We start from the raw sequence: 55,754 nt of genomic DNA on the forward strand, positions 1-55,754 counted from the left end.
GGAGCCGGATTTGAACCGACGACCTTCGGGTTATGAGCCCGACGAGCTACCAGACTGCTCCATCCCGCGTCTGTGTGTCGGCATTCTACAGAGGATCGCCGAGCTGTCAACCTTCAATCTGGATAAATCTGTTGAGGTTCAAGCGCTTAGCTCGTTTTCAAGGACGCCGGTCGGCACGCAGCCCAGAGCGTACAAGGCTTCCAGCTCTATTGGCCGTTGGTCCGTGATTGAGAAAACAAATCCTTATGAAGTTTCCTACTGTCGGAAAAGATCCTTCAACCACTGGTGCTATATACAGGTGTCGGTGAGATACTGGCGCTCCGGCTTGCCACGTTTGTTTTTCCTACATGACTCAGCGAAAAATCATCCACATCGACTGTGATTGTTTCTACGCCGCCATCGAGATGCGCGACGATCCGCGTCTGGCTGGCAAGCCGTTGGCGGTCGGTGGTTCGGCGGATCGACGCGGAGTGATCGCGACCTGCAATTACGAAGCGCGAGCCTATGGCGTGCGCTCGGCGATGGCCTCCGGGCATGCCTTGAAGCTGTGCCCGGACCTGACCATCGTCAAGCCGCGCATGGAGGCTTACCGCGAAGCGTCGAAGGAAATTCACACGATCTTTGCCGATTACACCGACCTGATCGAGCCTTTGTCATTGGACGAGGCCTATCTGGACGTGTCGGACAGTGCGCATTTTGGCGGCAGTGCCACGCGCATAGCCCAGGACATTCGTCGCCGGGTCTCCAATCAATTGCATATCACTGTTTCCGCTGGCGTTGCGCCGAACAAGTTTCTGGCCAAGATCGCCAGTGACTGGAAGAAGCCCAACGGCTTGTTCGTGATCACGCCGGACCAGGTCGAGGATTTCGTCAGCGGTTTGCCCGTGAGCAAGCTGCACGGCGTGGGTAAAGTTACCGCCGACAAACTCGGCAAGCTGGGCATTGTTGACTGCGAGCATCTGCGGGAGTGGGGCAGGCTGGCGCTAGTGCGTGAATTTGGCAGCTTCGGCGAGCGATTGTGGAACCTGGCCCGTGGGATTGATGATCGGCTGGTGCATAACGACAGTCGTCGTCAGTCGATCAGCGTGGAAAACACCTACGACGTTGATCTGCCGGACTTGCGCAGCTGTCTCGACAAGTTACCCGAACTGCTGGACACCCTGAAAACCCGTATGGCCCGGATCGACAGCAGTTATCGACCGGGCAAGCCGTTCGTCAAAGTGAAGTTTCATGACTTCACCCAGACCACGCTGGAACAGGCCGGGGCAGGGCGGGATCTGGGCAGTTATCAGTTGATGCTGACGCAGGCGTTCAATCGCGGCGGCAAACCGGTGCGGTTGTTGGGGGTGGGGGTGAGGCTGGAGGACTTGCGCGGTGGGTTTGAGCAGATGGAGTTGTTTGAGCGGTAGATTTGCGGGGTCTGACAGTCAGCCTTCGCGAGCAAGCCCGCTCCCACATTGGATCTGCGTCGTTCACAAATCCCTTGTGGGAGCGAGCCTGCTCCGGGCGGCGTTCCGACGGAGCTTTAGGCTTAATTCGGTCCCGGATCAGCCACCAGTCGCCCGGCATCCTTGGTCAATGCCTTGAGAAACTCGGTTTGCAGTTCAGGATCGTTGCGCGTCAGTTCGATCAGGCTTTGTTCCAGTTCGCTGGCTTCTTCTTCCAGACCCAGTTCCGACAGACGCTTGACCCGGTGTACCCACTGGCTCACTTCGTCGTCTTCCAGATCGTCATAAATCAGCCCGTGCGCCTCCAGCAACTTGCCCCGCAGGTGACTGCTGATCATCAAGGTCGAATCGGAATGCACGTCGTCCTTGGCATCTTCCACGCTGATCTGCAATCGGCCGATATGATTGAGGTCATTTTCGGCAAACGGGCTGTCGAGCAGATTCAGGCGCAGCACGCCATTGCGATCGGTGGTCATGTCGAAGGTCTGCTTGCCGGCCTTGACCTGCACCGGGCGCTCGCTCCATGGCAGGCTCGAATACTCCGTGCGCTTGTCGCGCTGGACTTCATCGATGCCCGCCAGGTTCTGCTGCGCGCGTCCGTTGGACTGCACGTTCATGAACGGGTTGAGCCCGGCGAAACCGTAGCTCAGCCAATCCCGGGTGATGCTGTCGGGCAGGTTGCCGAGGGCAAACACGTTGACCACGTTGGCGCCGACACCGCCGACCACCGCCACCGCACCCAGCGGAATCTCGTAGACTTCGCGCCAGGGTTGGTACGGCGTGTAGCGGTCGTAACGGCGGGTGACTTCGAACTCGGTGACTTCGAAAGTCTTCTGTTCGTTGATCTTCACACGCCGCTGCGGCAGCTCAAGCACCTTGGGCTCGCCGACATCTATCTGCAGGCTGTGGTCGAGCAATTTACGCTCGACCCGCTCCTCGTGCTCGCTGCGTTGGGACATGTGATTGGCACAGCCGCTGACCAGCAGGGCGCCGCACAGGGCGGCGCCACCGAGGCCTAAGGTGTTTCGCTTGAACATGATGTCTCTACTGGTTTCAGCGGCGGATACGGGCCTGCAGGAAGGACAGTACGTCGGCCACCGGCAACGCTTGCGCCTCGCCTTCGGTACGACTCTTGTATTCCAGGTTGCCTTCGGCCAGGCCGCGGTCGCTGACCACGATCCGGTGTGGAATGCCGATCAGCTCCATGTCCGCGAACTTGATGCCCGGGCTGGTTTTCTTGTCGCGATCGTCCAGCAGCACTTCGAAGCCGGCCGCCGTCAGTTCGGCGTACAGCTTGTCGGTGGCCTCGCGCACCTGTTCGGTTTCATAGCGCAGCGGGACCAGGGCAATCTGGAACGGCGCCAGGGTGTCGCTCCAGATGATGCCGTTTTCGTCGTTGTTCTGCTCGATGGCGGCAGCCACCACGCGGGACACACCAATGCCGTAGCAGCCCATTTCCAGGGTCACCGGCTTGCCGTTCTCGCCCAGCACTTCGCACTTCATCGCCTTGCTGTACTTGTTGCCCAGCTGGAAGATGTGCCCGACTTCGATGCCGCGCTTGATTTCCAGCGTGCCCTTGCCGTCCGGGCTTGGGTCGCCGGCGACCACGTTGCGCAGGTCGGCGACGGTCGGAACCGGCAGATCACGCTCCCAGTTCACGCCGAAGTAGTGCTTGTCGTCGATGTTCGCGCCAATGCCGAAGTCGCTCATCATCTCCACCGAGCGGTCGATGATGATCGGCAGCGGCAGGTTCAGCGGGCCGAGCGAACCGGCGCCGGCGCCAATGGCGTCACGCAGTTCGGCATCCGACGCCATGACCAGCGGGCTGGCAACGCCTGGCTGGTTGGCCGCCTTGATCTCGTTCAGTTCGTGATCGCCACGAATCACCAGTGCGATCAGCTTGCCTTCTTCTTCGGCGTGGACGATCAGCGTCTTGATGGTCTTTTCAATCGGCAGGTTGAATTTTTCCACCAGTGCCGCGATGGTTTTGGTGTCCGGAGTGTCGACCAGGCGCAGCTCTTCAGTCGGTGCAGGGCGCGAGGTCTCGCGTGGCACCGCTTCGGCTTTTTCGATGTTCGCCGCGTAGTCGGAACCGTTGCTGAAAACGATATCGTCTTCGCCGGACTCGGCCAGCACATGGAACTCATGGGAGCCGGCGCCGCCGATCGAGCCGTTGTCGGCTTCAACCGGACGGAATTTCAGGCCCAGACGGGTGAACACGTTGCAGTACGCCTGATGCATGCGGTCGTAGGTGACCTGCAGCGAGGCTTGATCGGCGTGGAACGAGTAGGCGTCCTTCATGATGAACTCACGGCCGCGCATCAAACCGAAGCGTGGACGGATTTCGTCACGGAATTTGGTCTGGATCTGGTACAGGTTGATTGGCAGCTGTTTGTAGCTGCTCAACTCGTTGCGCATCAGATCGGTGATGACTTCTTCGTGGGTCGGGCCCGCGCAGAAATCGCGACCGTGGCGGTCTTTGATGCGCAGCAGCTCAGGGCCGTATTCTTCCCAGCGTCCCGATTCCTGCCACAGCTCGGCCGGTTGGGTGCTCGGCATCAACACTTCCAGAGAACCGGCAGCGTTCATTTCTTCGCGAACGATGGCTTCGACCTTGCGCATGACTCGCAGGCCCATCGGCAGCCAGGTGTACAGGCCCGAGGCAAGCTTGCGGATCATGCCGGCGCGCAGCATCAGCTGATGGCTGATCACGACCGCATCGGAAGGCGTTTCTTTCTGTGTGGCGAGCAAAAATTGACTGGTGCGCATGGTTGGCCGTTGTCGGTTGCTATGACTGGAAATGACGCAGCAGTGTACCGGCGAGTGCTGCCGACGTACAGGCGTGCGGTCGGTGGGGCGGTACGACGGCAGGATTCTCCCGCCGCCGACGAAACGTCTTACGACTCTTCGCTGACCGGGGCCGCGGCGGATTCGGGCGTCGGCGTCGGGCCTTCGCGGCGGCTTTCCTGAAACCAGTGCAGCGCAATAAGGACCAGTGTCGGTACGCCGAGCAGTGCGGTGATAAGAAAGAAGCTGTGATAGCCGAATTTCTCCACCAGCACCCCGGAATAGCCACCCATCAGGCGTGGCAGCAGCAGCATGATCGAGCTGAGCAGGGCGTATTGCGTGGCGGAGAACTTCAGGTTGGTCAGGCTCGACAGGTAGGCGACGAACGCCGACGTGGCCAGGCCCGAGCTGAAGTTGTCGAGCGAAATGGTCACCACCAGCATGTGCAGGTTCGGGCCCATGTCGGCAAGCATCACAAACAACAGGTTGGTCCCCGCCGAGGCTACGCCGCCGATAAACAGAATCGGCAGGATGCCGAAACGCACAATCAACAGGCCACCCATGCCGGCCCCGACAAGGGTCATGATCAGGCCGAAGATCTTGCTGACACTGGCGATCTGGTCCTTGGTGAAGCCCTGGTCAATGTAGAACACGTTGGCCATCACGCCCATCACCGTGTCCGACATGCGATAGGTGGCGATCAGGCCCAGCAGCAGCAGGGCCTGCCAGCGATAACGCAGGATGAAGTCATTGATCGGTGTCAGCACCGGCGCCAACCCGCGCCGGCCCATGGCCGACAGGCACAGGCCGGTGAGCAGTGTATAGAGAATGGCGCGCAGGAAGGCGCGGTCTTCGAGCAGCAGGTCCAGAGGACTCATGTCGCCGAACAGCACGCCGGCGAAATCGGTGTTGTACAGCTGGGTGAACATCGCCGGTACCGACACCAGCAAAATGATCAGCACAAACACCGACATCAATTGATGCATGAACGTGTAACGCCCGGCCTGCAACTGCGTGCGCAGCGGCACGGGCGGCTCACGCATGAACAGCGTGGTCAACAGTGCGGGCACCATCAAGGCGCCGAACAAGACATAAGTGCCGGTCCAGGCTGCGTGTTTATAGTTGAAACCGGTGGAGCCGAAACCTTCGGCGAAAAACAAGGCGCCGGCGGTGGCGAGCAGGGCGGCGACGCGGTAGCCGGACATGTAACTGGCGGCAAGGGCGGCCTGGCGGCTGTCGTCGGCGATTTCCAGGCGATAGGCGTCGACCGCAATATCCTGGGTGGCAGAGGCGAACGCGACGACAACGGCAATGGCGATCAGCCAGGACAAGTGTTTCTGTGGATCACAGAAGCCCATGCCGATCAGTCCGAGAATCACCAGCGCCTGCGAGAGCACCAGCCACGAACGACGACGGCCCAGCTTGCCCAGCAACGGCAGGCGCCATTGGTCGAGCAGGGGCGACCAGACCCATTTGAACGCATAAGCCAGACCGATCAGGCTGGCATAGCCGATGGTTTCGCGGGCAACACCCGCTTCACGCAACCACACGGACAGCGTTGAGAACACCAGCATGTACGGCAGGCCGGCGGCAAAACCGAGCAACAACAGCACGAGCGTCGAAGGACTGGCATAGGCGGCGAGCGCGGCGCGCCAGGTTTTACGGGGCATGGGCTGAAGTCTGCCTCAAAATTGCGAAAACAAAGCGCGCACTCTAACCGCTGTGCTCTACCGGACGCCAGCCATGACGCTGAATATCCACACGATTGTTCAGGACGGTAATGCCTTCCATACGCAATCGTGCCCTTTGTTCATCGCCGGAAGGGCTGCCCACCGGCAGGCTGATCCGCCCACCGGCACCCAGCACACGGTGCCAGGGCAGTCTGGTATCGCTCGGCAATTGGCTCAAGGTGCGGCCGACCCAGCGGGCGGCGCGTCCCAGCCCCGCCAGTTCAGCCAGTTGGCCGTAGCTGACCACTTTGCCTTCAGGCACCTGCGCGAGGGTCGAGTAGAGCGCCGTGCGTCGGATTTGCGCTTCGCTCTCGTGGTCATGGATCGCGTCTTTCACGGGCCGGGTTCCTGAGCATCGCTGTGATTAATGCCCCAAGGGTAATCCGTGATCGGGCAGATGAGAAATGAACTCAATAGAAATAGTCCGGTCAGTCCTTGTCATGGGCAGGATCCTGCGGATAATGCCGACTTTTTTTCGCCAACTCTGAGCCCCCGACCTGCTTATGTTCTCCAGAACCCTGTTGTGCCTCGCTGTTTGCAGCACGTCCATGCCCCTGCTTGCCGACACCGTCTGGTTGAAAAACGGCGACAAGCTGAGCGGCACTATCACGGTATTCGATGGCGGCAAGCTGTTGATCCAGACCAAATACGCCGGTGCGGTCGCGATTGACTGGAAAGAGGTCAAGACCCTCGATAGCGATCAGCACTTGCTGGTCAAGCAGGACGCCTACACCGGTGAAGTATCGAAGTCGCTCACCGCGGCGGATGACGGCAAAGTCACGCTGGCTAACGGTGATGCGCCGAAAACTGTCGAGCTGGCGAGCATTCAGCAGATTCTCAAGCCCAAGCCGATCGTCACCGACCTGGTGTGGAAGGGCAATGTCGACCTGGCGCTGGACTATCAGCGCGCGGAGAAGGACACCGACGACTACGATGTCGGCTTCAAGACATCGGCGCGTCATGGTCGCTGGCGGCATACCGCTGAAGGCGAGTACAACCGCGAAGTGCAGGATACGGAAACCACCACCAACAACTGGCGTGCCGAATACTCCCTCGACCGCTTCCTGACCGATCAGTGGTTCTGGCAAGGGCGCCTGAACTACAAGCGCGATCATATCGAAGAGCTGGCGCGCCAGCGTGTGGTCGGTACCGGTCCGGGCTACCAGTTCTGGGATGACGAGCTGGGCGCGTTCTCGTTGGGTTCGCTGCTCAACCGCACCGATTACGAATACCGCGATGGCAGCAAGGACAACTTCTATTCCGTTGCCATGAAGTGGGATTACAACCGTTACCTGATCGGCAAGAAGGTTGAGTTCTTCACCAACGGTGAGGTCGGCAAGCCACTGTCGGGTGTAGCTGATTACGCGCTGGACGCCGAGTTGGGGCTGCGTTACAAGGTCACTGACTGGGCATCGCTGAACCTCAAGGCCGAACGCGACATTATCAGCGGCACCAACGATGCGGATTTGAACAAGACACGCTACACCGCTGGGTTTGGTGTGGCCTGGTAAGCAAAAGCAAAAGCAAAAGCAAAAGCAAAAGCAAAAGCAAAAGATCGTCCGAGCGTGGCCCGAGCCTTCGGACGATTTTTTTTACGCCATGAAAAAACAGACGCCCACAAAAAAGCCCCGCTTTTAAGGGCGGGGCTTTTTTCTAAAGAAGCTACAAGTTAGATAACTTGTACTTCTTCAGCTTGCATGCCTTTCTGACCGCGGGTAGCGATGAAAGAAACCTGTTGGCCTTCTTTCAGGCTTTTGAAGCCGTCGGATTGGATAGCTTTGAAGTGAACGAACAGGTCGTCACCGGATTGTGGGGTGATGAAGCCGAAGCCTTTTTCATCGTTGAACCACTTAACGGTACCGGTTTGGCGATTAGACATGGTGTAACTCCTTGAACAAAGATAACTGCGACTCAGGAAGAACCCTGGCCGAGACTGAGTGCAAAGAGCAGGAAAAATTCTTGTAGATGGTTGGATCGAAATTCAACATATCGTGTAGAGATTCTCAGTGACACAAGCAACACAGTGACGCCACCTTAACCCTTTTTCAGGAACGTGCCAATGGTTCTTGCGAAGGTTTCTCTGATTTCGGGATCGACGGTCTGCCAGTTCGTCGCCAGAACGCGTAATTACGGGGTGTTCGCCGAGAATTGCGATGTGCACTTTGAACGCGGCGGCGCGCCCGGTAAGATGCCGGACAGAATTTTTCCACCTCGCTATTCAGGACAAACCCGCCATGAGCATCAAATCGGACAAGTGGATTCGCCGCATGGCGCAGGAACACGGCATGATCGAACCGTTCGTCGAGCGCCAGGTGCGCGGCAGCGACGACAGCCGGGTGATTTCCTACGGCGTGTCGAGCTACGGTTACGACGTGCGTTGCACCAACCACTTCAAGGTGTTCACCAACATCAATTCGGCCATTGTCGACCCGAAAAATTTCGATGCCGGCAGCTTCGTCGACATTCACAGCGATGTCTGCATCATTCCGCCGAACTCCTTCGCGCTGGCCAGCACCGTTGAATACTTCCGCATTCCGCGCAATGTGCTGACCATCTGCCTGGGTAAAAGCACCTACGCGCGTTGCGGCATCATCGTCAACGTCACCCCGCTCGAGCCTGAGTGGGAAGGCCACGTGACCCTGGAATTCTCCAACACCACCAACCTGCCGGCGAAGATCTACGCCAATGAAGGCGTGGCGCAGATGCTCTTCCTCGAGTCCGATGAAGAATGCGAAGTGTCCTACAAGGATCGTGGCGGCAAGTATCAGGGCCAGCGTGGCGTGACATTGCCGCGTACCTGATTTGCCATCCGACGGGCGTCGGGAATTCTTTGGCGGGCAGACACTCTATGGGGTGTACTGCCCGTTTTTGTTACAGACAAATACGGGCCTTCAATGAGGAGTGCCCTATGAAGATCGATCCGCGAATCAGCGCTGAACTGGCAAGGCTTGAGCCCAATCAGATAGGCGTCCTGGCCTGGTCGTTATTGGCGAATCCGTCTTTGAGCCTGTCCGGCGTGCCGGGTCAGCCCGATCCCGATACTCCCAACGAACAGCCGACCGAACCGGGTGAACCGACGCTGCCGGACGAACCGCCTCCGGCGCCTGTCGCCTGATTTACCTGTAGGTCGATGGCTCGTCTATCGAGGTCGGTGAGGACTTCAGTTGACGGGCCATATTTCGTTGTCACCGATGACAAAAATCCTGCACGTGTCGTCCCGCTCGACCGCATAGCCGCCAGTGAACGCGCCGAAGGCCGGTAGCAGGCTGACCTGTTCGCCCAGCCTGAAGCATGCCAGTCTTAGCCGTTGCCGTCCCTTGCCATGCAAGTGATAAACGGGGTGTACGTGCCCGGCGAGGACGTGTCGCTCCGGATGCGGGTCCGGCTCGTGCTGTAAGGCGAACGGCCCCAGCAGCATGGGCTCGGGCACCACACGAATGTTCAGCGAGGCTGGTGGATCGCCGGCGCGCTTGTCGTGATTGCCGCGAATCAGCGTCATCGGCAACGCGGTGTGCCGAGCTCGCCATTCGGCTAACGCGCTCAGCGTGGCCGGCGCATGCGAGCCCGGGCCATGGAGGAAATCCCCGAGGAAGATCAACTGGCGGCACGGCAGCCTCGCCAACAGCGCGTCGATCACCGCGATGTTGCTCGCAGTGGTGCCATGCGGCACTGGCTGGCCGAGGCTGCGATAGGCCGCCGCTTTGCCGAAATGCACGTCGGCGATCAACAGGGCCTCCTGCGCTGGCCAGTACAACGCCTTCTCCGGCAGCAGCCACAATTCTTCGCCTGCCAGACGCACCGGGTACGCCGCGCTCATGCTGACTGCGCCTTGTCAGCGGTTTTTTCCAGATCTCCAACCATTCTTCTGATCCTGTCCGCGAGTTTTTCCGAACTCATGCTTTCGCGCATCCGCTCCACCAGCAGGGGGAATCCCAGCGGCGTAGGACGTTTAACCTGATGCACGTCCAGTTTCATCCGTTTGATGCGTTCCAATGTCTGTTCCAGGCGACGAATATCCAGCTCTTCGCGCAGGACTTCTTCCCCGGCCTGCGCCAGCAGCAGGTTGTCGGCGTCGTATTGTTTGAACACCTCGAAGAACAAGCCACTCGACGCTTGCACTTGGCGGGTGCTTTTCGGTGCACCGGGATAACCGGCGAACACCAGTCCGGCAATGCGTGCAATTTCGCGAAAACGGCGCAGCGCCAACTCGCCAGCATTGAGGCTGGCGAGCACATCCAGCAACAGGTCATCGGCGTTGAACAGTCGTGCATCGAGATGCTTCGACCAATCCAGCGGCGTGGCGCTGAGCAATTCCAGCCCGTAATCATTCACCGCTATCGAAAAGGTCACCGGCTGGCGCTGGCTGACCCGCCATGCCAGCAGACTCGCCAGTCCCAAATGCACTTGACGCCCGGCAAACGGGTAGAGGAAAAGGTGCCATCCTTCGCGGGATTTCAGCACCTCGGCCAGCAGATTTTCGCTGGTAGGCAAGCCGGACCAACGCATCTGTGTTTCCAGCAGCGGTCGCAGTGCCTGCATTTCCGGGCCGGCAAACTGACCACCGGCTGCCGCGCTGAAACGCGCGACCACCGCTTCGGCCAGTTCGTTGGATAACGGCATGCGTCCGCCATTCCAGCGCGGCACCGCGGCTTTTTTCGCGGTGCTGCGCTTGACGTAGGCGGTCATGTTCTCCACCCGTACCAGTTCCAGCAGGCGGCCAGCGAAGAGGAAGCCATCGCCGGGTTTGAGTCGAGCGATAAAGCCTTCCTCGACACTGCCCAACTGTTTACCCCCACCACCCTTGCTCCAGAACTTCAGATTGATGCTCGCGTCGCTGACAATGGTGCCGATGCTCATTCGGTGGCGTCGCGCCAGACGAGCATCCGGCACCCGCCAGACGCCATGTTCATCCGGCTCGACCCGGCGGTAATCCGGGTAAGCCGTCAGCGACATCCCGCCATGGCGTACGAAAGCCAGCGCCCAGGCCCAATCGGCAGGTGTCAGATCGCGGTAGGCCCAGGCGCCACGGACTTCTTCGTATAAATCTTGAGGAATAAACCCACCGCCAAGGGCCATGCTGACCAAATGTTGCACCAGTACATCCAGAGGCTTTTCCGGCGACAGACGCGGTTCGATGCGGCGTTGCTCGACGGCATCACGAGCCGCAACCGCTTCGATCAGCTCCAGGCTGTGGGTCGGCACCAGCGTCACGCGCGACGTGCGCCCCGGTGCATGGCCGGAGCGCCCGGCGCGCTGCATCAAACGCGCGACGCCTTTGGCTGAGCCAATCTGCAGCACGCGCTCGACCGGCAGGAAATCCACACCCAGGTCCAGGCTTGAGGTACACACCACGGCCTTCAACTGCCCGTCCTTCAAGGCCTGTTCGACCCAGCCACGGGTCTCGCGCGACAGCGAACTGTGGTGCAAGGCAATCAGCCCGGCCCAATCCGGCCGCGCTTCAAGCAGTGCCTGATACCAGATTTCCGATTGCGCCCGGGTGTTGGTGAACACCAGGCTGCTGGCGCAAGCGTCCAGTTCGGCCACCACCTGCGGCAGCATCTTCAGACCGATATGCCCGGCCCAGGGAAAACGCTCGATGGCCGGCGGGAGAAGGGTGTCGACCAGCAGGTTTTTTTCGCTTTTGCCCTGAACACTGATACCGCCGCCCTGTGGGATCAGTACTTGCTCAGCGTGGGATTGATTGCCAAGGGTGGCGGAAACGCCCCAGACGATCAGTTCAGGCTGCCACTGGCGCAGGCGGGCGAGGGCCAGTTGCAACTGCACGCCGCGTTTGTTGCCGAGCAGCTCGTGCCATTCATCGACGACGATCATGCGCAAGGTCGATAGCGCCGTGCGAGCATCGGCTCGGGCAAGTAACAGCGTCAGGCTCTCCGGCGTGGTGATCAGTGCGGTCGGCAGGCGCCGGCCCTGACGCGCGCGTTCGCTGCTGCTGGTGTCGCCGGTGCGCAGCCCGATGCTCCATGGCAGTTGCAAATCATCGACCGGTGCCTGCAAGGCGCGCGCAGTGTCGGCGGCGAGGGCGCGCATGGGCGTGATCCACAGCACGGTCAGCGGTTCGGCCGGCGGTTTGCGCTTGCGCAGCGTGGCCGCTGGCGCTTGTCCGCGGGCGAAGCGATTGAGCGCGGCAAACCACACCGCGTAGGTCTTGCCCGCGCCCGTGCTGGCGTGGAGCACTCCGGATTCGCCGTTTTTCACCGCCGCCCACACCTGTTTCTGAAAGGCGAACGGCTTCCAGTCGCGGGCGTTGAACCAGGTTTTTGCGTGGTCGGGGGATCTCGCCATGCCGGCTGCGTGCGCTCTGGAGGGGTTGTTTCAGAGACAGCGAAGCGGGCGGACAAGTTTAACTTGGGCTTGCCCCGATCCCTGTAGGAGTGAGCCTGCTCGCGATAGCGTCATCACATCCAGCATTGATGTGACTGACATACCGCTATCGCGAGCAGGCTCACTCCTACAGGGAATGTGTATGGCGTTATTTCAGGTTGCCGCTGAGAAATTGTTTAAGACGTTCGCTTTTCGGGTTGCCCAGCACTTCTTCCGGCGCACCTTCTTCTTCAACCAGGCCCTGATGCAGAAACAGCACCTGGCTGGACACCTTGCGCGCAAAACTCATCTCGTGCGTGACCATGATCATCGTCCGGCCTTCTTCGGCCAAGCCTTGGATCACTTTCAGCACCTCACCCACCAATTCCGGATCCAGCGCCGAGGTCGGTTCATCGAACAGCATCACTTCCGGCTCCATCGCCAGCGCCCGGGCAATGGCCACGCGTTGCTGCTGACCGCCGGAAAGAAAGGCCGGGTATTGATCGGCAACCCGCGCCGGCAGGCCGACCTTGTCCAGATACCGGCGGGCGCGGTCCTCGGCCTCCTGTTTGCTGCAGCCCAGCACCCGGCGTGGGGCCATGGTGATGTTTTCCAGCACGCTCATGTGGCTCCACAGGTTGAAATGCTGGAACACCATCGCCAGCCGCGTGCGCAGGCGTTGCAGTTCATCGGCATCCGCCACGTGCATGCCGTGGCGGTCGGTGACCATGCGGATCGCCTGGCCGTCGAGGCTCATGGCGCCGTCGTTGGGTTGTTCGAGAAAATTGATGCAGCGCAAAAAGGTGCTTTTGCCCGAGCCGCTGGCGCCGATCAGGCTGATCACGTCGCCGGTTCTGGCCTTGAGCGAAACGCCTTTGAGCACCTGATGATCGCCATAGCTTTTGTGCAGGCCTTCAACGGTCAGTTTGTACATGGGACGAGCATCCTCAAGGCGAAAGTAGGTAGCCGCTGCGATAGGCTTCGGCGCCCGCGACGTGGGCGATGACCATGCCGGCAGTGGCCATGCGCCGCAGCGAGCGCGCGTACAGCAGGCCGGCGGCGGTGCAGTGAATGGGGGTGACCTTGTCGTGGATCGGGTCGATGATTTCGGCAATCTGCTGTCCGGCTTCCAGGTATTGGCCGGGCGCCGCGCAGTACACCAGCAGGCCGCCGACCGGTGTGGTCACAGGTTCCACGCCGGCCAGCGGCGTGGCCGGGAATGGCAGCGGCGGTTGCGGCTTGGTCTCGCCGACGATGGCGTCGAACTGCACCAGATAATCGATCAGTGCCTGGCAGTCGCGACTGGCCATTGGATGGTTGACGTCACCCTGACCGCGCAATTCGACGGTGACCGAGAAACTGCCCAGCGGAATGTCGAACTGCTCGGCAAAACGTTCTTTCAATTGCCACCACAGCAGGGTGAAGCATTCGTCGAACGACTGGCCGCCGGAATCGGTGGCCAACAGGCTCGCCCGGGACTCGATGTAGCGCGCCAGAGGTTCGACCTGCGGCCACGCTTCTGGCGTGGTGTAAAGATGCACCACCGATTCGAAGTCGCAGTGCAAATCCAGCACCATGTCGGCGTCGCAGGCCAGGCGTTGCAGGGTCAGGCGCTGAGACTGTAATTGCGTCGTCGGGGTCTGGCGGGCGAGCGCGTGGCGCAGGCTGACGCGAATCAGTTCGAGGTTGTGCTGCGGGTCGTCGTTCAGTTGGCTTTCGATGGCGTTGCCGATCTCTTCACTGAGGTCGACGAACCAGCGATTGAAGTTCTGCCCGCTCTCCAGCTCATAACGGCCCAGCGGCACGTCCATCAGCACTTGTTCGAGGCCGACCGGGTTGGCTACCGGCACCAGCACGATCTCGCTACGCAGGCGGCCGGCCGCTTCCAGCTCCGCCAGGCGTTGCTTGAGGTGCCAGGCGACGAGCATGCCCGGCAGTTCGTCGGCATGCAGCGAGGACTGGATATAAACCTTGCCCTTGGCCTGCTCCGGGCCGAAGTGGAAGCTGTGAATCTGCCGTGCGGTCCCCGGCAGCGGGGCCAGCAAGTCATGAATCTTGTGGCGCATTGCAAAAGAGTCCTAGTGAGTCGGGCCGAGGAAGGCCAGCCAGCGGCGTTCGGCGAGGCGGAACAGGCCGACCAGGGCGAAGGTGATGGTCAGGTAGATCAGCGCGGCGATGCCGAACGACTGAAACGTCAGGAAGGTCGCCGAGTTGGCGTCCCGAGCGACTTTCAGGATGTCGGGGACGGTCGCGGTGAAAGCCACCGTGGTCGAGTGCAGCATCAGAATCACTTCGTTGCTGTAATAAGGCAACGAGCGGCGCAGCGCCGACGGCATGATCACGTAGGCATACAATTTCCAGCCGGTCAGGCCGTACGCCTTGGCCGCTTCGACTTCGCCGTGGTTCATGCTGCGAATCGCTCCGGCGAAAATCTCCGTGGTATACGCGCAGGTGTTGAGGGCGAAGGCGAGGATCGTGCAGTTCATCGCATCGCGAAAGAAACTGTCAAGGATCGGCTGTTCGCGCACGGAGGCGAGGCTGTAGATCCCCGTGTAGCAGATCAGCAGCTGGATATAGAGCGGCGTGCCGCGGAACAGGTAGGTGTAGAACTGCACCGGCCAGCGAACATAGAAGTGCGGCGAGACGCGGGCGATCGACAGCGGAATCGAGACGATAAAGCCGATGCAGATCGAGGCGCTCAGCAGCCACATCGTCATCGCCAGTCCGGTGATGTTCTGGCCGTCGGTATAAAGGAAGGCTTTCCAGTATTCCTGCAAGAGTTCGATCATCGCACGGCCTCCCGGGCGCCGGCAGCGTAGCGGCGTTCGAGCCAGCGCAGAATGAAGTTCGAAGCACTGGTGATCAGCAGGTAAATCAACGCCGCAAGGACCAGAAAGTAGAACAGCTGATAGGTACTTTTGCCCGCGTCCTGCGCAGCCTTGACCAGATCGGCCAGGCCGATGATCGACACCAGCGCGGTGGCCTTGAGCATGACCATCCAGTTATTGCCGATGCCCGGCAGGGCGAAGCGCATCATTTGCGGGAACACCACGAAGCGAAAGCGCTGGCCGCGTTTAAGACCATAAGCGGTGGCCGCTTCGACCTGACCACGGGGCACGGCGAGGATGGCCCCGCGGAAGGTTTCGGTGAAATAGGCACCATAGATGAAGCCCAGCGTCAGCACGCCGGCGCTGAACGGGTCAATCTCGATGTATTCCCATTCCATGTAATCGGTCAGCGTGGTCAGCCAGGTTTGCAGGCTGTAGAAAATCAGCAGCATCAGTACCAGGTCCGGCACGCCGCGAATCAGTGTGGTGTAGAGCTGGGCAGGCAGGCGCACCAGTTTGACTTTCGACAGTTTGGCACTGGCGCCGAGCAGACCGAGCAACACGGCCACCAGCAGCGACATCGCCGATAATTTGATGGTCATCCAGGTGCCTTGCAGCAGCAACGGGCCGAAGCCGTGCAGGCTGAAGGAGGCAAGCCCCAGATTTTGCAGGAGGGTTTCGAACATAAATCAGCAACCTGAGCGGATGGAAAAGGCGCCCATCGTGGATGGGCGCCGGAGCATTATTTGCCGCTGTACAGATTCAGATCGCCAAAGTGTTTCTTTTGAATCTCGGCGTACTTGCCGTCGTCGTGTAACGCTTTGATACCTTTATCCAAAAGTGCTTTCAGCTCAGTGTTACCTTTCTTGATACCGATCGCGGTTTTCGACGGCAGCAATTCGCTGTCCACTGGCTGGCTGATTTCATAATCGGCGCCTTTTGGCGACTTCAAAAAGCCCAACTCGGCTTGCAACATGTCCTGGATGCCAGCGTCGAGACGGCCGGAGGTCAGGTCGGAATACACTTGATCCTGGTTCTGGTAGGCCTGGGTTTTCACGCCGGCCTTGTCCAGCACGGCTTTGGCGTAGGCTTCCTGAATGGTGCCCTGCTCATAACCGACAGTTTTGCCCTTCAGCGAGGCGGCATCAGCGGTGATGCCGGAGCCCTTCTTGAACACGTACGCGGTCGGGCCGGAAAACAACTCGTTGGAGAAGTCGATGACTTTTTCGCGGGCCGGGGTCACGGTCATCGACGAGATCACACCGTCGAATTTGTTGGCCTTGAGGCCCGGAATCATGCCGTCGAAGTCGCTTTCGACCCACTTGCACTTGACCTTCAATTCGGCGCAGATCGCGTTGCCCAGGTCAATGTCGAACCCGACCAGGCTGCCGTCGGCCGCTTTCGACTCGAACGGTGCGTACGAAGGGTCGACGCCAAAGCGCAGCTCTTTGTATTCCTTGGCCAGCGCGGAGCCGGCGGCCATGCACAACGCCAGTGCAGAAAGGGTCAGCAATGCTTTTTTCATTATTCAATCCCTAAGAACCAATATGAGCGCTTGTGGCGCAGAATTATTGTTACTGCAACGCTTACGACCTATAGAAAGTAGCAATTTCCGAACCAGAGTCCCGAACAAGTGTTTTAAAAGGGTTGAGCGGGGAGGCAGGAGGACGATTGAATGCCCGGAAACGGGCGTTGCGATTTCGGTGCACCGCTTTGGATCAAGCGCGAAGCAGAGGGTAGTCAGTAAACTGTGGCGAGGGGATTTATCCCCGATCGACTGCGCAGCAGGCGCAAAAACCTGAGTGCACGATTTCAGGGGGAAATTGCTGGGGCCGCTGCGCAGCCCATCGGGGATAAATCCCCTCGCCACAGGGTTCTGCGTTGTATCGAGAACCAATCAGGCCAACAGGTCCTGCAGGGTGGCGAGGCTGTCGGCTTCTTCCACGGTTTTGTCCTTGCGCCAGCGCAGCATTCGCGGGAAACGCACGGCGATTCCGCTTTTGTGCCGGCGGGAAAGGGCGATACCTTCGAAGCCCAATTCGAACACCAGACTAGGTTTCACGCTGCTCACCGGGCCGAATTTTTCCACCGTGGTCTTGCGCACGATGCTGTCGACCTGGCGCATTTCTTCGTCGGTCAGGCCCGAATACGCCTTGGCAAACGGCACCAGCGTGCGTTGGCTCGACTCCGGCGGGCCGTCCCACACGGCAAAGGTGTAATCGCTGTACAGACTGGCGCGGCGGCCATGCCCGCGCTGGGCATAGATCAATACCGCATCGACACTGAACGGGTCGACCTTCCACTTCCACCACACGCCCATGTCCTTGGTCCGACCGACGCCATACAACGAGTCGCGCGACTTGAGCATCATGCCCTCGACCCCCAGTTTGCGCGACGCTTCGCGCTGGCGGCCGAGGTCGAACCAGTCTGTGCCGGTCAGCACCGGCGAGGGCAGCAGCACCGGGCTGTTGCAGCGGGCGATCACCTGCTCAAGTTGCGCACGACGTTTGACTTGAGGCTGGTTGCGCCAGTCTTCGCCCTGCCATTCCAACAGGTCGTAGGCAAGCACCACCACCGGCACTTCATCGAGGATTTTCTTGTCGAGGGTCTTGCGGCCGATGCGTTGTTGCAGCAGGGCGAACGGTTGCACCGCCGGCGGCTCGCTGGATTGCGGATCGAAGGCATCTTCGGTGGTTGGATGGGTGCTTTTCCACACGACGATTTCGCCGTCGATCACCGTGCCGTCGGGCAGACCGTGTACCAGCACATCGAATTCGGGAAAGCGCTCGGTCACCAGCTCTTCACCGCGCGACCACACCCACAACTTGCCGTCACGCTTGACCACTTGCGCGCGGATGCCATCCCACTTCCATTCCACCTGCCAGTCGCTGACGGGCCCGAGCAACGCGTCGAACTCCTCGACCGGTTGCGACAAAGCGTGGGCGAGAAAAAAGGGGTAGGGCTGACCGCCGCGCTGGGCATGCTCGTCGGCGGATTCCGCGGCGATCAGCTTCAGATAACTGGCGGCGCTGGGCCGGTTCGACAGATCGGTGTAACCGACCAGACGCTGGGCCACGCGTTTGCTGTCCAGCCCGGCCATCGACGCCAGCGCGCGGGTGACCAGCAGTTTCGATACTCCGACGCGGAAGCTGCCGGTGATCAGTTTGATGCACAGCATCAGGCTGGGCCGGTCCAGTTGCGCCCACAACGCCGGCAGTTGCCGCGCCAGGTATTCAGGGCTTTCGCCGCGCAGTGGCAGCAGTTTGTCTTCGATCCATTCGGCGAGACCGGCCTCGGAGCTGTGCGAATTCTCCGGCAGCACAAGAGAAATGGTCTCGGCCAGATCGCCGACCGCTTGATAGCTCTCTTCGAACAACCATGGCTGCAGCCCGGAAACTTCGACGGCCAGCTCGCGCAAAATACGCACCGGCACCAGTTGCCGTGGGCGCCCGCCGGACAAGAAGTACACCGCCCACCCGGCATCTTCCGGTGCAGCCTGGGCGAAGTACGCCTGCATCGCCGCCAGTTTGGCGTTGCTGGACGTGGTCGCGTCGAGTTCGGCGTACAACTCGGCGAAAGCTTTCATGCGGACGTCTCGGTAACGGTGGGCTCGACGGCGATGTTGTCCTCTTCGTCATCGCCGTATTCGGTGTTGAAGCCTTGTGCGTCCAGGCCCTGTTCGCGCAGGTGACGCACGAGCACGCCGATCGAACCGTGCGTGACCATCACCCGTTCTGCGCCGGTCTGGTTGATCGCCCAGAGCAGGCCGGGCCAGTCGGCGTGATCAGACAAGACAAAGCCGCGATCCACGCCACGCCGCCGGCGAGTACCGCGCAGGCGCATCCAGCCGCTGGCGAAGGCATCACTGAAATCGCCGAAACGGCGCATCCAGCTACTGCCGCCCGCCGAGGGCGGGGCAATAACCAGGGCCTGACGCATCATCGGGTCGGTTTTTTTCACATCGCCGGCGTAAAGGGTTTGCGGCAGATACACGCCGGCTTCGCGATAAACCCGGTTGAGCGGTTCCACCGCACCGTGGCTAAGGATCGGCCCGAGGCTTTCGTCGATGCCGTGGAGAATCCGCTGGGCCTTGCCGAACGAGTAGCAGAACAACACGCTGGCCTTGCCGGCGGCGATATTGGCGGCCCACCACTGATTGATTTCGTCGAAAATCTGCGCCTGCGGTTGCCAGCGGTAAATCGGCAGGCCAAAGGTCGATTCGGTGATGAAGGTGTGGCAGCGCACCGGTTCGAATGGCGCGCAGGTGCCGTCCGGCTCGACCTTGTAATCGCCAGACGCGACCCAGACTTCGCCACCATATTCCAGGCGCACCTGCGCCGAACCGAGCACATGGCCGGCCGGATGAAAACTCAGGGTGACACCTTGATGGCTCAGGCGCTGACCGTAATCAAGGGTTTGCAGATTGATGTCCTGGCCCAGCCGTGCGCGCAGAATGCCTTCACTGGCGCTGCTGGCGAGGTAATGCTGATTGCCGCTGCGCGCGTGATCGCCGTGGGCATGGGTGATCACCGAACGTTCGACCGGCCGCCACGGATCGATATAGAAATCCCCGGCGGGGCAGTACAGACCTTCGGGTCGGGCAATAACAAGATCCATGTCGTGACCGGAATGGAGGGCTTGTTAAATATGAGGCTGGGGTGAGGCGGGAAGTTCTATCGACTTTTAAGGGCGATGCAAAGCCAATGTGGGAGCGAGCCTGCTCGCGAAAGCGGTTTACCAGACACCTCAATTCTGACTGTGCCTCCGTCTTCGCGAGCAGGCTCGCTCCCACAGGGGGAACTGCATTTACTTGCCGGGGGTCAGCGTCAAGCGTGTCTTGCCATACACCCGATCAAAGTTCTGCGGCTGCATCGGCAGACCGATGTACTGCCCCTTCAGCCAGGCATCGATCCCGTTCAGATAATTCGGACTCAGCGGATTGCCCGATTGCCCCGTACCGTTCTGCGCCATCAGCGGTTCGCTCTGGCCGAAGTCGACGATAAAACGCATCGACGGCGCCCGCGTTGTGGCGAAATCCTGACCCCAGGCAAACGCCGAGGCGTTCAGCGTGGTGTGATCGCCACCCGCTGCCAGCGGCCCGCGCACAGTCTGGCCACTGCTGTTTTTCCAGGCGTAGCTGTGCAATTTGCCCCATTGCCAGGCGCGGTGATCGCCGCCCAATTGACTGTCACCTGCGGTGATCGCCGCCGCCAGGCTGCGGGCCAGAATCACGCTTTTGTCTTCCTTCTGCGGCGTGCGAACGTCGTCCCAGAACGGACTGTCCTCGCGGCCAAGCAGATGATCGGCCTGCGCCGCATAAGACAGATCGCCGCTGGCGATAAAGGCTTTCCACGCCGGGCTGGACTCAGGTCCCAGTTCGTCGAGGAAGATCTGCTTCATGCTTTCCTGCAGAAATAATTCATAAAGCGCCGCATCCGCCGAGGTCGGGCTGAGCTTGCCATCGAACGCCATCAAGCGGGTGAAGGCTTCGCGGGCCTTGCTGCGCTCGGCTTCCGGCAGGCTATCGATCGCCTGTTTCAGCGGCTGCTTCATGCCTGGAGCTTCGAAGACTTTTTTCAGCTTGGCGGCGAAAGTAGTGGTCTGGTCGTACTGCATCGCGATGACGCTGCGGCTGTCATGCTTGCCGCTGCCGGCCAGTTCGGCCAGGCGTTCGCCACGCTCCGGTGCCGCCCAGGATTTCGACAGCTGCATGCCGTAACCGTCCGGGATGACGCGCTGGTTGGCCGTGCCGAGCCAGCCTTGGGCCGGGTCCTGATCGTAGGGGTGCAGCATCGGGTCGGCGTAGCCGTCCCAATCGTAACGACCGTCCCAGCCCGGCGAGGGCAGCAGGCCTTCGCCTTCGCGGCGGTTGGGGAAACGTCCGGTGACTTGCCAGCCGATATTGCTCGCATCGGCGAACACCAGGTTCAGCGTGATGGCGCGGATCTCGCGGCTCGCGTCGGAAGCACGCTCGACGTTTTGCGCGCGTGTCAGGTCGAAGAACGCGTCGAGGGTTTTGTCATCGGTGAAACTCGGCATCTGCAGGGCCAGGCCGAAACCGCTGCCTTGCGCCGCTGCCTGCGCACTGTTGAGCAGCGCGCCATGGCGAGTTTCGTACACCGCTTCGCGAATCGGCCGCTGGCCTTTGACGAAATAGGTTTCGTTGCGCACGCCCAGCGGCTGCCATTTGCCGTTGACCTCGTAGGTCAGGCTGCTGCCCTGACGACGGATTTTTTCCAGAAACAGGTCCTGGTTATCACCGAGTACGCTGCTCATGCTCCAGGCGACTTTACCGTTGAAGCCGCCGAGGACCATCGGCAAACCGGCAATCGTCACGCCCGCCGCCTGATATTTCGGTGCGCGGATCTGCACGAAGCTCCACAGCGACGGCGCGGCCAGCGGCCCATGGGCGTCGCTGGCCAGCAGGCTCTTGCCGCTGCGGCTGCGTTGTGGGGCGATCGCCCAGTTGTTCGCAGTCGGCGTGCCGAGCAGGTTCAGCGCCGACAGTTGTTGGCTGGCGTTGCTCAGCTCGTTCAAGCCGGGGATTTGCCCGTTGAGCTTGACGCCTTGCAGTTTGTCGGCCTCGGCCAGTGGCAGATTTTCGTCCGGTGCGGACGGCGACAGCCAGGCGAGTTTGTCGCTGGTCACGGTTTGCGCCAGCACCAGCGAGGCAATTTCCTCCGGCAGGTTGGCCGACTGGCTGAAGTTCAGCAGGGCGAAAATCAGCGCCGAATCTTCCGGCTTCCAGTACTCCGGCTTGTAACCGCTGGCCGCGAGGTCGCCGGGCAACTTGTCGGCGTAGCGGAACAGGTAGGCATTGACGCCCCGCGCATAGACTTCGAAAAAGCGCTTGAGCCGTGGCGACGACGCCTTGTACAGCTCGCCGGCGCTTTTCTTCAGGTTGACGGCGCGCATGTAACGGTCGGCATCGAGCATCGAGGCGCCGGACATCTCCGCCAGTCGGCCCTGCGCCAACAGCCGCAGGGTGACCATCTGGTTGATGCGGTCGCTGGCGTGGACGTAGCCGAGACTGAACAGCGCGTCATGGAAACTGTTGCTTTCGATCAACGGCATGCCCATGGCATTGCGTCGCACCGACACGTTCTGCGCCAGACCCTTGAGCGGTTGCACGCCGGCGGTCGGTGGCAGGCTGTCCTGAGCGTTCCAGGTCTGGCACCCGGACAGGCCCAAAACACCGGCCACTGCTGCGGCAACGCCGAACCGGGGAAGAAAATGTGTAAGGGCTGGCGAGGCCATGGCGAAGCTCCTGCGGGGGTATAAGGCTGGGGGCGCAATAAAGCCGCTACGTTAGTGAGCGGGCGAGGGCTGCGCAAGCGGGGCGAGTGGTTATTTGTGCAGTTGTCGGCTGATCGGTCAGAGGCTTTGCAGTTGCCTGTGGGAAAGCTGAGATGTTGAACTACGGAAAACCCCAAGACCTTGCATGAGAAAAATCGCCATGGAACTGCAGGCAAGCGCCGCACTGATCATCATCGACCAGCAGAAGGGCATTCTGCATCCGCGCCTGGGCCGTCGGAATAACCCTCACGCTGAAGAAAACATGCTGGAACTGTTGGCGCTGTGGCGCCGGACAGGGCGACCAGTGATTCATGTGCAGCATTTATCGCGCTCGGCGGATTCAGTGTTTTGGCCAGAGCAGTCCGGGGTGGACTTTCAGCCGCGGTTTATGCCGCAGGACGGCGAATGGCTGATCCAGAAAGCCGTGCCAGATGCATTTTGTGCGACGCGTCTGGAAGGGCGGTTGCGCGAAGCGGGGATCGGGCAAGTGGTGATCGTCGGTGTGGCCACAAACAATTCGGTGGAATCGACGGCGCGTACCGCGGGCAATCTCGGGTTCGACGCGTGGGTGGCGGAGGATGCGTGTTTCACCTTCGACAAGGCCGATTATTTCGGCACACCGCGTACCGCTGAAGAGGTGCACGCAATGTCGCTGGGGAATCTGCATGGGGAGTATGCGACGGTGGTCGATTGTGCACGGATTCTGGCGGCGGGCTGAATGTTCTTGGTGAATGTGCCTGCCTCTTCGCGAGCAGGCTCGCTCCCACATCGGACCGCGTTTCGTCAGAAGGAACGCGGTCCCTGTAGGAGTGAGCCTGCTCGCGATAGCGTTTATACAGACGACATCAATTTTGAATGTGCCGGCCTCATCGCGAGCAGGCTCACTCCTACAGGGGATCGCATTTCAACTGAAGGAACGCGGTTGTCATGTGGGAGCGAGCCTGCTCGCGAAGGCGGCCTGTCAGGCGAAGAAGATCTTCGCCCAAGGCATCAAGCGCCGTGGCACTTCTTGAATTTCTTGCCGTTGCCGCACGGGCAAGGGTCGTTGCGGCCGACGTCTTTCAGGGCGTTGCGCACCGGTTCCTGGTGGGCATGGCCGCAGTTCGGGCCGTGCACATGGCCGTGGTCATGGTCGTGATGATGGTCATGATCGTGGTTGCAATCAGGGCCATGGACATGAGGTTGTTGAGTCATCGGTGTTGCTCCGGAATTAAATCGGCGGGGATTATCACGCCATTGCGCTCAAGGTGCACGTAGTGGGCGATGAATAAACCGGTTTCCATCTCCCCCTGCAATCGATAGGGAATTTGCTGATTGGGGTTTTTCAGCATTTTCACCACGTCTTTGACCTTCGGCCACAGGTTGGTGCGAATCGGCACCTTGAAATAGGCGCTGCGCTTCGGTCCGACGGTAAACCAGTGTTCATGCTCGCCCTCGGCCAACAGGATATCAGCCAGATGAATGCGGTATTCCAGCCCGCGCACGGTCAGGTCGCTGTCGTTGGGGTTATCGAGGCGAAAGTGCAGGATGAATTTCTGCTCGAGCAGCTTGGCGCGCACCACTTCGACGTTCACCAGATGCACGGCGGGCTCGACGCTGTCATCACTGGACCACGAGGCACAGCCGCCGAGGTTGAGGATCAGCATGAGGAACAAAAGATGGAATGTGCGTCGACGACCAAGCATGGTTGTACTCCCTTTGTTGCCAGTCTAGACGCTAAAAGATCGCAGCCTTCGGCAGCTCCTACAGAGGGAACGCAAATGCTGTGTAGGAGCTGCCGCAGGCTGCGATCTTTTGATCTTGTCCTTTAAACGCCGAAGTAACCTGCGCAGCACTTCTTGAACTTTTGTCCGCTGCCGCAAAGGCAACTGTCATTGCGCCCCAACTTCACCGGCACTGTCGGGTCGATGAAATACCAGCGCCCGGCGTTCTGCACGAACGAAGAACGCTCGCGATGACTGTGCTCGCCCTGGCTGTCGTGCCAGCGCGCGGTGAAGGTGACAAAGGCGTGTTCCGGCTGGCCGCCGAAGACCTCCGAACCTTCCACCTCAAGGCCCAGCCAGGTACTTTGCGCGCTCCAGTCGCTGATCGACTGCTTGTTCAAACCGGCCTGTTGGGCGGGCAGGGTGGTCGCCACCAGATAATCGATCAGCCCCAGCACATAAGCGCTGTAGCGCGAACGCATCAAGGCTTCGGCGCAAGGCGCCGGATGGCCTTCGTGATAGTGGCCGCAGCAGGCCTCCAGCAGATTGCCGCTGCCGCACGGGCAAATGGCTGTACTCATTGCATTACCACCAGTATTTCCCGAAGTTTTCCGGATTGGCCCAGAACCGCGAGTTGAGCCAGTCGGGGACTTGTTTGTAGTCAAGCAGATCGTAGGTGAACAGGGTCAGCATCTGGTCGTCGCGTTGAAAGCGCTCGCTCGCTTGCAGCGCCAGCGAATAGAAGTCGGTCTCCTGCCAGCCACTGGCCGCCAGGTCAGCCAGCACGGCGATGCGGCTGGCGTTGAGATTACGAATACCGCCCAACAGATTCAGGCCGTCGCGCTTGGGTAAATGTTCCAGGCAATCGACCACCAGTGCGAGGTCGAAGCGCTGCGCCGCCAGTTCGGTGGGCAACGCACCGGGCGTGGCGTGGGCAACCACGCTGTTTGGGTGCGCGTCCTTGAACGCGCTCAGGGCCGGGAATTCACTGGCGCCGATCAATAACAGTCGAGCCGGGGCGTAGCGGTCCAGCAAAGCGGCCAACGCCTGTTGCGGCGTGCGTGAAGAAATGGCGACGTTCATCGAAGCTCCTCAGTCAGACCGCCAAGACTAGCCTGCCAGACTGCGCCGGCAAAGCGTCCGCTAGCGTGGTTTTTCATTAAAAGAGGCAAACGCCTGTGAACACGGTCGCAAACAGCGCTGGCCTATTGCTGGCGGAGATTAAAACTCCGGTCTTTACTCCCTGAATCGGTTTTAAGCCGATCCCTCAGGAGAAAACTAGATGAGCATAGTTCGGACAGCATTACCCTTGGTTCTGCTAACCAGTGTGTTGACTGGTTGCGCAGGTTTGCAGAAAACCGACTGGCCGACCTGTGCGGCGGTCGGCGGTGTGGTCGGTGCCGGTCTCGGCGCGACGGAAAGTGCGGCGTGGGCCGGCTACGGTGCGTTGCTGGTCGGCGGTACGGCAGCGGCCTATTGCTGGGTGCATGGCGATGGCGACGAAGACGGCGATGGTGTGCCGGACAGTCGCGACAAGTGCCCGGGCACGCCTAAGGGTGTGCAGGTCGATGCCGACGGCTGCCCACCGCCGACGCCTGCGCCAGTGGTTGAAGAAGCGGTAGTGGTCAAGGAAGAGACGATTGTCATCCGTGATGTGCACTTCCAGTTCGACAAAGCCACCCTGACCGGTCCCGACAAGCAAGTGCTCGACAAGGTCGCCACGCGCCTGAAGCAGGAATCTTCCACTGCGCAATTGACCGTGACCGGTCATACCGACAGCGTGGGCAGCGATGCCTACAACCAGAAACTGTCGGATCGTCGCGCGCATTCGGTGGTGGAATACCTGATCCAGCAAGGTGTGCCGCGTGCCAGCTTCGTTTCGGTGTCGGGCCTGGGTGAAAGCCAGCCGGTGGCGGATAACAAGTCTGCCGACGGCCGCGCACAGAACCGTCGTACCGAAATCAAAATCGTCCGTTGAAACCTCTCGCGTCCGCGGCTTGTGCAGTCGCGGATGCGGGTCTTTACTCCTGTGTAACCGGTATGGGCCGGTGACACAGGAGCTTTCACCATGACTGTTTTCGCAAGGTCCGTCTTGCCGGTGCTGCTGCTTGGCAGCTTGCTTACCGGTTGCGCCACGCACAGCGATGGCACTGCACCCCTCAATCAACGTACATGGCCGATCTGCAGTCTGTTGGGCGGACTGGTCGGCGGCGGGCTTGGCGCTATCGAAAGTGCGGGCTGGGCCGGCGGCGGCGCAGCGCTGGGCATCGTCACCGGCGGATTGATCTGTTACGCCCAGGATGGCGATGAAGACAGCGACGGCGTGTTCGATCGCCGCGACCGTTGCCCGGATACGCCGGAAAATACCGAAGTCGATCACCGCGGTTGCCCGTTGCCGCAATATCCGGTCGCTGAGAAACCGGCCGAGCCAGCACCGCAAAGTGAAGTGATCACTTTGAGCGATGCGGGCAACGTTCTGTTCGATTTCGACAAGTCTGACCTGACGCCAGCGGCGAAAGCGCAGCTCGACACCCTGATGGACAAGCTGCGCAATGCCGATGTGGTCAGCATCAAAGTGATTGGCCATACCGACAGCAAAGGTTCGGATGCCTACAACCAGGCGTTGTCGGAGCGTCGCGCGAGCAGCGTGGCGGCTTATCTGCTCAGTCAGGGCCTGGCGCCGGACAAACTGACCAGCGAAGGTCGCGGTGAAAGCGAACCGGTGGCCGATAACGCGTCTGACGAAGGACGCGCGCAAAATCGCCGCGTGGAACTCCATATCAATCGTTAGGACGGGTCTGTAGTCCGCAGGCTAGAGCTGCCGGGGAGATATCGTCGACCCGGCAGCCGTTTGGCCGGCATTTGCAGATTTTTCGTTTTCCCCTCTGGCTTATCCCCCGCAGAAGCCGTTACTGTGCGCGCAAAGAATAATTCGCAACACGGGGGCGCGTATGAAACTGTTTTGGGGGCTGGGCCGTTTACTGACCCTGCTGTTCTGCGGCGTGGTGCTGGTCAATCAACTGGTGCCGTTTGTCCATCCGCTGCACCTGCTGGTCAATCTGGCCGGTGGTCTGTTGTTGCTGATCCATGTGCTCGAAGTGCTGCTGTGCAATCGCAGCCTCAAGGGCCGCCCCCATCCCTGGCGCGACCGTGGCCGCATCCTGCTGTTCGGCGTTTTCCATTTGCAAACCCTCCCGGCCCCGGCCGCTCCGCAGGCTTCTTCCCATGCGTAAACTCTGCTTGCTCGCTGCATTCATCAGCCCCCTGGCCTGTGCTCAGGTCGTCAGCGTTGAAACCAATTCCTTGATGCGCCTGCCCAACACGGCCAGCACCTTGCAGTTGGAGAAGCTGGAGGTCGCCGATTACGGCACTCTGCTGATCCCCTCGAACGTGACGGAACTGAACGTCGATGAACTGCGTCTGGGCCATGAGGCGCGTATCGCCATTGTTCCGGCTGAACAGGCGCTGGAGGTGAGAGTCAAGCGTGCCGAATTGAGCGATGGCAGCCAGATCACCGCCCGAGGGGCACCGGGCACCTATGAAAAAGCCGCGCGTGCCGGACGCAACCTGAATTTGCAATTCAAGGCGCTGAACGCGCCGTTGCTGTCGATCGACGCGCGGGGCGGCACCGGTGCGCCGGGTTTCGTCGGGCTTGACGGTGGCAACGGCGAAGATCCGGGCTGCACGTATGGTTCGGCCGGTCACGGTGCCGATGGCGGTGACGGCAGCGACGGGCAACCGGGCGCTCCGGGCGCACTGGTACGCCTTGAAATACCTCGCGATTTTCCGGCGGATCTGATCAAGGTCAATGTCGCCGGCGGTGCCGGTGGCCCCGCGGGTGTGGGCGGCAAGGCTGGCAAGGGTGGCAAGTCCAAGGGCTGCCTGGTGTACCGCGCCGATGGCGGCAAGAACGGCAAGGCGGGGGCGGACGGCCAGCCCGGGCCGGTGGGCGCGGCGGGTTCTGTTAGCGTGCAACGCCTCTAAAACTGCGACCCGCTCTCTGAACAGTAAAATGCTCTGGTGAGTGGAGATCTTTGGTGAGTGAAATTCTGTGGCGAGGGGATTTATCCCCGCTGGGCTGCGCAGCAGTCCCGCTTTTAAATTGAAGAGCGGGGCCGCTACGCAGCCCAGCGGGGATGAATCCCCTCGCCACAACTGTGTTCACAGCAGAGCAAGAGTGCGGTTCAGAACATGGGCCGAGCCGCAGCCACTGCCACCAGCACCAACCCGACAAGCAAATTAAGCCCCACCACCCGCCGTATCCGACCCAGCACTGCCGCGCCCGCCGGCCAGTCCTTCGCGTCCACCGCTTTGCGCAGTTCCGGCAACATCAGCCCCTGAATGCGGATAAACAGCGCGGTCATCACCACATACAAGCCGATCATCACTTGCACGTACTTCGGTGCGGTTTCGAACCCGACCTGCTGCAGATGCAGCATGCCCACGCCACTGATCGGAAGCAGAATCACCGCGACCCAGACCCAGCGGAAAAAACCTTGAAACACTTCCACCCACAAGGTCAGGCGAGCGGGGCCGTCGAGGGCCTTCACAGCCGCAGGGCGCAAGACCATCCAGGCGAAAAACATGCCGCCGACCCAGACCAGCGCGGCGAGGACATGCAGGGGATAAACGAGGCTAAAAGGTGTCATTGGGTTACTCCGTTCTGCGCAGGATCGATTCGCGGGGTATGATAGCCGCCGAACCAAACTACTGAAAATTTATCCAGCGTTTTTAGCGCCCGACACTCAATGATCAGCACTGAACTCAAAACCACGATCCAGGGCGCCTATTCGCGTTTTCTAGAGGCCAAGAGCCTCAAACCGCGTTACGGCCAGCGCCTGATGATCGCCGAGATCGCCAAAGTCCTCGGGGATATCGACACCGACGACGAAGGCCGGCGCAGTGGCGACCCGGCGATAGTCGCGGTGGAGGCCGGCACCGGTACCGGCAAGACTGTCGCCTACAGCCTGGCGGCGATCCCCACGGCGAAGCTGGCGGGCAAGCGTCTGGTGATTGCCACCGCGACCGTGGCCCTGCAAGAACAGATCGTCTACAAGGATTTGCCCGACCTGATGCGCAACAGCGGGCTGAATTTCAGCTTTGCCCTGGCCAAGGGGCGTGGCCGCTACATGTGCCTGTCCAAACTCGACATGCTGCTGCAGGAAGGCCACGCGCAGACGGCCACCGCGCAGCTGTTCGAAGAAGAAGGCTTCAAGATCGAGGTGGATGAAGCCAGTCAGAAGCTGTTCACCAGCATGATCGAGAAACTCGCCGGCAATAAGTGGGACGGTGACCGCGACAGTTGGCCGAACGCGCTGGAGGACGCCGATTGGGCGCGCCTGACCACCGATCACAGCCAGTGCACCAACCGCCATTGCCCGAACTTCGGCCAGTGCGCCTTCTACAAGGCCCGCGAAGGCATGGGCAAGGTTGACGTGATCGTGACTAACCACGACATGGTCCTCGCTGACCTGGCCTTGGGCGGCGGTGCGGTGCTGCCGGACCCGCGCGACACCATCTACGTGTTCGACGAAGGTCACCATCTGCCGGACAAGGCCATCGGCCATTTCGCCCATTACACGCGCCTGCGTTCCACCGCCGACTGGCTGGAAACCACCGCCAAGAACCTCACCAAACTGCTGGCCCAGCATCCGTTGCCCGGCGATCTCGGCAAGTTGATCGAGCAGGTGCCGGAGCTGGCGCGAGAGATCAAGACCCAGCAGCAGTTCATGTTCAGCGCCTGCGAGCAGATCGCCGATTTCAAGCCCGGTGAAGACGTCGAGGGGCGCGAGCGCCCGCGCCATCGCTTCGTGGGTGGGGTGATTCCCGAACATATGCGCGAGATGGGCATCGAGCTGAAAAAAGGCTATTCGCGCCTCAACGATCTGTTCACGCGTCTGACCGACCTGCTCAAGGAAGGCATGGACGGCGAGGTCAACATCGGCATCGCCAGCAATCAGGCCGAAGAATGGTATCCACTGTTCGGCAGCCTGTTGTCGCGTGCCTCCGGCAACTGGGAACTGTGGACCGCATTTACCGCCGAAGACCCGGAAGACAGCCCGCCGATGGCGCGTTGGCTGACCCTGGCGGAAAGCGGTTCGCTGTTCGACATCGAAGTCAATGCCAGTCCGATTCTGGCGGCGGAAACCTTGCGCCGCAGCTTGTGGAACGTCGCTTACGGTTGTCTGGTGACTTCGGCGACGCTGACGGCGCTAGGCACGTTCGACCGTTTCCGCATGCGCGCCGGCCTGCCGAAAAAAGCCGTCACGGCGGTGGTGCCCAGCCCGTTCCATCACGCCGATGCCGGTGTGTTGCGCGTGCCGGATCTGAAGGCCGACCCGCGCGATGCGGCCGCCCACACGGCGGCGATTATCCGGGAGCTGCCCGATCTGGTCGAAGGTTCGCGCGGCACGCTGGTGCTGTTCTCCTCGCGCAAGCAAATGCAGGACGTGTTCGACGGCCTCGACCGTGACTGGCGCAAGCAAGTGTTCATTCAAGGCAACCTGTCGAAACAGGAAACCCTGAACAAGCACAAGGCGCGGGTCGATGGCGGTGATTCCAGCGTGCTGTTCGGCCTGGCCAGTTTCGCCGAAGGCGTCGACTTGCCGGGGGCTTACTGCGAACACGTGGTCATCGCCAAGATCCCGTTCTCGGTGCCGGACGATCCGGTCGAAGCTGCGTTGTCGGAGTGGATCGAAGCCCGTGGCGGCAATCCGTTCATGGAAATCTCCGTGCCCGATGCCTCGCTGAAACTGGTCCAGGCCTGCGGCCGTCTGCTGCGTACCGAAGAAGACCGCGGCACCATCACCTTGCTCGATCGACGTCTGGTCACCCAGCGCTACGGCAAGGCGATCCTCAACGCATTGCCGCCTTTCCGTCGTGAAATATCCTGAGGCACCGGTGGGCCGTTTGGCCCGCCGCGCTGTCTATCTCTCTACCATCGCTTTTCCATTGGCCTTTGTTGGTCGTCAGGGAGAACTCCGTTCTTATGATCCGCCGTTCGTTGCCTGCCGTATTTGCCCTGATCTTTGCTGCGCCGTTGCTCGCGGCGCCTGCCGGCCAGCAGACGCTGTTCAATTTTGTCCGTCCTGCCGATGTGGTCAAAGTCGCGACTGAAAACGCCGATCTGCCGCAAGCCAATGCCGAACAGACCCCCGAAGGCGAAGTGCTGCGCCGCGTGATCTTCAATCCGGCCGCCCGCCCGGCCTTGCGTCTGACGCCGCAGACCGGCGCGTGGGACTGGTCGCAGTCCGGCATGATGACCCTGCGTTTGCAGAGTGCAATGAACTGGGCGGTGACGGTCTATGTGCAGATCCAGAGCAACGATGGCCGCACCTTGGTCAGCCGCGTCGATCTGCCGGCCGGCCCCGCGCAAACCTTGCTGGTGCCACTGGTGGCCTCGACGCCGCTGAGTCAGGGCATGAAGGCCGGCCCGCCAATGCCGATGACCGTCGATGGCCAGCGGATCCTGCTGGCCAGCAGCACGGGCGAAATCGACCGCAGCCAGGTGGTCTCGGTCAGCCTGTCGATGGATCAGCCGAAGGTCGCGCAAAGCCTGCTGCTTGAGCGTTTCGGCGTGCAGGACGGCGGATCGGTCACGCAGGCGGTGTACGGCAATCTGGTCGACGCTTACGGGCAATCGACCCGTGGCCAATGGCCGGAAAAGATCAGCAATGACGAACAGCTGAAATCCGCCGCCAGCAAAGAACAGCGACAACTGAACACTTGGCTGGCCGAGCGCGACAAGTCATCGCTGGACACGTTCGGTGGCTGGAGCAAAGGCCCGGCGTTCAAGGCCAGCGGGTTCTTCCGCACGGAAAAGCGCGATGGCCGTTGGTATCTGGTGACCCCTGAAGGCCACCCGTTTTACTCGCTGGGCGTCAACACCGTCAGCCCGCAGGTCAACCAGACCTACGTGGCCGGGCGCGAATACATGTTCGAGTCCCTGCCCAGGCAAGGCGAGCCGCTGGCCGTGCAGTTTGGCGAAGGTGACAACCGTGGCGGCAACGGTGCCGATCAGGGCCGTGGCTACGGCAGCGGTCGCTGGTATGACTTCTATGGCGCCAACCTGCAACGCCTGTACGGCGAACCGTGCAAACCTGACAGCGACCACAAGGCCGGTATTGCCGAAGCGGCGAAGGCGGGCGCGTCTGAAACCGGTTTGGATCAGGCGGCTGAATCGGTAGCGGTGCCTGCCGAGCCGAAGCCGGGTATTGCCGAAGCAGCGCAGGCAGACGCGGTGCAAGCGTCCGCCGAGAATGCCGTTGCGTGCAAGGCCACGTTTGATGAAACGCGGTGGACTACCCACACCCTCGATCGCCTGCAGGCCTGGGGTTTCAATACTGTCGGCAACTGGAGCGCGCCGTCGCTGGCTGACGCCGAACGCGTGCCGTACACCATGCCGCTGTCGATTGTCGGCGACTACACCAGCATCAGCACCGGCAACGATTGGTGGGGCGCCATGCCTGATCCGTTCGATCCGCGTTTTGCCATGGCCACCGAACGCGCCGTGGCGATTGCGGCACGCGATCACCGCGATGATCCGTGGCTGATCGGCTACTACGCCGACAACGAACTGGCCTGGGCCGGCCCCGGCGACGACGCGAAGTCGCGCTACGCACTGGCCTACGGCACGCTGAAAATGACCACCGATGTGCCGGCCAAGCGCGCGTTTCTCAAGCAGTTGCGGGACAAGTACCGCAATCAGGCCGGGTTGTCGAAGGCGTGGGGGGTAGACGTACCGGCATGGGAACTCATGGAAGACCCGGGCTTCGAGCCACCGCTGCCGAACCCGGAGCACCCGGAAATCGAGGCTGACTTCAAATACTTCCAAAAGGTTTTCGCCGACACCTATTTCAAAACGATTTCCGACGCGCTGAAATGGCACGCACCGAACCAGTTGCTGCTCGGTGGCCGCTTTGCCGTCAGCACCCCGGAAGCGGTGGCCTCCTGCGCACAGTATTGCGATGTGCTGAGCTTCAATATGTACACGCTGAAACCCCAGGACGGTTATGACTTCGCAGCGCTGAAGGCCCTGAATAAACCGGTGCTGATCAGCGAGTTCAACTTTGGCTCGACCGATCGCGGCCCGTTCTGGGGCGGTCCTACGCAACTTTCCAGGGAAGAGGATCGTGGCCCGGCCTATGCCAATTTCCTCAAACAGGCCTTGAGTGAACCGTCGATAGTCGGCGTGCACTGGTTCCAGTATCTCGACCAACCGGTGACCGGGCGTTTGCTCGATGGCGAGAACGGCCATTTTGGACTGGTCGGCGTGACGGACCTGCCGTATCAGGGTTTTGTCGAGACGGTGCGCAAAAGCAATCTGCAAGCGCTTGAGCAACTGGGCAAGGAGGCGCAGAAAGCGACGGTGCATGAGGCTGAAGGCGGACGAAAAGGCGAGGCAGGTAAAAACGCCTGCGCAGGCCATGCCGGTGGGCATTCGGGAAATGGCCACTAGGCTTTGAACCGCATTATCGTTCTTCGCGAGCAAGCCCGCTCCCACACGGGTCTCGGTAGCATTAGAGATCCCCTGTGGGAGCGAGCCTGCTCGCGAAGACTTCAGCCGCCTCACCGAAATATCTGAAATAACCGTCTGGCCCGCGCCTGTTCCCAAATCCCTCAAGGGCTGGAACAATGCGGGCCACTTTGTAGAGCGTTTGCGCGGGGGAGTTGCGGGTGCAGATTCAGGGTCATTACGAGCTTCAATTCGAAGCGGTGCGCGAAGCTTTCGCGGCACTGTTCGACGATCCCCAGGAACGCGGCGCAGCCTTGTGCATAAAGGTCGGCGGAGAAACCGTCCTTGACCTCTGGTCCGGTACCGCCGACAAGGACGGCACCGAGGCCTGGCACAGCGACACCATCGCCAACCTGTTCTCGTGCACCAAGACCTTTACCGCCGTTACCGCGCTGCAACTGGTGGCTGAAGGCAAGTTGCAACTCGACGCCCCGGTTGCCCGCTACTGGCCGGAATTCGCCGCCGCCGGCAAAGAATCTGTCACCCTGCGCCAATTACTTTGCCATCAGGCCGGCCTGCCGGCCCTGCGCGAACTGCTCGCCCCTGAAGCCCTTTACGACTGGCAAACCATGGTCGACGCCCTCGCGGCCGAAGCACCGTGGTGGACGCCGGGCACCGGTCACGGTTATGCCGCGATCACTTACGGCTGGTTGGTCGGCGAATTGCTGCGCCGCGCTGACGGTCGTGGGCCGGGCGAATCGATTGTCGCTCGGGTGGCCAAACCGTTGGGCCTGGATTTCCATGTGGGCCTGGCCGACGCAGAATTTCATCGCGTCGCGCACATCGCCCGTGGCAAGGGCAACGCCGGCGACGCCGCGGCTCAGCGCCTGCTGCAAGTGACCATGCGCGAACCGACTGCCATGACCACCCGTGCCTTCACCAATCCGCCGTCAGTGCTGACCAGCACCAACAAGCCGGAATGGCGACGCATGCAGCAACCGGCGGCCAACGGCCACGGTAACGCGCGCAGCCTCGCCGGGTTCTACGCGGGCCTGCTCGACGGCAGCCTGCTCGAAAGCGAGATGCTCGAAGAGCTGACCCGCGAGCACAGCCTCGGCGACGACAAGACTTTGCTGACCCGCACCCGTTTCGGCCTCGGTTGCATGCTCGACCAACCGGACGTGGCCAACGCTACCTACGGCCTCGGTCCGCGTGCGTTCGGCCATCCGGGCGCGGGCGGCTCCATTGGTTTTGCTGATCCTGAGCATGATGTCGCGTTCGGTTTCGTGACAAATACCTTGGGGCCATACGTTTTGATGGATCCGCGTGCGCAAAAGCTGGCGCGGGTGCTTGCCGCTTGTCTGTAAAGCTTCAACAGAGGTTCCAGGGTCGGAACCTCGAAGGGATTTTCGATTCAAAACGGCTGTTTATCCGGGCGAAAGTGCTCTGGTTTTTCATTACTTCATTTTGTGGATTTTCAATGTCAGCTAAAAAGACCCTCGCCCTGGCCCTGTGTGTAGCGATCACCGGTTGCGCACAGACCCCGAAAAACGATGCGGACGGCGGCAGTTGGTGGCCGTTCGGTTCTACCGACAAAGTCGCCGCCAAGGAGCCTGCACCGGCCCCGGCCCCATTGAAACCTGCAGCGACCGCGCCCGTCGCCAAGGCCGAGAGCAGCAACCCGTGGTACTGGCCGTTCGGTTCCAGCGATGAAGCGGTCAAGGCTGATTTGAAAGCCGAGGTCAAACCTGAAGCCAAGCCGGTCGAGGTGGCCAAAGCCGAAGCCGAGTCCAATGGCAAATGGTGGTGGCCGTTCGGCGGCAAGGATCAGCCAACCGCCAAAGCCGTGCCGATGCCGGATCCGAAAGTCACGCAGGCCTGGCTCGACGATTACGAGCCGCGTCTGCGTGCGGCGGTGAAGGACAGCAACCTGCAACTCGAACGTCGCGACAACGTACTGGTGGTGACGGCGCCGGTCGAAGGCTCGTTCAACCCGGACCGTCCGGCCATGCTGTTGCCGGTCACCCTCGGCCCGTTCACCCGCGTCGCGAAAATCCTCGAAGCTGACCCGAAGACCGCCGTGCTGGTGCTCGGTCACAGCGACACCAGCGGTGCCGCGCCGGCCAACATCAAACTCAGTCAGGAACGTGCGCAATCGGTGGCGGCGATCTTCCGCCTCAGCGGCTTGCAGCGTGATCGCCTGATGCTGCGTGGCATGGGTTCCGAAGCGCCGCGCGCGGCTAACGACAGCGTGGAAGGGCGTGCGCTGAACCGCCGTGTCGAATTGCTGGTGACCCCGCAAAACACCATGGTTGCGCTGCTGAGCAAATACAACATGCCAGCACCGAAGCCAGTGACCCTGGTGGCTGCGCAAGACGTCAAGCCAGCGGCGAAACCGGCCACTCCAGCGCCTGCAACGAAGAAAGCCGCTGTCCCTGCGACCAAGAAGGCCCCAGCCAAGAAAGCCGCCGCCAAGGCTCCAGCGAAAAAGGCCCCGGCCAAGACTCCGGCGAAGAAGACAGCACCAGCCAAAGCCGCGACGACCGACAAGAAAGTCGCCGCGACCGACGCCGCCAAGAAGTAATCCGCTAACGAAAAGGAATGCGCCATGACCCAGTCTCTGGCCGATATGCGTCGTGATTACACCCGGGATGGCTTGACCGAGGCGCAAGCACCGGTCGAGCCGTTTGCGCTGTTCCACCAGTGGTTTGCCGACGCGGTGAAAACCGAGCAGGCGCCGGTGGAAGCCAACGCCATGACCCTGGCCACGGTCGATGCGGCTGGACGTCCGCATTGCCGCATTCTGCTGCTCAAGGGCCTGGACGCGCAGGGCTTCACCTTTTTCACCAACTACGACAGCGCCAAGGGCCAGCACCTGGCGGCCAACCCGTTCGCCGCCATGACGTTCTTCTGGCCAACCCTGGAACGTCAGGTGCGCATCGAAGGTCGCGTGGTGAAAGTTACGCCACAAGAGTCCGATGCGTATTATCAGGTGCGTCCGCTGGGCAGCCGTCTCGGTGCCTGGGCATCGCCGCAGAGCCGGGTCATCAACGGCCGTGGCGAGCTGGAAGACTTGCTCAAGGCCACCGAGCAACGCTTCAGCGACACCCAGCCGCACTGCCCGGAACATTGGGGCGGTTACCGCTTGCTCCCCGAGCGCATCGAGTTCTGGCAGGGCCGTCCCAGCCGCCTGCACGATCGCCTCAACTACCGCGTCCAGGGCGCCGACTGGATTCTTGAACGCCTGGCACCTTGAGCAGTCTACCGAGCGGGATAAAGAGTGGCGGCGCAGGATCGGTGATTTAGCGCTACTTTAAGTGGACGCTCGCAGGCATCTGTACCCAGCCTGAATGGAAGCCAATTTATCCGGATGGTGTCGTGACAGGCGCCGAGCCACGGAGTTTAATGAACACAATGTTCTTTTGGAGTTGATGCTATGCGTAAGTCTGTTCTGCTGGTTGCTTCCTTTTCCACGATGGCGATGTTGCTGACCGGCTGCCAATCGAGCCTGACCGGTGACTCCTACTCCCGTGACGAAGCGCGTCGCGTGCAGACGATTCGCATGGGCACCATCGAATCCCTGCGACCGGTGAAAATCGAAGGCACCAAAACCCCGATCGGTGGCGCAGCAGGCGCGGTGGTCGGCGGCGTGGGCGGCAGCGCCATCGGCGGCGGCAAGGGCAGCATCGTCGCTGCAGTCATCGGCGCCGTGGCTGGCGGCCTCATCGGTTCCGCCACCGAAGAAGGCCTGACCCGCACCCAGGGCGTGGAAATTACCGTCCGCGAAGACGACGGCAGCATGCGCGCCTACGTGCAGCAGGTTCAGGAAAATGAAGTGTTCCGCGTTGGTGAGCGGGTGCGTATTTCGACCGTTGGCGGGACCAGCCGCGTTTCGCACTAAGCGCGAGGCAGGTCAAAGAAAACCCCGATCAGGTGACTGGTCGGGGTTTTTTTGGGGTGATTCGGTAGGCAGTAGCCATAAATCATTCGACGCAAACCAGTTGAACGATGTGATTCACGTCCAGCAGTTTTTGTCCCGTCCATTTCTCCAATGTTTTGATTTGTTCTTCAGTCAGATCATCGCCATCAAATTCATCTTCAGGCTTATGCCAGTTCATCAACTCCTTCAATGCTTCCTTATGGCATGCCTCGATTTCGACCGTTCTGAGTAAATTCTCAGTCTTTCGATCAAAGACCTCTACTACGTGTTTCATTTTTCAACCCTCCTGGTTGAATCGGCTGGTTTCGTTTGTTCCCCTGTTTGCGGGTAGTTGCCCGACCAAGGACACAACCACACTTGCAGGACTTGGCAAACACGCATCCGGCACGCACGGCTTCAGGTTTTTTCGCAGCCACTTCACGGCTACGCTCGAAAGCCTCCTGCCGCGCCAACATCGCGTCGTAAGCGTTTTGCCCGGCTTCGCGCTCGGCCAGTTCGGCGGCCGTCATATAACGCCAGGTAACGTGATGCCCGTCGCCCGCCGGTGGGTTCTGCACCCGGGGGATGTCCTTGTTCCGCGCCACTGATCGTCCCTTCGTTCATCATCGACAGCCCTTGGAAAGGGGCTGCATGACGTTATCGAAACGGGGAAATTGTGGCTGTAGGACGCGTCGCTAAAGACGTGGGGATTGTTCGCCGTGTAACTGAGAGCGGGGAATCTGTGGCGAGCGAGCTTGCTCCCGCTGGGGTGCGAAGCGCCCCCAATAAATGGGCCTGCTACGCAGTCCAGCGGGAGCAAGCTCCCTCGCCACAAGGGGTCATTTCAGTTGAGAGTTCCTGCGACTCGCCACCGCCGTCACCGCATACCCAATCACCGCCGCGAGAATCGAGCCGGTAAGAATGCCCATTCGGTCCATGCCGGCGTAATCACTCACGCCCGGTTCGAAGGCCAGCGAACCGACGAACAGGCTCATGGTGAAGCCGATGCCGCAGAGGATTGCCACGCCGAGGATCTGGCCCCAGTTAGCGCCTTGGGGCAGGGCGGCGATGCCGATCTTGACCGCCAGCCAGGTCAGGCCGAAGACGCCGATGGTTTTGCCCAGCAGCAGGCCAATGGCGATGCCCATCGGTACGTCGTGGGTGAAGCTCTCGACGGTGACGCCGCTCAGCGACAGGCCGGCGTTGGCGAAGGCGAACAGCGGCAGAATGCCGTAGGCGACCCATGGATGCAGCGCGTGTTCGAGGGTCAGCAGTGGCGACGGTTCGGCGTTTTTCGTGCGCAGCGGAATGCAGAAGGCCAGGGTCACGCCGGCCAGCGTGGCATGGACGCCGCTCTTGAGTACACAGACCCAGAGGATCAGGCCGATGATCATGTACGGCCCGAGCTTGACCACGCCGAGCCGGTTCATCGCCACCAGTGCGGCAATGCAGGCCGCTGCCAGGCCCAGGGACAGGGTCGACAATTCGCCGGAGTAGAAAATCGCGATGATCACGATGGCACCGAGGTCATCGATGATCGCCAGCGTCATCAGGAACAGCTTCAGCGATACCGGCACGCGCTTGCCGAGCAGGGCCAGCACGCCGAGGGCGAAGGCGATGTCGGTGGCGGTCGGGATCGCCCAGCCGCTCAGGGCGGCGGGGTTGTCGCGGTTGAGGAACCAGTAGATCAGCGCCGGCACCAGCATGCCGCCGATGGCCGCTGCACCAGGGAGGACAATCTGCGAAGGCTTGGACAGCTGGCCGTCGAGCACCTCGCGTTTGACCTCCAGACCGATGAGCAGGAAGAACATCGCCATCAGGCCATCGTTGATCCACAGCAGCAGGGGCTTGGCGATTTTCAACGCACCGATCTGCGCCACCACCGGGGTGTCGAGCAGGCCGGTGTACAGCCACGACAGTGGTGAGTTGTTGATAATCAGCGCGAGGATGGCTGCAGCGATCAATAACAGACCGCTGGCAGCTTCCAACTGAAAGAAACGCGTGAAAGTGCTACGCAGAGGCAAGGTCGCTCTCCATCGAATAGTCAAAAGGTGCAACACCCTAACCCGTACCGTTAGTTGTTAAAACAAAAGTTATATTCTTTTTTGTTATATAGCGTTACAAGCCGTCTAGCCCCGGCCACGCTGAGCCTAGCAGTTGCCTGACATATTGAGACTCAGCTGTATCTTTGCGAGCTATAGGTTTTTTCCTAAGCTGACGGACAAGCCTTTCGAGGAGTTCAACCTCCTGCCTGATCCAACGAGAACCCAGACCATGAGCGACAACCGACAGTGGGCCCGCGAAGCCATCCGCATCATCGAAGCGGACTTCCAGCGCAGCGCCGACACCCACCTGATTCCCTTGCCGCTGCCGGGTTTTGCGGGCATCGAACTGTATTTCAAGGACGAGTCCAGCCATCCGACCGGAAGCCTCAAGCATCGCCTGGCGCGTTCGCTGTTCCTCTATGCGCTGTGTAACGGCTGGCTGAAGCCCGGCGCACCGGTGATCGAGGCATCCAGCGGCTCGACGGCGATTTCCGAGGCGTACTTCGCCCGCATGCTTGGTCTGCCGTTCATTGCGGTGATGCCGGCGACCACATCGAAAGAGAAGATAGCCCAGATCGCCTTTTACGGCGGCCAAAGCCATCTGGTGAACGATCCGACGCAGATCTACGCCGAGTCCGAGCGTCTGGCACGCGAGCACGGCGGGCATTTCATCGACCAGTTCACCTACGCCGAGCGCGCCACCGACTGGCGAGCGAACAACAACATTGCCGAGTCCATCTTTCAGCAGATGCGCTATGAAAAACACCCGGAACCGAGCTGGCTGATTTCCAGCCCGGGCACCGGCGGCACCACCGCGACCCTCGGTCGTTACGTGCGCTATCGCCAGCACTGCACCCGCGTGCTGTGCGCCGACGCCGAGCGTTCGGTGTTCTTCGACTTTTATCAGACAGGCGACGCCAGCCTGCGACTCGACTGCGGCTCACGCATTGAAGGCATCGGCCGGCCACGGGTGGAGGCGTCGTTCTTGCCCAAGGTGATCGACGCGATGGTCAAGGTGCCGGATGCCTTGTCCCTGGCCGCCATGCACTATCTGGCGCAGCGCCTCGGGCGGCATGTCGGTGGATCGAGCGGGACCAATCTGATCGGCGCGCTGATGGCGGCGCAGCAGATGAAAGCGGCGGGGGAGTCGGGGTCGATCGTGGCGATTCTGTGCGATGGCGGCGAACGGTATGCCGATACGTATTACGACCAGGAGTGGTTGAAGGCGCAGGGGTATGAGTTGGACGGATTGATCGAAGCAGTGACGGCGAGTGCCGAGCGCGGGGAGGCGCTGCCGACCTCAGTGCTACGGGCGAATATCTAAAGCCAAACGCTGCAACCACTGTGGGAGCGAGCCTGCTCGCGAAGGCATTTTTTCATTCAACATCATCGTCGATTGAAATGCAGCTTTCGCGAGCAGGCTCGCTCCCACAGGGTTTTGCGTTGTGTCAGATGATTAGTCAGTGAGACCAAGGATATCCCGCGCCACAGCCTCGGCAATCCGAATCCCGTCAACACCCGCCGAGAGAATCCCGCCGGCATAGCCCGCGCCTTCACCGGCCGGGAACAGGCCCTTGACGTTCATGCTCTGCAGCGACTCGTTACGCGTGATGCGCAGCGGCGAGGAGGTGCGTGTCTCGATCCCGGTCAGTACCGCATCGTGCAGCGAGTAGCCGCGAATCTGCTTTTCGAACGCCGGCAACGCTTCACGAATCGCTTCGATCGCGAAGTCCGGCAGCGCCAACGCCAGGTCGCCCAGGGCGACGCCCGGTTTGTACGACGGCTCGACTTCACCCAGTTCGGTCGAAGGAATATCGTTGATGAAATCGCCGACCAGTTGTGCCGGGGCTTTGTAGTCGCTGCCGCCAAGGATGAAGGCGTGGGACTCCAGGCGTTCTTGCAACTCGATCCCGGCGAGCGGGCCGCCCGGATAATCGACTTCCGGGGTGATGCCAACGACGATGCCGGAGTTGGCATTGCGCTCGTTACGCGAGTACTGGCTCATGCCGTTGGTGACCACGCGGTTCGGCTCGGACGTCGCTGCCACCACAGTGCCGCCCGGGCACATGCAGAAGCTGTAGACCGAGCGGCCGTTTTTGGCGTGGTGTACCAGTTTGTAGTCGGCAGCGCCCAGTTTCGGGTGGCCGGCGTATTTACCCAGACGCGCACGGTCGATCAGCGATTGCGGGTGTTCGATACGGAAACCCACCGAAAACGGCTTGGCTTCCATGAACACGCCACGGCTGTGGAGCATGCGGAAGGTGTCGCGGGCGCTGTGGCCGAGGGCCAGGACCACGTGTTTCGAATGCAGGGTTTCGCCGCTGGCCAGTTGCACGCCGACCAGTTGGCCGTCTTCGATCAACACGTCGGTGACACGCTCCTGAAAACGGACTTCACCGCCCATCTCACGGATCTGCTCGCGCATGTTTTCGACCATGCCGGTCAGGCGGAACGTACCGATGTGCGGCTTGCTGACGTAGAGGATTTCTTCCGGCGCGCCGGCCTTGACGAATTCGTGCAGGACTTTGCGACCGAGAAACTTCGGGTCCTTGATCTGGCTGTACAGCTTGCCGTCGGAAAACGTCCCCGCGCCGCCTTCGCCGAATTGCACATTGGACTCGGGGTTGAGCACGCTTTTGCGCCACAGGCCCCAGGTGTCCTTGGTGCGCTGGCGCACTTCGGTGCCGCGTTCGAGGATGATCGGCTTGAAGCCCATTTGCGCCAGCAGCAACCCGGCGAAGATCCCGCACGGGCCGAAACCGACGACAATCGGCCGCTGGCCCGGATCGCTCGGTGCCTGACCGACGAATTTGTAGCTGACATCCGGCGCCACATTGACGTTACGGTCGTCGGCGAACTTGCCCAACACCTTGGCCTCGTCGCGTACGTTGAGGTCGATGGTGTAGATGAAGCACAGTTCGGAGGACTTTTTGCGCGCGTCATAGCTGCGCTTGAACAAGGTGAAATCGAGCAAGTCATCGCTGGCGATGCCCAGGCGTTGCACGATGGCGGCGCGCAGGTCTTCTTCGGGATGGTCGATTGGCAGCTTGAGTTCAGTGATTCGTAACATGGCGGGGATCCGGATTCGCGGGGCGCACAACTGCGCCAGGGCGTTTGAAGGCGGCGATTATAAGCCGCCGCGACCGGATCCGTGGGGGAAAAACGATCAGTCGTTACGCGCGCCGCCGAAATAGCCGCAACCGCGCTGCACCTGACCGTCGATACGCAGTTCTGCGCTCATGTGCTGCACGCTGCCGGTGCTGCTGTCGACGCAACGCTGCGGCGCTACCCATAATTCGATGCGCTGGTTGTTGGCTTCGCTGCTCAGATTGAAGCGGCCGTCGCCCAGTTGTTCTTCCACATACGGCACGGCGAGCGGCGGCTGGCCCTCGCGGTCGATCACCATGCCTTTGCCGCTGACCTTCACATTCCACTGCGGGCCATCGCCTGCGGCACGCAGGATCAGCAGTTTGAAATTGGGGTCATCGCACGCCGTGCCCGAGCGTTCGACGCGATACAACTGGCTCAGGTCGAGGCGATCACCAGACACCTTGCCGCGCACATCGGCAAACAGTTTGCCCTGCTCGTCGGCGAGGGTCGCAGCCTCTTGCAGGATACTGGTGCCGCCGCTGTCATTGACCACCAGTTGGCGCTGATCCTGACATGGCTGGAACAGCAGTTTGCCGTCAGCGGCGGTCAACTGCCCCTGCATCCGCGTCTGCCCGGCATGTGAAACGCTTTCGCGCTGGCCGTCGAACAATTGGCAGGCGGCAAACATCGGCAGCAGGGCAACGAGGACTAACGAACGGGCGACACGCATCTTTGGTTCTCCAGACAAGTGTCGCCACGTTACGCAGCCTGACCGTTCATCACAAGGGCTTAGCCCACGTGAAACGTCTGACCTGTCTGCAGGCCTTCGACACTCTTGGCGTAGGCCAACGCGACTTCCGCCGCAGGAACCGGTTTGAAGCCGCGGAAATAGGGCGCGTATTTGCCCAGGGCTTCGGTTAGAACCGTCGGGCTGACCGAGTTCACCCGCAGGCCGCGTGGCAGTTCAATGGCGGCGGCGCGCACGAAGCTGTCGAGGGCGCCATTGACCAAGGCTGCCGATGCACCGCTGCGAATCGGATCATGGCTGAGTACGCCGGTGGTGACGGTGAACGAGGCGCCGTCGTTGGCAAATTCGCGGCCAATCAGCAGCAGGTTGACCTGACCCATCAGCTTGTCTTTCAGGCCGAGGGCGAAGCTGTCTTCAGTCATCTCGTCCAGTGCTGCGAAGGTGACGTTGCCCGCCGCGCAGACCAGCGCATCGAATTTGCCGGTCTGTTCGAACAGCTTGCGGATTGATGCGCTGTCGCTGATATCCACCCGCAAGTCGCCGCTGTTGCGGCCGATACGAATGACTTCGTGACGTTGCGACAATTCTTTGTCCACCGCCGAACCGATGGTGCCATTGGCGCCTATCAACAGAATCTTCATCGAGCTGTACCCCAAGTGATTGAACGAGGCCTCAGTCTAGAGTGGTTTTTCCTGCGGATAAGCGCACTAATAGGCAACCTTTGGTTTTCAAATGGAAACAATCGATGAGCGAAATGGATGATCTCGCCGCGTTCGCCGTGCTGATCGAGGCCGGCAGTTTTACCTTGGCCGCGCAGCAGTTGGGTTGCAGCAAGGGCCAGTTGTCCAAGCGCATCAGTCAGCTCGAAGCGCAGTTCAGCGTGGTTTTGCTGCAACGCACGACCCGGCGTTTGAGTCTCACGGCAGCGGGCGCGGCGTTGTTACCGCAGGCTCAGGCGCTGGTGGTCCAGGTCGAACGCGCCCGACAAGCCTTGGCGCGCTTGAAGGATGACATGGCCGGTCCGGTGCGCATGACCGTTCCGGTGTCGCTGGGTGAAACCTTCTTCGATGGCTTGTTGCTCGAGTTTTCGCAGCAATATCCCGAGGTGCAAATCGAACTGGAGTTGAACAACAGTTACCGCGATCTGTCCCGCGACGGTTTTGATCTGGCGATCCGCGCCGAGGTGGCCAATGATGATCGGCTGGTGGCCAAACCCCTGCTGGCCTGGCATGAAATGACCTGCGCCAGCCCGGCCTATCTCGAACGTTTCGGCGAACCGGCGACACCGCAGGCACTGGCCGAACATCGCTGCTTGCTCAATAGCCACTACAGTGGGCGAGAGGAGTGGCTGTATCACCAACAGCACGAATTGCTGCGGGTGCGGGTGTCGGGCCCTTTCGCCAGCAACCATTACAACTTGCTGAAAAAAGCCGCGTTGTCCGGCGCAGGCATTGCGCGATTGCCTTCCTACCTTCTGCAAACGGAACTGGCTGACGGCCGCTTGCGCTGGTTGCTGCGCGATTATCAGACGCGGCGCATGCCGATGTATCTGGTGCATCCGTATCAGGGCGGCTTGCCGAAACGCACGCAGGTGCTGGCGGATTATTTGATGGGATGGTTCAAGCGCAGTGGCGAGGCGCTGGATCGACTCCAGCGCTGAAAGCAATCTTTTTGTAGGAGTGAGCCTGCTCGCGATAGCGGTGGATCAGTAAAAAATTGATCGACTGACACACCGCTATCGCGAGCAGGCTCACTCCTACAATTCAGGTCAGCTTTGCAATCGGCGGGCAATCAGATTATCTATCGACAATCTGCCCGGCCCGCTAGCCATCAAGTACAGCAACACCGCCGCCCAGGTGCCATGAGTCGGATAAGCATCCGGATAGACAAACAGCTGAATGACCAAGGTCATGCCGAGCAATGCGAGCGCCGAAAACCGTGTGGCCAAGCCGATCAGAATCAGCACCGGGAAAGCATGCTCGGCGAACGCCGCCATGTGTGCCGCGATCTCGGGTGACAACAGCGGCAGGTTGTATTCGCTCTGGAACAGCGGAATCGTCGAATCAGCCAAACGAGGCCAGCCCAATTCAAAGGTGCCGTCGATCAGGTCGATGGCCAGTCCTTCGACCTTGGTTTGGCCGGACTTCCAGAACACGGCGGCGATCGAGAAGCGGGCGATGAAAGCGATCAGGCTGTGCGGGATTTTTTCCAGCAGCGCGACGGCTCGCAGGATGAAAGTGTTCATGGCATTTCCTTGTGAGTCAGGCGAGCGATGGCGTTGTGTGCAATCAGCACGGCAAGGGTCTGTGCGAGGTCGAAGGGCGGGCTGTTTTCCACCGCCGCGAGCAGTGGCTGACCCTTGAGCAGGTGACGGATAAACATCGTGGCGCCGGGTTCAACGGCAAACACTTCCACGTCCAGTCCGTTGCGCAGGACCATGGCGTGCTGACCGTGATTGAGGCCAATCCCCGCCAGGGTCTGCGCCTGCTGATGCGCGGCCCAGATTGCGACCACCGCATAGGCTGAATCGAGCGTGTGCACGGACGGATGAAGCCTCAGATACAGATCGCTCAAGGCCCGCGGGCTGGCGAGGGCGGCGCTGATGTCGTCGGGCCGGACGGGCTGCGCATCCGCGGCGTGATAGGCGAGGGTGCGCAGATGCTCAAGGCGTGCAACATCGGCGACATAAGGTACGCCGGCGATCGGTTCGAAGCCGGCGATGAAGTCGGCAAATCCGTCGCCGTAACGGCTCATCAGCGGACTCTGCGGTGGCTGGCGTTGAACAAACACGCCTGCCATGGCGCGGAAGAATTCTTCGCCGACCAACTGCACCACCACCGGATAACTCTCAGCCAAGGCGTTGACCAACGAACTGTGCACATTATTGCGATACACCGCGAAACGGCTGGCAGGGTCGGCACCGTTGCGGCTGCACAAGCCATCCGGACACGGCCGTTTTACGTCGAGCAGCGCGGCGGCGAAGGCCGCTTGCCGGCTCATGGTACACCCTCCGCCTGGCGCAACAACGCCTCGGCCTGTTGCGCTTCGGCGAGCAACACGTCGAAGGCTGGCACCTGGTTGTCGCGTTCGATCAGGGTCGGCACTGGGCCGATGCGCGCAAGTACTTGTCGATACAGGCGCCAGACCGCCTGATCGACCGGCGCCCCATGGTCGTCAATCAGCAAGCGATCGCCGAGGTTGTCGCAATCTTCAGCGAAACCGGCCAGATGAATCTCGCCGACGGCGTGCAGCGGCAATGCGTCGAGATAGGCCAGCGGATCACGCTGATGGTTGACGCACGACACGTAGACATTGTTGACATCGAGCAGTAAGCCGCAGCCGCTGCGCCGGATCACTTCGCTGATGAAGTCCGCCTCGTCGAGGGTTGAATCCCGAAATGCCAGATAGGTCGCCGGGTTCTCCAGCAACATCGGGCGTTTCAGAGTGTTCTGCACCTGATCGATGTGCGCGCAGACGCGATTCAGCGTTGGCGTGTCATAGGCCAGTGGCAGCAGATCATTCAGAAACACCGGGCCATGGCTCGACCAGGCCAAGTGTTCGGAAAAGGATTGTGGTTGATAGCGCTCGATCAGCTCAGCGAGGCGTTGGAGATGCCCGGTGTCGAGCGGACCTTCGCCACCGATCGACAGCCCCACGCCATGCAATGACAACGGGTACTGTTCGCGGATCAAACCGAGAAAATGATGAAACGGGCCGCCGGCCACCATGTAGTTTTCGGCGTGGACCTCGAAAAAACCGAGGTCGGGGATGGAACCGAGCACTTCAAGGAAGTGCCCGGTCTTGAGCCCCAGCCCGGCACGGGCGGGGAGCTCGGTGCGAGCGGCCTGAGTGCGCGGCAGGGACGGTTGGCGATGACTGAACATGATCGTCACTCAGGCAGACCAACGATCAGGACTTGGCTTTAAAGGCTTCGAGCTGACCGAAACCGCTCGGCGAGGTTTTGCTTTCGGTGGTGACGCAGGTGCCTTTCGGAACGAGTTTCCAGGCGTTGGCCTGATAGTCCATTTTCGCCGTGCCGGCACAGGTGGTGCCTGCACCTGCGGCGCAATCATTCTTGCCTTTCAGCGCCACGCCGAAGCATTTTTCCATGTTGGCATCGGCGGCTTGGGCGGTGGAAACAGTGGCGATGCTCAGAGCAGAACCGAGGGCCAGAGCCAGGGCGGTGGCGGACAGGGTACGGGTAGTCGCAGTCATGATGTTTCTCCAGATTTATCAGGGTTTCTGCAAGCGGTTTGCGCTTGCTTGTCCCTCTAGAGAAAGCTCATAGCGATGCGTTACAGCGGGCGCAAAACTTTTCCGGAATTTTTCCTGACACGGCTATCCCTTGTGGGAGCGGGCTTGCTCGCGAAAGCGGTGAATCAGTCGACCTCTTCGTTAACTGACACACTGCTTTCGCGAGCAAGCCCGCTCCCACAGAGATTCCTCGGGAGCGCCAAATATTTCGAATAACTTGGCTGAAGTTGTCAGCCCTGCTCAACTAATTTCAGGAGCAGCGGATGTAATAACAGCCTTTTTTATCGCCGACGAGTCTAAAAAACTGTCATTTATAACAGTGGTGGTCGTTTTTTAGAGGGTTATATTCAGTCTTGTCATCGAGCTACCAAGGAGAAGATGTATGAAAAAGGCTGAGTTGGAACAGTATCTAGAAGAAAAGATTAACGACAACGCCAGGATTATCCTCAAGGAGGATATGGTTCATGACGGCGCTGCACTAGGGGAAATGCAGTTGTATTTTTGTCTTCGACGCATATTCAATAAAAAAGCCACTCTTGAGGATATTGGGGTGCTCCGTGCGGTGAACAACCTATTAAGGGTTATCGGACTTTTATCTGCCAAGGAAACGCTTATTTCAAAGATTGAGAAATGAACCTTGTCATTGGTCCTTGTTACGCTATGGAGCCTGTCAAGACGCTGTACTGAAGCGGGAGTTTGCAAGGAAATAAAGAGTGGCATCGGACGGGAATTAAGGAGCATCGAATGGGTACTGTAATAGAGCGGTTACGGAAAATTGTTATAGATCATCTGGGTGTAGAGTCGGACGAAGTTGTAGGCCCTGCCAGTTTTACAGACGATTTAGGAGCGGACTCCTTGGACGTGGTTGAGTTGGTTATGGCGATGGAGGACGAGTTTGATGTAAAGATTCCAGACGACGCTGCCGAAGGCATCGCAACTGTTCAACAAGCCGTCGACTACGTTACAGCGCAGATTGGCTCATGACTATTAAGTCGCACGTTGGTTTTAACTTCGCTTTAAAATTAAAAACGGCCCAAAGGCCGTTTTTAATTTAGCGATATCCCTCAACCGCCCAAATACGCCTCGCGCACTTTCGGGTCGGTTAGCAGCGCTTCACCGGTGCCTTGCATGACCACGCGACCATTTTCCAGCACGTAGGCGCGGTCGGCGATTTTCAGCGCCTGGTTGGCGTTCTGCTCGACCAGGAACACGGTCACACCGTCCTTGCGCAGCTGTTCGATGATGTCGAAGATCTGCTGGATGATGATTGGTGCCAGGCCCAGCGACGGCTCGTCGAGCAGCAGCAGTTTGGGCTTGCTCATCAGCGCACGGCCGATGGCGAGCATTTGCTGTTCGCCGCCGGACATGGTGCCGCCGCGCTGGTTGAAGCGTTCTTTCAGGCGTGGGAAAAGTCCGAGGACCTTGTCCATCTGTTCCTGATAGTCGCCCTTGTCGGTGAAAAATCCGCCCATGGACAGATTTTCTTCCACGGTCAGACGGGCAAACACCCGACGACCTTCCGGGACCACGGCGATGCTCTTGCGCATGATCTGCGACGAGTCCTGGCCGACCAGTTCCTCACCCATGTAGCGGATGCTGCCGCTGTGCGCCTGCGGTGAACCGCACAGCGTCATCAGCAGCGTGGATTTGCCGGCACCGTTGGCGCCGATCAGCGTGACGATCTCGCCCTGACGGACTTCGACATTGACGCTGTGCAGGGCCTGGATCTTGCCGTAGAAGGTGGAAACGTTTTCGAACTGCAGCATTTACGCTTCCCCCAGGTAGGCTTTGATCACTTCAGGATTGTCGCGGATCTGTTCCGGCGTACCGTCGGCCAGTGGCGTGCCCTGGTTGATCACGACGATGTGGTCGGAAATGCTCATGACCAGTTTCATATCGTGTTCGATCAGCAGCACGGTAACGTTGTGCTCTTCACGCAGCACGCCGATCAGCGCCTTGAGGTCTTCGGTTTCCTTCGGGTTCAGGCCGGCGGCCGGTTCGTCGAGCATGAGAATCCGCGGGCGGGTCATCATGCAGCGGGCGATTTCCAGACGCCGTTGCTGGCCGTAGGCGAGGGTGCCGGCGGTACGATTGGCGAACTCTTTGAGGTTGACCTTTTCCAGCCAGTACTCGGCAAATTCCATGGCCTCGCGCTCGCTTTTGCGGAACGCCGGGGTCTTGAACAGGCCGGAGAGGAAGTTGGTGTTCAGGTGACGGTGCTGGGCGATCAACAGGTTCTCGACCGCCGTCATGTCCTTGAACAAACGCACGTTCTGGAACGTACGCACCACGCCTTTGAGGGCGATCTTGTGGCCCGGCAGGCCCTGGATCGGCTCGCCGTCGAGCAGGATGCTGCCGCCGGTAGGCTGATAGAAACCGGTCAGGCAGTTGAACACGGTAGTCTTGCCGGCGCCGTTCGGCCCGATCAGCGCCACAACCTGTTTCTCTTTGACGGTCAGCGCCACGCCGTTGACCGCCAGCAAGCCGCCGAAGCGCATGCTCAGATTTTCGACTTTAAGGATCTCGCGGCTCATTTGCGCAACTCCATGTGTGGGCGTTGCATCGGCAGCAGCCCTTGTGGACGCCAGATCATCATCAACACCATCAGCGCACCGAACATCAACATGCGGTATTCGCTGAACTCACGCATCATTTCCGGCAACAGGATCATCACGATCGCCGCCAGGATCACACCCAATTGCGAGCCCATCCCACCCAACACGACGATGGCGAGGATGATTGCCGACTCGATGAAGGTGAACGACTCGGGCGTCACCAGACCCTGACGCGCGGCGAAGAAGCTGCCGGCGAAACCGGCAAACGCGGCGCCCAGGGTGAACGCGGAAAGCTTGATCACGGTCGGGTTCAGACCCAGCGCACGGCAGGCGATTTCATCTTCACGCAGCGCTTCCCAGGCACGGCCGATCGGCATGCGCAGCAAACGGTTGATGACGAACAGCGCTGCCAGCGCCAGCAACAGGGCAACGAGGTAGAGGAAGATCACCTTGTTGATCGAGTTGTATTGCAGGCCGAAATACTCATGGAACGTCTGCAGGCCTTCGGCCGCTTTACGCTCGAAAGTCAGGCCGAAGAATGTCGGTTTCTCGATGTTGCTGATGCCGTTCGGGCCGCCGGTGATGTCCGTCAGGTTACGCAGGAACAGACGGATGATTTCGCCGAAGCCCAAGGTCACGATCGCCAGATAGTCGCCGCGCAGACGCAATACCGGGAAGCCCAGCAGGAAGCCGAACGTCGCCGCCATCAGGCCGGCAATCGGCAGGCAGATCCAGAAACTCAGGCCGTAGTAATGCGACAGCAGTGCGTAGCTGTAGGCGCCGACGGCGTAGAAGCCGACGTAACCCAGGTCAAGCAGACCGGCCAGACCGACGACGATGTTCAGACCGAGGCCGAGCATCACGTAGATCAGGATCAGCGTGGCGATGTCCACCGCGCCACGGGAGCCGAAGAACGGCCACACCAGCGCCAGCACAATCAGCCCAATGATGAAATAACGCTGGGTGGAGGGCAGGGTCAGGAAGTTGCTGGCCTTGGCCGGAATCAGCGGCATGCCCGGCGAAGAACGCCAGGCCTTGCTGATCTGCTGGTTGAACAGCACGCGCAAAAACATCAGCACCGAGCAGATCGCGATGGTCGCGAGTACCGCAGGGCTGGTGTTGTGCACTTCCAGATTGATGCCGACGATGGTCAGTTTCAGTCCGAGCACAGGATACGCAACTGCCCAAACCAAGAGCGCACTGAACAGCGCCTGTTTAAGATTCCTAGTCATACTTTCTCAACCTCCGGACGGCCCAGAATGCCGGTCGGACGGAACAACAGCACCAGAACCAGCAAGCCGAACGCCACGACGTCCTTGTACTGGTCGCCGAAGATATCGGCACCGAACGCTTCCGCTACACCGAGCACCAACCCGCCGAGCATGGCCCCGGGGATGCTGCCGATGCCGCCCAGTACCGCAGCGGTGAAGGCCTTGAGGCCGACGAGGAAACCGGCGTTGGGGTTGATCACGCCGTATTGCATGCTCAGCAGCACAGCCGCAACGGCTGCCAGCGCAGCACCGATGACGAAGGTCAGGGCGATGATGTTGTTGGTGTTGATGCCGAGCAGGTTGGCCATCTTGATGTCCTCGGCACAGGCGCGGCAGGCGCGGCCCAGGCGGGAACGGGAGATGAACAGGGTCAGGCCGAGCATGGCGATCAGGGTGACTACGAACACCACGATCTGCATGTAGGAAATCAGCACTTCTTGTGCGCCACCTGGACCGAAGGCGAAGTTGCCCGGGATCAGGTTGGGGATAGCTTTGTCCTTGGAGTCTTGCGCCAGCAGAACGGTGTTCTGCAGGAAGATCGACATACCGATGGCAGAAATCAGCGGGATCAGACGGTTGCTGCCACGCAGGGGGCGGTAGGCGATCCGTTCGATGCTGTAACCGTAGGAACTGGTGACGACGATGCTGGCGATGAACGCCGCGGTCATCAACAGCGGGACACTGTCGAGTCCCATCATGGTCAGTCCGGCAATGGCGATGAACGCCACGTAGGAGCCGATCATGTACACCTCGCCGTGGGCGAAGTTGATCATTCCAATGATGCCGTAAACCATCGTGTAGCCGATGGCGATCAGGGCATACATGCTGCCAACGTTGAGGCCGTTAACCAGCTGTTGGAAGAAGTGATAGATGTCAGGCATTACAGCGCTCCTAAAAACCTGATACGCATTTCACTGGTGGAGTCATTTTCCCGCCCGGCCCCGTGGATCTTTATCCACTTCGAATCCGGGTTTTGCCAGCGAACCGCTGATGACGGTTTTGAGATTTTCAGGTGGGGAGACTGGCGGATCACGCCAGCGCGGCCCAATACGTTCGTAAAACAAAGCCCACGGCACGCCGTGGGCTTTATTGGCAGTCAGTCAGGCAAGGCCTTACTGAGGCGAAACTTCGGTTTTAGGTTTGCCGTTGTGCCACTCGTAGACTACAAATTTGAAGTCTTTCAGGTCGCCCTTGTCGTCGAAGCTCAGCTCGCCAGTCGGCGTCTTGAACGAACCGGCGTGGATGGCTTCAGCCACTTTGGTCGCGTCTTCGGACTTGGCAGCCTTGATGCCTTCGGCAATCACGGTCACAGCCGAGTAGGACGGGAACACGAACGGACCGCTCGGGTCTTCCTTCTTGGCTTTGAACGCATCAGCCAGGGCGACGTTGGCCGGATCCTGGTCGAAGGATTTTGGCAGGGTCACCAGCAGGCCTTCGGACGCGTCCTTGGCGATTTGGGTGATCGAGTCGTTACCCACGCCTTCCGGACCCATGAAACGGGCTTTCAGGCCTTTTTCCTGAGCCTGGCGCAGGATCAGGCCCAGCTCCGGGTGGTAGCCGCCGTAATAGACGAAGTCGACGCCGGCTTGCTTGAGCTTGGCGATGATCGCCGAGAAGTCTTTGTCGCCGGCGTTGACGCCTTCGAACACGGCAACCTTGGTGCCTTTCTTCTCGAGGGTCGATTTGACGGCGGTGGCGATGCCTTCACCGTATTGCTGTTTGTCGTGCAGCACGCCAACCACTTTCGGTTTGACGTGATCGGCGATGTAGTTACCGGCGGCAGGGCCCTGGGCGCTGTCCAGACCGATAGTACGGAAGATCATTTTGTAGCCACGGGCGGTGATGTCCGGGCTGGTGGCGGCCGGGGTGATCATGATCACGCCTTCGTCTTCGTAGATATCCGAAGCCGGCTGAGTGGAGCTGGAGCACAGGTGACCGACCACGAACTTGACGCCGTCGTTGACGACCTTGTTCGCTACCGCAACCGCTTGTTTCGGATCGCAGGCATCGTCGTATTCAACGGCTTGCAGTTGCTTGCCGTCGACGCCGCCCTTGGCGTTGATCTGCTCGATGGCCATTTTGGCGCCACTGAACTGCATGTCGCCGTACTGGGCTACTGGACCGGTCTTGGGACCTGCGATACCGATCTTGATGGTGTCAGCTGCGAACGAATGGCTGGCAACCCCGGCCAGAACCATAGCGGCAAACAGTTTGGAAATCTGCTTAGTAGCCTTAGTCATAGTGCTCCACTCTTACTGTTGTATTTTTTAGAGTTCTGGCGCCGCAGCAGCAGAACCGGGACAGATATCTTTGCGATACCCTCCGGAAATGCCCCCGGCAACTGTACCGGTACAGTGTAGAGCGCCGCTTGTTCAACTGGGAAGCAGGCGTCACGGGGCAAAACTTGGGGGTGTCGCATTTTTGAATGAAAAAGACAGAATCGCGGCGGGGCATTCGTAGGCATATAGCCTAAACAGCAGCATTCCCTGGCGTTCCTGCTCTTTTCGTTCGGTGCAGCCATTTGCAACCGGGTTTTTCTGACGGACCACCAACGTTTATGATTCGCGTCGATTTCTTTTCCGGACAGTTCCCATGAATCAAGAACCTAGCACCCTCTATGCCAAGCTGCTTGGTGAAACGGCATCTATTACCTGGAAGGAGCTGGAGCCGTTCTTCGCTAAGGGTGCCCTATTGTGGGTCGACCCTGACCTGGATTTGATCGCCGCTGCCGAGGCCGTGGCATCGGATGAAGGCGAGAAAGTCGCGGCCTGGCTGGCCGACGACAAGGTCGCCAAGCTGTCTGAAACGCGGGCGCTGGATATCTTCGAGCGTGATCCACAGTTGTGGGCGGTGGTGGTTTCGCCGTGGATTCTGATCCAGGAAAGGGCGGCGACTTGAGTGATTGCACCTTTTTGGTGCTTGCCTTGTCGCGCCGCAAGTGTGTAGCGGAGTAGCGTGATGGCACGTTGCCGTAGAGAAACACCACGCATCACGGTGACGTAAACGTAACGGGAACAGTTTATTGAGCGGCTTGAGGGCCGCTTAATTGTTTCTGAATGTTGGTTCAGCAAGATTTTCGGTGTTTGAAAGGGCCTCATCGCGAGCAGGCTCACTCCTACAGGGGAACGCATTCCAAAATGTAGGAGTGAGCCTGCTCGCGATAGAGGCGACTCGGTTTTGATCAGACCGAATAAGTCTTCCCGGTATGGTTATTCAGTGAAATAACCTTGGTCTTGCCAATCCGGTGACGGTAGATCTCACGCAGGTACTTGATCGACTTCTTCACGCAATCGCGGGACAAACGAATGTCGTTGATCGAGACAAACTTGTCTTTGTCGTTGATCAGCTCGCGGTATTTCTTCTCGTACATCGGTTTGATCGCGTACCAGTTGGTATCGAGGATCTTCGCCGGGTTCTCGAATTCGTTGAGCAATTCGTCGATGCGGTCTTCGTCAAAATCTTCTTGAACGATGAAGTCGAGAATCGAGTTGTCCAGTGTCTCGTCGAAGCGGTACGGATTCTTCGCGAAGCAGCGCTTGATGAACGCCACGATCAGGGTCAGGAAGTCGTCCGACAGGCACGGGCTCTTGGCAATCAGTGTGGTCAGCGACAGGTTGGCCGAAGCGCCGATCACCAGCGCGTAACGCTTGAGCGTGGTGTTGGGGAACAGGCTGTTGAGGTGGGTTTTCAGCCGGTTCAAGTCCATGTACGACAACTTGTAGTCTTTCGGCAGTGAGACGATCGAGACCACCGACGAGCAGTTCTTGAAGAAGTGCAGGTCGTGCAGGGCCGCCGCGTCGTAACCAGAATTCTTGTACTGCTCCAGCGAGGCGCGATAACGCTTGGATTCGATCGGCAACAAACTGATGCCTTCGATGGCTTGGGTAACCTTGTTGAAGTGCGGCAAGTCGATCGAGCGGAAGAACAGGTCATCGATGTTCAGACGCTGTGGCTCTTTATCGAAGACCTTGAACTTGTCGCTGCTCGGCGGCGGCGTTTCCGGCACCACCGATTCGGCGTAGGCAATCGCCACCGGGCCGGCCAGGCTCATGAACAAATCGTTGGCATCCAGGCGAATGGTCTCGCCGATGTCGATGCCGGCGCGGCGGAAGTAGTTCTGGTCGTAGTCGGTGGTAACGGCCTGCGCCGTGAGAATGTTGAAGATCTGCTGCGAGATATACTGGTTGGCGTGCTTCTCCATCGCATTGACATCAATGTTCTGGATGTTGCCGTCATCGCTTTCTTCGGCGTAACGCATGATGTCGTTGGAGATCAGCATCATCGCGTTCCACGGGCGGATACGGC

The 55,754-nt window shown here is 60.2% G+C and carries 55 protein-coding genes and 1 pseudogene (1 of these 56 running past the window's edge); 20 read left to right on the forward strand and 36 right to left on the reverse strand.

All coding sequences use genetic code 11. The features are described from left to right. Nucleotides 1-347 precede the first annotated feature (347 nt). Complete coding sequence (gene dinB / locus HU755_RS22460) at nt 348-1,409, forward strand: DNA polymerase IV (protein ID WP_186636664.1); 1,062 nt, start codon at nt 348-350, stop codon at nt 1,407-1,409. 122 nt (nt 1,410-1,531) lie between these two features. Here dinB and HU755_RS22465 read toward each other — a convergent pair whose 3' ends face one another. The 4 genes from HU755_RS22465 to HU755_RS22480 form a co-directional block, all read right to left on the reverse strand. Continuing rightward, on the reverse strand, nt 1,532-2,485 hold the full coding sequence (locus HU755_RS22465) for a hypothetical protein (protein ID WP_186636666.1): 954 nt from the start codon (nt 2,483-2,485) through the stop codon (nt 1,532-1,534). A gap of 16 nt (nt 2,486-2,501) precedes the next feature. Further along, on the reverse strand, nt 2,502-4,217 hold the full coding sequence (locus HU755_RS22470) for a proline--tRNA ligase (protein WP_186621187.1): 1,716 nt from the start codon (nt 4,215-4,217) through the stop codon (nt 2,502-2,504). A 128-nt stretch (nt 4,218-4,345) separates the two neighbouring features. Next, nucleotides 4,346-5,905 carry an AmpG family muropeptide MFS transporter gene (locus tag HU755_RS22475; RefSeq protein WP_186636669.1) on the reverse strand — a complete coding sequence of 520 codons (1,560 nt, stop codon included), beginning with the start codon at nt 5,903-5,905 and terminating at the stop codon, nt 4,346-4,348. A 43-nt stretch (nt 5,906-5,948) separates the two neighbouring features. Next, entirely contained in the window at nt 5,949-6,302 is a 354-nt protein-coding gene (locus HU755_RS22480; protein ID WP_186621185.1) for an MGMT family protein, read from the reverse strand. Nucleotides 6,303-6,468: 166 nt separating this feature from the next. On the opposite strand from HU755_RS22480, the gene HU755_RS22485 reads away from it, so the two are divergent. Beyond that, complete coding sequence (locus HU755_RS22485) at nt 6,469-7,476, forward strand: DUF481 domain-containing protein (protein WP_186636671.1); 1,008 nt, start codon at nt 6,469-6,471, stop codon at nt 7,474-7,476. 158 nt (nt 7,477-7,634) lie between these two features. On the opposite strand, the gene HU755_RS22490 is transcribed toward HU755_RS22485, so the two are convergent. Then, a complete protein-coding gene (locus HU755_RS22490; protein WP_002554837.1) occupies nt 7,635-7,844 on the reverse strand; it encodes a cold-shock protein in 210 nt (69 codons plus the stop codon). A 355-nt stretch (nt 7,845-8,199) separates the two neighbouring features. On the opposite strand from HU755_RS22490, the gene dcd reads away from it, so the two are divergent. Beyond that, nucleotides 8,200-8,766, forward strand: a complete 567-nt coding sequence (gene dcd, locus HU755_RS22495) for a dCTP deaminase (RefSeq protein ID WP_007904652.1) — start codon at nt 8,200-8,202, stop codon at nt 8,764-8,766. Nucleotides 8,767-8,873: 107 nt separating this feature from the next. Beyond that, on the forward strand, nt 8,874-9,080 hold the full coding sequence (locus HU755_RS22500) for a hypothetical protein (protein ID WP_039762600.1): 207 nt from the start codon (nt 8,874-8,876) through the stop codon (nt 9,078-9,080). Between the two features lie 45 nt (nt 9,081-9,125). On the opposite strand, the gene pdeM is transcribed toward HU755_RS22500, so the two are convergent. The 10 genes from pdeM to HU755_RS22550 form a co-directional block, all read right to left on the reverse strand. Then, a complete protein-coding gene (gene pdeM / locus HU755_RS22505) occupies nt 9,126-9,782 on the reverse strand; it encodes a ligase-associated DNA damage response endonuclease PdeM (RefSeq protein WP_186552416.1) in 657 nt (218 codons plus the stop codon). Next, on the reverse strand, nt 9,779-12,268 hold the full coding sequence (locus tag HU755_RS22510) for a ligase-associated DNA damage response DEXH box helicase (protein ID WP_186636672.1): 2,490 nt from the start codon (nt 12,266-12,268) through the stop codon (nt 9,779-9,781). The genes pdeM and HU755_RS22510 overlap by 4 nt, the downstream gene beginning before the upstream one ends. A gap of 187 nt (nt 12,269-12,455) precedes the next feature. Further along, nucleotides 12,456-13,220, reverse strand: a complete 765-nt coding sequence (locus tag HU755_RS22515; protein WP_186636675.1) for an ABC transporter ATP-binding protein — start codon at nt 13,218-13,220, stop codon at nt 12,456-12,458. 13 nt (nt 13,221-13,233) lie between these two features. Further along, complete coding sequence (locus HU755_RS22520) at nt 13,234-14,352, reverse strand: succinylglutamate desuccinylase/aspartoacylase family protein (RefSeq protein WP_186636677.1); 1,119 nt, start codon at nt 14,350-14,352, stop codon at nt 13,234-13,236. 12 nt (nt 14,353-14,364) lie between these two features. Further along, nucleotides 14,365-15,075, reverse strand: coding sequence for an ABC transporter permease (locus HU755_RS22525; RefSeq protein ID WP_186636679.1), 711 nt, complete (start codon nt 15,073-15,075; stop codon nt 14,365-14,367). After that, nucleotides 15,072-15,800, reverse strand: coding sequence for an ABC transporter permease (locus tag HU755_RS22530; protein WP_186636680.1), 729 nt, complete (start codon nt 15,798-15,800; stop codon nt 15,072-15,074). Before HU755_RS22530 ends, HU755_RS22525 begins: the two co-directional genes overlap by 4 nt. 56 nt (nt 15,801-15,856) lie before the next feature. Further along, entirely contained in the window at nt 15,857-16,639 is a 783-nt protein-coding gene (locus HU755_RS22535; protein ID WP_186552422.1) for a transporter substrate-binding domain-containing protein, read from the reverse strand. 372 nt (nt 16,640-17,011) lie between these two features. Then, nucleotides 17,012-18,700 carry an ATP-dependent DNA ligase gene (locus HU755_RS22540; protein ID WP_186636682.1) on the reverse strand — a complete coding sequence of 563 codons (1,689 nt, stop codon included), beginning with the start codon at nt 18,698-18,700 and terminating at the stop codon, nt 17,012-17,014. Further along, nucleotides 18,697-19,731: a ligase-associated DNA damage response exonuclease gene (locus tag HU755_RS22545; RefSeq protein ID WP_186552424.1), complete on the reverse strand. Its 1,035-nt coding sequence runs from the start codon at nt 19,729-19,731 to the stop codon at nt 18,697-18,699. The genes HU755_RS22540 and HU755_RS22545 overlap by 4 nt, the downstream gene beginning before the upstream one ends. Before the next feature lie 189 nt (nt 19,732-19,920). Beyond that, the gene (locus HU755_RS22550) at nt 19,921-22,371 is read right to left on the reverse strand and encodes a penicillin acylase family protein (RefSeq protein WP_186636683.1); all 2,451 of its coding nucleotides are present in this window, start codon (nt 22,369-22,371) and stop codon (nt 19,921-19,923) included. A 199-nt stretch (nt 22,372-22,570) separates the two neighbouring features. On the opposite strand from HU755_RS22550, the gene HU755_RS22555 reads away from it, so the two are divergent. Continuing rightward, nucleotides 22,571-23,128, forward strand: a complete 558-nt coding sequence (locus tag HU755_RS22555) for a cysteine hydrolase family protein (RefSeq protein WP_186552426.1) — start codon at nt 22,571-22,573, stop codon at nt 23,126-23,128. A 272-nt stretch (nt 23,129-23,400) separates the two neighbouring features. Here HU755_RS22555 and HU755_RS22560 read toward each other — a convergent pair whose 3' ends face one another. The 4 genes from HU755_RS22560 to HU755_RS22575 all read right to left on the reverse strand — a co-directional run bounded on the left by HU755_RS22560 (nt 23,401) and on the right by HU755_RS22575 (nt 25,196). Further along, a complete protein-coding gene (locus tag HU755_RS22560) occupies nt 23,401-23,604 on the reverse strand; it encodes an SEC-C metal-binding domain-containing protein (protein ID WP_003198420.1) in 204 nt (67 codons plus the stop codon). Next, nucleotides 23,601-24,095 carry an LEA type 2 family protein gene (locus tag HU755_RS22565; RefSeq protein ID WP_186636684.1) on the reverse strand — a complete coding sequence of 165 codons (495 nt, stop codon included), beginning with the start codon at nt 24,093-24,095 and terminating at the stop codon, nt 23,601-23,603. The genes HU755_RS22560 and HU755_RS22565 overlap by 4 nt, the downstream gene beginning before the upstream one ends. Nucleotides 24,096-24,217: 122 nt before the next feature. Continuing rightward, nucleotides 24,218-24,694: a YchJ family protein gene (locus tag HU755_RS22570; RefSeq protein WP_186621168.1), complete on the reverse strand. Its 477-nt coding sequence runs from the start codon at nt 24,692-24,694 to the stop codon at nt 24,218-24,220. 4 nt (nt 24,695-24,698) lie between these two features. After that, a complete protein-coding gene (locus tag HU755_RS22575) occupies nt 24,699-25,196 on the reverse strand; it encodes a DUF6231 family protein (RefSeq protein WP_186636685.1) in 498 nt (165 codons plus the stop codon). 199 nt (nt 25,197-25,395) lie between these two features. On the opposite strand from HU755_RS22575, the gene HU755_RS22580 reads away from it, so the two are divergent. From HU755_RS22580 to HU755_RS22595, 4 genes are all read left to right on the forward strand, one after another. Beyond that, on the forward strand, nt 25,396-26,091 hold the full coding sequence (locus HU755_RS22580) for an OmpA family protein (RefSeq protein WP_186552029.1): 696 nt from the start codon (nt 25,396-25,398) through the stop codon (nt 26,089-26,091). 90 nt (nt 26,092-26,181) lie between these two features. Beyond that, nucleotides 26,182-26,904 carry an OmpA family protein gene (locus tag HU755_RS22585; protein WP_186621163.1) on the forward strand — a complete coding sequence of 241 codons (723 nt, stop codon included), beginning with the start codon at nt 26,182-26,184 and terminating at the stop codon, nt 26,902-26,904. A gap of 160 nt (nt 26,905-27,064) precedes the next feature. Further along, nucleotides 27,065-27,346: a DUF1145 domain-containing protein gene (locus HU755_RS22590; RefSeq protein WP_186552027.1), complete on the forward strand. Its 282-nt coding sequence runs from the start codon at nt 27,065-27,067 to the stop codon at nt 27,344-27,346. Further along, nucleotides 27,339-28,097, forward strand: coding sequence for a collagen-like protein (locus HU755_RS22595; RefSeq protein ID WP_186621161.1), 759 nt, complete (start codon nt 27,339-27,341; stop codon nt 28,095-28,097). Before HU755_RS22590 ends, HU755_RS22595 begins: the two co-directional genes overlap by 8 nt. A gap of 200 nt (nt 28,098-28,297) precedes the next feature. Here the strand turns inward: HU755_RS22595 and HU755_RS22600 are convergent, their stop codons facing one another. Then, nucleotides 28,298-28,762, reverse strand: a complete 465-nt coding sequence (locus HU755_RS22600) for a DUF2269 family protein (protein WP_186552025.1) — start codon at nt 28,760-28,762, stop codon at nt 28,298-28,300. Nucleotides 28,763-28,861: 99 nt separating this feature from the next. On the opposite strand from HU755_RS22600, the gene dinG reads away from it, so the two are divergent. The 6 genes from dinG to HU755_RS22630 all read left to right on the forward strand — a co-directional run bounded on the left by dinG (nt 28,862) and on the right by HU755_RS22630 (nt 37,468). Continuing rightward, the gene (gene dinG, locus HU755_RS22605) at nt 28,862-31,006 is read left to right on the forward strand and encodes an ATP-dependent DNA helicase DinG (RefSeq protein WP_186552024.1); all 2,145 of its coding nucleotides are present in this window, start codon (nt 28,862-28,864) and stop codon (nt 31,004-31,006) included. A 95-nt stretch (nt 31,007-31,101) separates the two neighbouring features. Further along, entirely contained in the window at nt 31,102-33,570 is a 2,469-nt protein-coding gene (locus tag HU755_RS22610; protein WP_186636687.1) for a beta-galactosidase, read from the forward strand. Between the two features lie 218 nt (nt 33,571-33,788). Further along, nucleotides 33,789-34,934: a serine hydrolase gene (locus HU755_RS22615; protein WP_186636690.1), complete on the forward strand. Its 1,146-nt coding sequence runs from the start codon at nt 33,789-33,791 to the stop codon at nt 34,932-34,934. Nucleotides 34,935-35,047: 113 nt separating this feature from the next. Continuing rightward, nucleotides 35,048-36,151: an OmpA family protein gene (locus HU755_RS22620; protein WP_186636693.1), complete on the forward strand. Its 1,104-nt coding sequence runs from the start codon at nt 35,048-35,050 to the stop codon at nt 36,149-36,151. Between the two features lie 24 nt (nt 36,152-36,175). Next, entirely contained in the window at nt 36,176-36,823 is a 648-nt protein-coding gene (pdxH, locus tag HU755_RS22625) for a pyridoxamine 5'-phosphate oxidase (RefSeq protein WP_186636696.1), read from the forward strand. 180 nt (nt 36,824-37,003) lie between these two features. Further along, nucleotides 37,004-37,468 (forward strand): glycine zipper 2TM domain-containing protein, encoded by a 465-nt coding sequence (locus HU755_RS22630; RefSeq protein ID WP_007969461.1) that lies wholly within the window; start codon nt 37,004-37,006, stop codon nt 37,466-37,468. Between the two features lie 82 nt (nt 37,469-37,550). Here the strand turns inward: HU755_RS22630 and HU755_RS22635 are convergent, their stop codons facing one another. The 3 genes and pseudogenes from HU755_RS22635 to nhaA form a co-directional block, all read right to left on the reverse strand. Continuing rightward, nucleotides 37,551-37,781: a hypothetical protein gene (locus HU755_RS22635; RefSeq protein WP_186636699.1), complete on the reverse strand. Its 231-nt coding sequence runs from the start codon at nt 37,779-37,781 to the stop codon at nt 37,551-37,553. 82 nt (nt 37,782-37,863) lie between these two features. Continuing rightward, a pseudogene (locus tag HU755_RS22640) lies at nt 37,864-38,091 on the reverse strand (toxin); the annotation flags it as partial. Between the two features lie 234 nt (nt 38,092-38,325). Beyond that, nucleotides 38,326-39,510: a Na+/H+ antiporter NhaA gene (gene nhaA / locus HU755_RS22645; protein ID WP_186636702.1), complete on the reverse strand. Its 1,185-nt coding sequence runs from the start codon at nt 39,508-39,510 to the stop codon at nt 38,326-38,328. Nucleotides 39,511-39,760: 250 nt separating this feature from the next. On the opposite strand from nhaA, the gene HU755_RS22650 reads away from it, so the two are divergent. Further along, on the forward strand, nt 39,761-40,855 hold the full coding sequence (locus tag HU755_RS22650) for a PLP-dependent cysteine synthase family protein (RefSeq protein WP_186636705.1): 1,095 nt from the start codon (nt 39,761-39,763) through the stop codon (nt 40,853-40,855). 132 nt (nt 40,856-40,987) lie between these two features. Here HU755_RS22650 and HU755_RS22655 read toward each other — a convergent pair whose 3' ends face one another. The 3 genes from HU755_RS22655 to HU755_RS22665 all read right to left on the reverse strand — a co-directional run bounded on the left by HU755_RS22655 (nt 40,988) and on the right by HU755_RS22665 (nt 44,010). Further along, complete coding sequence (locus HU755_RS22655) at nt 40,988-42,601, reverse strand: NAD(P)/FAD-dependent oxidoreductase (RefSeq protein ID WP_186636709.1); 1,614 nt, start codon at nt 42,599-42,601, stop codon at nt 40,988-40,990. A 96-nt stretch (nt 42,602-42,697) separates the two neighbouring features. After that, nucleotides 42,698-43,351: a COG3650 family protein gene (locus HU755_RS22660; protein ID WP_186636713.1), complete on the reverse strand. Its 654-nt coding sequence runs from the start codon at nt 43,349-43,351 to the stop codon at nt 42,698-42,700. A gap of 59 nt (nt 43,352-43,410) precedes the next feature. After that, nucleotides 43,411-44,010, reverse strand: a complete 600-nt coding sequence (locus tag HU755_RS22665; RefSeq protein ID WP_186636725.1) for a short chain dehydrogenase — start codon at nt 44,008-44,010, stop codon at nt 43,411-43,413. 104 nt (nt 44,011-44,114) lie between these two features. Between HU755_RS22665 and HU755_RS22670 the strand changes: the two genes are divergently transcribed. Further along, a complete protein-coding gene (locus HU755_RS22670) occupies nt 44,115-45,029 on the forward strand; it encodes a LysR family transcriptional regulator (RefSeq protein ID WP_186636727.1) in 915 nt (304 codons plus the stop codon). Nucleotides 45,030-45,137: 108 nt separating this feature from the next. Here HU755_RS22670 and HU755_RS22675 read toward each other — a convergent pair whose 3' ends face one another. From HU755_RS22675 to HU755_RS22690, 4 genes are read right to left on the reverse strand one after another with little or no spacing between them, the layout of a single operon-like run. Continuing rightward, a complete protein-coding gene (locus HU755_RS22675; RefSeq protein ID WP_186636729.1) occupies nt 45,138-45,614 on the reverse strand; it encodes a DoxX family protein in 477 nt (158 codons plus the stop codon). After that, nucleotides 45,611-46,369 carry a DUF2063 domain-containing protein gene (locus tag HU755_RS22680; protein ID WP_186636732.1) on the reverse strand — a complete coding sequence of 253 codons (759 nt, stop codon included), beginning with the start codon at nt 46,367-46,369 and terminating at the stop codon, nt 45,611-45,613. The genes HU755_RS22675 and HU755_RS22680 overlap by 4 nt, the downstream gene beginning before the upstream one ends. Continuing rightward, a complete protein-coding gene (locus HU755_RS22685) occupies nt 46,366-47,253 on the reverse strand; it encodes a DUF692 domain-containing protein (RefSeq protein ID WP_186636735.1) in 888 nt (295 codons plus the stop codon). Before HU755_RS22685 ends, HU755_RS22680 begins: the two co-directional genes overlap by 4 nt. A 25-nt stretch (nt 47,254-47,278) precedes the next feature. Further along, a complete protein-coding gene (locus HU755_RS22690) occupies nt 47,279-47,584 on the reverse strand; it encodes a DUF2282 domain-containing protein (protein WP_186636738.1) in 306 nt (101 codons plus the stop codon). Nucleotides 47,585-48,005: 421 nt separating this feature from the next. Here HU755_RS22690 and HU755_RS22695 point away from each other — a divergent pair, with 421 nt between their 5' ends. Both HU755_RS22695 and HU755_RS22700 read left to right on the forward strand, forming a co-directional pair. Beyond that, nucleotides 48,006-48,257, forward strand: a complete 252-nt coding sequence (locus HU755_RS22695; protein WP_186636741.1) for a hypothetical protein — start codon at nt 48,006-48,008, stop codon at nt 48,255-48,257. Between the two features lie 110 nt (nt 48,258-48,367). Further along, nucleotides 48,368-48,607 carry an acyl carrier protein gene (locus tag HU755_RS22700; RefSeq protein WP_186636744.1) on the forward strand — a complete coding sequence of 80 codons (240 nt, stop codon included), beginning with the start codon at nt 48,368-48,370 and terminating at the stop codon, nt 48,605-48,607. A gap of 80 nt (nt 48,608-48,687) precedes the next feature. On the opposite strand, the gene HU755_RS22705 is transcribed toward HU755_RS22700, so the two are convergent. From HU755_RS22705 to HU755_RS22725, 5 genes are all read right to left on the reverse strand, one after another. After that, entirely contained in the window at nt 48,688-49,389 is a 702-nt protein-coding gene (locus HU755_RS22705) for an ABC transporter ATP-binding protein (RefSeq protein WP_003222380.1), read from the reverse strand. Continuing rightward, the gene (livG, locus tag HU755_RS22710) at nt 49,390-50,157 is read right to left on the reverse strand and encodes a high-affinity branched-chain amino acid ABC transporter ATP-binding protein LivG (protein WP_016771357.1); all 768 of its coding nucleotides are present in this window, start codon (nt 50,155-50,157) and stop codon (nt 49,390-49,392) included. After that, nucleotides 50,154-51,410, reverse strand: coding sequence for a high-affinity branched-chain amino acid ABC transporter permease LivM (locus HU755_RS22715; RefSeq protein WP_186552005.1), 1,257 nt, complete (start codon nt 51,408-51,410; stop codon nt 50,154-50,156). The genes livG and HU755_RS22715 overlap by 4 nt, the downstream gene beginning before the upstream one ends. Continuing rightward, the gene (livH, locus tag HU755_RS22720; protein WP_186552004.1) at nt 51,407-52,330 is read right to left on the reverse strand and encodes a high-affinity branched-chain amino acid ABC transporter permease LivH; all 924 of its coding nucleotides are present in this window, start codon (nt 52,328-52,330) and stop codon (nt 51,407-51,409) included. The genes HU755_RS22715 and livH overlap by 4 nt, the downstream gene beginning before the upstream one ends. Nucleotides 52,331-52,561: 231 nt before the next feature. Continuing rightward, a complete protein-coding gene (locus tag HU755_RS22725) occupies nt 52,562-53,689 on the reverse strand; it encodes a branched-chain amino acid ABC transporter substrate-binding protein (protein ID WP_186552003.1) in 1,128 nt (375 codons plus the stop codon). A 352-nt stretch (nt 53,690-54,041) separates the two neighbouring features. On the opposite strand from HU755_RS22725, the gene HU755_RS22730 reads away from it, so the two are divergent. Continuing rightward, entirely contained in the window at nt 54,042-54,347 is a 306-nt protein-coding gene (locus HU755_RS22730) for a DUF2288 domain-containing protein (protein WP_186552002.1), read from the forward strand. Between the two features lie 283 nt (nt 54,348-54,630). Here HU755_RS22730 and HU755_RS22735 read toward each other — a convergent pair whose 3' ends face one another. Continuing rightward, nucleotides 54,631-55,754, reverse strand: the 3' portion of a protein-coding gene (locus tag HU755_RS22735; RefSeq protein WP_186636746.1) for a hypothetical protein. The gene runs 1,075 nt beyond the window's last position; 1,124 of the gene's 2,199 nt are visible here — the last part of the coding sequence; its start codon lies off the right edge, out of view; it ends in the stop codon at nt 54,631-54,633.

The sequence above is a fragment of the Pseudomonas sp. SWRI111 genome (assembly GCF_014268555.1).
GTDB classification, from domain to species: Bacteria; Pseudomonadota; Gammaproteobacteria; order Pseudomonadales; family Pseudomonadaceae; genus Aquipseudomonas; species Aquipseudomonas hamedanensis.

What these genes read in the sequence shown, in the direction of transcription:
- HU755_RS22510 (WP_186636672.1), bottom strand. Translation starts at nt 12,268, where the DNA reads ATGGCGAGATCCCCCGACCACGCAAAAACCTGGTTCAACGCCCGCGAC.
- HU755_RS22525 (WP_186636679.1), bottom strand. Translation starts at nt 15,075, where the DNA reads ATGATCGAACTCTTGCAGGAATACTGGAAAGCCTTCCTTTATACCGAC.
- HU755_RS22465 (WP_186636666.1), bottom strand. Translation starts at nt 2,485, where the DNA reads ATGTTCAAGCGAAACACCTTAGGCCTCGGTGGCGCCGCCCTGTGCGGC.
- HU755_RS22595 (WP_186621161.1), top strand. Translation starts at nt 27,339, where the DNA reads ATGCGTAAACTCTGCTTGCTCGCTGCATTCATCAGCCCCCTGGCCTGT.
- HU755_RS22680 (WP_186636732.1), bottom strand. Translation starts at nt 46,369, where the DNA reads ATGAGCCGGCAAGCGGCCTTCGCCGCCGCGCTGCTCGACGTAAAACGG.
- livH (WP_186552004.1), bottom strand. Translation starts at nt 52,330, where the DNA reads ATGCCTGACATCTATCACTTCTTCCAACAGCTGGTTAACGGCCTCAAC.
- HU755_RS22555 (WP_186552426.1), top strand. Translation starts at nt 22,571, where the DNA reads ATGGAACTGCAGGCAAGCGCCGCACTGATCATCATCGACCAGCAGAAG.
- HU755_RS22470 (WP_186621187.1), bottom strand. Translation starts at nt 4,217, where the DNA reads ATGCGCACCAGTCAATTTTTGCTCGCCACACAGAAAGAAACGCCTTCC.
- HU755_RS22490 (WP_002554837.1), bottom strand. Translation starts at nt 7,844, where the DNA reads ATGTCTAATCGCCAAACCGGTACCGTTAAGTGGTTCAACGATGAAAAA.
- HU755_RS22575 (WP_186636685.1), bottom strand. Translation starts at nt 25,196, where the DNA reads ATGAACGTCGCCATTTCTTCACGCACGCCGCAACAGGCGTTGGCCGCT.
- HU755_RS22545 (WP_186552424.1), bottom strand. Translation starts at nt 19,731, where the DNA reads ATGGATCTTGTTATTGCCCGACCCGAAGGTCTGTACTGCCCCGCCGGG.
- HU755_RS22475 (WP_186636669.1), bottom strand. Translation starts at nt 5,905, where the DNA reads ATGCCCCGTAAAACCTGGCGCGCCGCGCTCGCCGCCTATGCCAGTCCT.
- HU755_RS22600 (WP_186552025.1), bottom strand. Translation starts at nt 28,762, where the DNA reads ATGACACCTTTTAGCCTCGTTTATCCCCTGCATGTCCTCGCCGCGCTG.
- pdxH (WP_186636696.1), top strand. Translation starts at nt 36,176, where the DNA reads ATGACCCAGTCTCTGGCCGATATGCGTCGTGATTACACCCGGGATGGC.
- HU755_RS22695 (WP_186636741.1), top strand. Translation starts at nt 48,006, where the DNA reads ATGAAAAAGGCTGAGTTGGAACAGTATCTAGAAGAAAAGATTAACGAC.
- dcd (WP_007904652.1), top strand. Translation starts at nt 8,200, where the DNA reads ATGAGCATCAAATCGGACAAGTGGATTCGCCGCATGGCGCAGGAACAC.
- HU755_RS22690 (WP_186636738.1), bottom strand. Translation starts at nt 47,584, where the DNA reads ATGACTGCGACTACCCGTACCCTGTCCGCCACCGCCCTGGCTCTGGCC.
- dinG (WP_186552024.1), top strand. Translation starts at nt 28,862, where the DNA reads ATGATCAGCACTGAACTCAAAACCACGATCCAGGGCGCCTATTCGCGT.
- HU755_RS22535 (WP_186552422.1), bottom strand. Translation starts at nt 16,639, where the DNA reads ATGAAAAAAGCATTGCTGACCCTTTCTGCACTGGCGTTGTGCATGGCC.
- HU755_RS22560 (WP_003198420.1), bottom strand. Translation starts at nt 23,604, where the DNA reads ATGACTCAACAACCTCATGTCCATGGCCCTGATTGCAACCACGATCAT.
- HU755_RS22705 (WP_003222380.1), bottom strand. Translation starts at nt 49,389, where the DNA reads ATGCTGCAGTTCGAAAACGTTTCCACCTTCTACGGCAAGATCCAGGCC.
- HU755_RS22515 (WP_186636675.1), bottom strand. Translation starts at nt 13,220, where the DNA reads ATGTACAAACTGACCGTTGAAGGCCTGCACAAAAGCTATGGCGATCAT.
- HU755_RS22570 (WP_186621168.1), bottom strand. Translation starts at nt 24,694, where the DNA reads ATGAGTACAGCCATTTGCCCGTGCGGCAGCGGCAATCTGCTGGAGGCC.
- HU755_RS22585 (WP_186621163.1), top strand. Translation starts at nt 26,182, where the DNA reads ATGACTGTTTTCGCAAGGTCCGTCTTGCCGGTGCTGCTGCTTGGCAGC.
- HU755_RS22590 (WP_186552027.1), top strand. Translation starts at nt 27,065, where the DNA reads ATGAAACTGTTTTGGGGGCTGGGCCGTTTACTGACCCTGCTGTTCTGC.
- HU755_RS22635 (WP_186636699.1), bottom strand. Translation starts at nt 37,781, where the DNA reads ATGAAACACGTAGTAGAGGTCTTTGATCGAAAGACTGAGAATTTACTC.
- HU755_RS22580 (WP_186552029.1), top strand. Translation starts at nt 25,396, where the DNA reads ATGAGCATAGTTCGGACAGCATTACCCTTGGTTCTGCTAACCAGTGTG.
- HU755_RS22520 (WP_186636677.1), bottom strand. Translation starts at nt 14,352, where the DNA reads ATGCGCCACAAGATTCATGACTTGCTGGCCCCGCTGCCGGGGACCGCA.
- HU755_RS22550 (WP_186636683.1), bottom strand. Translation starts at nt 22,371, where the DNA reads ATGGCCTCGCCAGCCCTTACACATTTTCTTCCCCGGTTCGGCGTTGCC.
- HU755_RS22715 (WP_186552005.1), bottom strand. Translation starts at nt 51,410, where the DNA reads ATGACTAGGAATCTTAAACAGGCGCTGTTCAGTGCGCTCTTGGTTTGG.
- HU755_RS22665 (WP_186636725.1), bottom strand. Translation starts at nt 44,010, where the DNA reads ATGAAGATTCTGTTGATAGGCGCCAATGGCACCATCGGTTCGGCGGTG.
- HU755_RS22650 (WP_186636705.1), top strand. Translation starts at nt 39,761, where the DNA reads ATGAGCGACAACCGACAGTGGGCCCGCGAAGCCATCCGCATCATCGAA.
- HU755_RS22620 (WP_186636693.1), top strand. Translation starts at nt 35,048, where the DNA reads ATGTCAGCTAAAAAGACCCTCGCCCTGGCCCTGTGTGTAGCGATCACC.
- HU755_RS22565 (WP_186636684.1), bottom strand. Translation starts at nt 24,095, where the DNA reads ATGCTTGGTCGTCGACGCACATTCCATCTTTTGTTCCTCATGCTGATC.
- HU755_RS22685 (WP_186636735.1), bottom strand. Translation starts at nt 47,253, where the DNA reads ATGTTCAGTCATCGCCAACCGTCCCTGCCGCGCACTCAGGCCGCTCGC.
- pdeM (WP_186552416.1), bottom strand. Translation starts at nt 9,782, where the DNA reads ATGAGCGCGGCGTACCCGGTGCGTCTGGCAGGCGAAGAATTGTGGCTG.
- HU755_RS22500 (WP_039762600.1), top strand. Translation starts at nt 8,874, where the DNA reads ATGAAGATCGATCCGCGAATCAGCGCTGAACTGGCAAGGCTTGAGCCC.
- dinB (WP_186636664.1), top strand. Translation starts at nt 348, where the DNA reads ATGACTCAGCGAAAAATCATCCACATCGACTGTGATTGTTTCTACGCC.
- HU755_RS22660 (WP_186636713.1), bottom strand. Translation starts at nt 43,351, where the DNA reads ATGCGTGTCGCCCGTTCGTTAGTCCTCGTTGCCCTGCTGCCGATGTTT.
- HU755_RS22655 (WP_186636709.1), bottom strand. Translation starts at nt 42,601, where the DNA reads ATGTTACGAATCACTGAACTCAAGCTGCCAATCGACCATCCCGAAGAA.
- HU755_RS22725 (WP_186552003.1), bottom strand. Translation starts at nt 53,689, where the DNA reads ATGACTAAGGCTACTAAGCAGATTTCCAAACTGTTTGCCGCTATGGTT.
- HU755_RS22675 (WP_186636729.1), bottom strand. Translation starts at nt 45,614, where the DNA reads ATGAACACTTTCATCCTGCGAGCCGTCGCGCTGCTGGAAAAAATCCCG.
- HU755_RS22730 (WP_186552002.1), top strand. Translation starts at nt 54,042, where the DNA reads ATGAATCAAGAACCTAGCACCCTCTATGCCAAGCTGCTTGGTGAAACG.
- livG (WP_016771357.1), bottom strand. Translation starts at nt 50,157, where the DNA reads ATGAGCCGCGAGATCCTTAAAGTCGAAAATCTGAGCATGCGCTTCGGC.
- HU755_RS22485 (WP_186636671.1), top strand. Translation starts at nt 6,469, where the DNA reads ATGTTCTCCAGAACCCTGTTGTGCCTCGCTGTTTGCAGCACGTCCATG.
- HU755_RS22530 (WP_186636680.1), bottom strand. Translation starts at nt 15,800, where the DNA reads ATGTTCGAAACCCTCCTGCAAAATCTGGGGCTTGCCTCCTTCAGCCTG.
- HU755_RS22630 (WP_007969461.1), top strand. Translation starts at nt 37,004, where the DNA reads ATGCGTAAGTCTGTTCTGCTGGTTGCTTCCTTTTCCACGATGGCGATG.
- HU755_RS22670 (WP_186636727.1), top strand. Translation starts at nt 44,115, where the DNA reads ATGAGCGAAATGGATGATCTCGCCGCGTTCGCCGTGCTGATCGAGGCC.
- HU755_RS22700 (WP_186636744.1), top strand. Translation starts at nt 48,368, where the DNA reads ATGGGTACTGTAATAGAGCGGTTACGGAAAATTGTTATAGATCATCTG.
- HU755_RS22610 (WP_186636687.1), top strand. Translation starts at nt 31,102, where the DNA reads ATGATCCGCCGTTCGTTGCCTGCCGTATTTGCCCTGATCTTTGCTGCG.
- HU755_RS22540 (WP_186636682.1), bottom strand. Translation starts at nt 18,700, where the DNA reads ATGAAAGCTTTCGCCGAGTTGTACGCCGAACTCGACGCGACCACGTCC.